The 57,671-nt window shown below is 32.2% G+C and carries 56 protein-coding genes and 1 tRNA gene (1 of these 57 running past the window's edge); 51 read left to right on the top strand and 6 right to left on the bottom strand.

The annotated features are described in order from the left end of the window. The 6 genes in view from DFR79_RS09570 to DFR79_RS09545 are tightly spaced (at most 47 nt apart) and all read left to right on the top strand, a layout consistent with a single transcriptional unit that may run on beyond the window. Nucleotides 1–608, top strand: partial view of an ABC transporter ATP-binding protein gene (locus DFR79_RS09570; protein WP_133515270.1) — the 3' portion only. 313 nt of this gene lie to the left of the window's left edge; 608 of the gene's 921 nt are visible here — the last part of the coding sequence; its start codon lies off the left edge, out of view; it ends in the stop codon at nucleotides 606–608. Continuing rightward, nucleotides 598–1,365 carry an ABC transporter permease gene (locus DFR79_RS09565; protein WP_243727760.1) on the top strand — a complete coding sequence of 256 codons (768 nt, stop codon included), beginning with the start codon at nucleotides 598–600 and terminating at the stop codon, nucleotides 1,363–1,365. Before DFR79_RS09570 ends, DFR79_RS09565 begins: the two co-directional genes overlap by 11 nt. A gap of 25 nt (nucleotides 1,366–1,390) precedes the next feature. Next, nucleotides 1,391–2,167 (top strand): co-chaperone DjlA, encoded by a 777-nt coding sequence (gene djlA, locus DFR79_RS09560; RefSeq protein ID WP_133515268.1) that lies wholly within the window; start codon nucleotides 1,391–1,393, stop codon nucleotides 2,165–2,167. 47 nt (nucleotides 2,168–2,214) lie between these two features. Continuing rightward, a complete protein-coding gene (locus DFR79_RS09555) occupies nucleotides 2,215–3,168 on the top strand; it encodes an NAD(P)-dependent oxidoreductase (RefSeq protein WP_133515267.1) in 954 nt (317 codons plus the stop codon). Between the two features lie 47 nt (nucleotides 3,169–3,215). Then, complete coding sequence (locus tag DFR79_RS09550; protein WP_133515266.1) at nucleotides 3,216–4,499, top strand: iron-containing alcohol dehydrogenase; 1,284 nt, start codon at nucleotides 3,216–3,218, stop codon at nucleotides 4,497–4,499. Between the two features lie 16 nt (nucleotides 4,500–4,515). After that, a complete protein-coding gene (locus DFR79_RS09545; RefSeq protein ID WP_133515265.1) occupies nucleotides 4,516–5,403 on the top strand; it encodes an SMP-30/gluconolactonase/LRE family protein in 888 nt (295 codons plus the stop codon). Nucleotides 5,404–5,497: 94 nt separating this feature from the next. Here DFR79_RS09545 and DFR79_RS09540 read toward each other — a convergent pair whose 3' ends face one another. Next, the gene (locus DFR79_RS09540; protein WP_133515264.1) at nucleotides 5,498–6,235 is read right to left on the bottom strand and encodes a YaaA family protein; all 738 of its coding nucleotides are present in this window, start codon (nucleotides 6,233–6,235) and stop codon (nucleotides 5,498–5,500) included. A 362-nt stretch (nucleotides 6,236–6,597) separates the two neighbouring features. Then, entirely contained in the window at nucleotides 6,598–7,419 is an 822-nt protein-coding gene (locus DFR79_RS09535; RefSeq protein ID WP_133515263.1) for a nitroreductase family protein, read from the bottom strand. Nucleotides 7,420–7,577: 158 nt separating this feature from the next. Here DFR79_RS09535 and DFR79_RS09530 point away from each other — a divergent pair, with 158 nt between their 5' ends. The 3 genes from DFR79_RS09530 (at nucleotide 7,578) to DFR79_RS09520 (ending at nucleotide 9,565) form a co-directional block, all read left to right on the top strand. Continuing rightward, complete coding sequence (locus tag DFR79_RS09530; RefSeq protein ID WP_089722762.1) at nucleotides 7,578–8,123, top strand: TetR/AcrR family transcriptional regulator; 546 nt, start codon at nucleotides 7,578–7,580, stop codon at nucleotides 8,121–8,123. A gap of 190 nt (nucleotides 8,124–8,313) precedes the next feature. Then, nucleotides 8,314–8,401, top strand: a tRNA-Ser gene (locus DFR79_RS09525). A gap of 213 nt (nucleotides 8,402–8,614) precedes the next feature. Next, nucleotides 8,615–9,565 carry a tyrosine-type recombinase/integrase gene (locus DFR79_RS09520; protein WP_133515262.1) on the top strand — a complete coding sequence of 317 codons (951 nt, stop codon included), beginning with the start codon at nucleotides 8,615–8,617 and terminating at the stop codon, nucleotides 9,563–9,565. 340 nt (nucleotides 9,566–9,905) lie between these two features. On the opposite strand, the gene DFR79_RS09515 is transcribed toward DFR79_RS09520, so the two are convergent. Continuing rightward, the gene (locus DFR79_RS09515) at nucleotides 9,906–11,957 is read right to left on the bottom strand and encodes a DEAD/DEAH box helicase family protein (RefSeq protein WP_133515261.1); all 2,052 of its coding nucleotides are present in this window, start codon (nucleotides 11,955–11,957) and stop codon (nucleotides 9,906–9,908) included. A 226-nt stretch (nucleotides 11,958–12,183) separates the two neighbouring features. Here DFR79_RS09515 and DFR79_RS09510 point away from each other — a divergent pair, with 226 nt between their 5' ends. The 22 genes from DFR79_RS09510 (at nucleotide 12,184) to DFR79_RS09410 (ending at nucleotide 31,398) form a co-directional block, all read left to right on the top strand. Beyond that, the gene (locus tag DFR79_RS09510) at nucleotides 12,184–14,280 is read left to right on the top strand and encodes a restriction endonuclease subunit S (protein WP_133515260.1); all 2,097 of its coding nucleotides are present in this window, start codon (nucleotides 12,184–12,186) and stop codon (nucleotides 14,278–14,280) included. 124 nt (nucleotides 14,281–14,404) lie between these two features. Beyond that, on the top strand, nucleotides 14,405–15,112 hold the full coding sequence (locus DFR79_RS09505) for a hypothetical protein (protein ID WP_133515259.1): 708 nt from the start codon (nucleotides 14,405–14,407) through the stop codon (nucleotides 15,110–15,112). Nucleotides 15,113–15,200: 88 nt separating this feature from the next. Then, on the top strand, nucleotides 15,201–15,899 hold the full coding sequence (locus tag DFR79_RS09500) for a hypothetical protein (protein WP_133515258.1): 699 nt from the start codon (nucleotides 15,201–15,203) through the stop codon (nucleotides 15,897–15,899). Between the two features lie 390 nt (nucleotides 15,900–16,289). Further along, nucleotides 16,290–17,018, top strand: coding sequence for a hypothetical protein (locus DFR79_RS09495; RefSeq protein ID WP_133515257.1), 729 nt, complete (start codon nucleotides 16,290–16,292; stop codon nucleotides 17,016–17,018). Between the two features lie 132 nt (nucleotides 17,019–17,150). Further along, a complete protein-coding gene (locus tag DFR79_RS16420; RefSeq protein ID WP_279512882.1) occupies nucleotides 17,151–17,282 on the top strand; it encodes a hypothetical protein in 132 nt (43 codons plus the stop codon). A gap of 76 nt (nucleotides 17,283–17,358) precedes the next feature. Further along, nucleotides 17,359–18,189: an ArdC-like ssDNA-binding domain-containing protein gene (locus tag DFR79_RS09490; RefSeq protein WP_133515256.1), complete on the top strand. Its 831-nt coding sequence runs from the start codon at nucleotides 17,359–17,361 to the stop codon at nucleotides 18,187–18,189. A 13-nt stretch (nucleotides 18,190–18,202) separates the two neighbouring features. Then, nucleotides 18,203–19,066: a phage recombination protein Bet gene (gene bet, locus DFR79_RS09485; protein ID WP_133515255.1), complete on the top strand. Its 864-nt coding sequence runs from the start codon at nucleotides 18,203–18,205 to the stop codon at nucleotides 19,064–19,066. 69 nt (nucleotides 19,067–19,135) lie between these two features. After that, nucleotides 19,136–19,390, top strand: coding sequence for a hypothetical protein (locus DFR79_RS09480; RefSeq protein ID WP_114489380.1), 255 nt, complete (start codon nucleotides 19,136–19,138; stop codon nucleotides 19,388–19,390). Between the two features lie 51 nt (nucleotides 19,391–19,441). After that, nucleotides 19,442–19,714 carry a LysM peptidoglycan-binding domain-containing protein gene (locus DFR79_RS09475; protein ID WP_114489379.1) on the top strand — a complete coding sequence of 91 codons (273 nt, stop codon included), beginning with the start codon at nucleotides 19,442–19,444 and terminating at the stop codon, nucleotides 19,712–19,714. Between the two features lie 56 nt (nucleotides 19,715–19,770). Continuing rightward, entirely contained in the window at nucleotides 19,771–19,953 is a 183-nt protein-coding gene (locus DFR79_RS09470; protein WP_114489378.1) for a hypothetical protein, read from the top strand. A 23-nt stretch (nucleotides 19,954–19,976) separates the two neighbouring features. After that, nucleotides 19,977–20,426, top strand: a complete 450-nt coding sequence (locus tag DFR79_RS09465; RefSeq protein WP_114489377.1) for a JAB domain-containing protein — start codon at nucleotides 19,977–19,979, stop codon at nucleotides 20,424–20,426. A 187-nt stretch (nucleotides 20,427–20,613) separates the two neighbouring features. After that, the gene (locus tag DFR79_RS09460; RefSeq protein ID WP_114489376.1) at nucleotides 20,614–21,705 is read left to right on the top strand and encodes a hypothetical protein; all 1,092 of its coding nucleotides are present in this window, start codon (nucleotides 20,614–20,616) and stop codon (nucleotides 21,703–21,705) included. A 290-nt stretch (nucleotides 21,706–21,995) separates the two neighbouring features. Next, entirely contained in the window at nucleotides 21,996–22,790 is a 795-nt protein-coding gene (locus tag DFR79_RS09455) for a methylamine utilization protein MauJ (RefSeq protein WP_114489375.1), read from the top strand. A 211-nt stretch (nucleotides 22,791–23,001) separates the two neighbouring features. After that, entirely contained in the window at nucleotides 23,002–23,697 is a 696-nt protein-coding gene (locus DFR79_RS09450; RefSeq protein ID WP_114489374.1) for a hypothetical protein, read from the top strand. A 218-nt stretch (nucleotides 23,698–23,915) separates the two neighbouring features. Next, nucleotides 23,916–24,344, top strand: coding sequence for a hypothetical protein (locus DFR79_RS09445; RefSeq protein ID WP_114489373.1), 429 nt, complete (start codon nucleotides 23,916–23,918; stop codon nucleotides 24,342–24,344). A 142-nt stretch (nucleotides 24,345–24,486) separates the two neighbouring features. Continuing rightward, the gene (locus DFR79_RS09440; protein WP_114489372.1) at nucleotides 24,487–25,164 is read left to right on the top strand and encodes an HIRAN domain-containing protein; all 678 of its coding nucleotides are present in this window, start codon (nucleotides 24,487–24,489) and stop codon (nucleotides 25,162–25,164) included. A 5-nt stretch (nucleotides 25,165–25,169) separates the two neighbouring features. Further along, nucleotides 25,170–25,493: a hypothetical protein gene (locus DFR79_RS09435; protein WP_114489371.1), complete on the top strand. Its 324-nt coding sequence runs from the start codon at nucleotides 25,170–25,172 to the stop codon at nucleotides 25,491–25,493. 15 nt (nucleotides 25,494–25,508) lie between these two features. Continuing rightward, entirely contained in the window at nucleotides 25,509–27,548 is a 2,040-nt protein-coding gene (locus tag DFR79_RS09430) for a DUF3883 domain-containing protein (protein ID WP_133515254.1), read from the top strand. A gap of 487 nt (nucleotides 27,549–28,035) precedes the next feature. Beyond that, nucleotides 28,036–28,440 (top strand): hypothetical protein, encoded by a 405-nt coding sequence (locus DFR79_RS09425; protein WP_166638023.1) that lies wholly within the window; start codon nucleotides 28,036–28,038, stop codon nucleotides 28,438–28,440. A 32-nt stretch (nucleotides 28,441–28,472) separates the two neighbouring features. Further along, the gene (locus tag DFR79_RS09420) at nucleotides 28,473–30,119 is read left to right on the top strand and encodes a leucine-rich repeat protein (RefSeq protein ID WP_114490432.1); all 1,647 of its coding nucleotides are present in this window, start codon (nucleotides 28,473–28,475) and stop codon (nucleotides 30,117–30,119) included. Between the two features lie 264 nt (nucleotides 30,120–30,383). Then, nucleotides 30,384–30,929 (top strand): site-specific integrase, encoded by a 546-nt coding sequence (locus tag DFR79_RS09415; RefSeq protein ID WP_133515253.1) that lies wholly within the window; start codon nucleotides 30,384–30,386, stop codon nucleotides 30,927–30,929. A gap of 133 nt (nucleotides 30,930–31,062) precedes the next feature. Continuing rightward, on the top strand, nucleotides 31,063–31,398 hold the full coding sequence (locus tag DFR79_RS09410) for a hypothetical protein (protein ID WP_133515252.1): 336 nt from the start codon (nucleotides 31,063–31,065) through the stop codon (nucleotides 31,396–31,398). 165 nt (nucleotides 31,399–31,563) lie between these two features. Here DFR79_RS09410 and DFR79_RS09405 read toward each other — a convergent pair whose 3' ends face one another. From DFR79_RS09405 to DFR79_RS09395, 3 genes are all read right to left on the bottom strand, one after another. Beyond that, complete coding sequence (locus tag DFR79_RS09405) at nucleotides 31,564–32,364, bottom strand: ExeA family protein (protein ID WP_133515251.1); 801 nt, start codon at nucleotides 32,362–32,364, stop codon at nucleotides 31,564–31,566. Next, nucleotides 32,357–33,619 (bottom strand): helix-turn-helix domain-containing protein, encoded by a 1,263-nt coding sequence (locus DFR79_RS09400; RefSeq protein ID WP_133515250.1) that lies wholly within the window; start codon nucleotides 33,617–33,619, stop codon nucleotides 32,357–32,359. The genes DFR79_RS09405 and DFR79_RS09400 overlap by 8 nt, the downstream gene beginning before the upstream one ends. A 156-nt stretch (nucleotides 33,620–33,775) precedes the next feature. Then, nucleotides 33,776–34,300, bottom strand: coding sequence for a DUF6431 domain-containing protein (locus DFR79_RS09395; protein ID WP_133515249.1), 525 nt, complete (start codon nucleotides 34,298–34,300; stop codon nucleotides 33,776–33,778). A 109-nt stretch (nucleotides 34,301–34,409) separates the two neighbouring features. On the opposite strand from DFR79_RS09395, the gene DFR79_RS09390 reads away from it, so the two are divergent. From DFR79_RS09390 to DFR79_RS09295, 20 genes are all read left to right on the top strand, one after another. Beyond that, complete coding sequence (locus tag DFR79_RS09390) at nucleotides 34,410–34,826, top strand: hypothetical protein (protein WP_133515248.1); 417 nt, start codon at nucleotides 34,410–34,412, stop codon at nucleotides 34,824–34,826. 717 nt (nucleotides 34,827–35,543) lie between these two features. After that, nucleotides 35,544–37,004 carry a gluconokinase gene (locus DFR79_RS09385; protein ID WP_243727762.1) on the top strand — a complete coding sequence of 487 codons (1,461 nt, stop codon included), beginning with the start codon at nucleotides 35,544–35,546 and terminating at the stop codon, nucleotides 37,002–37,004. A gap of 114 nt (nucleotides 37,005–37,118) precedes the next feature. Beyond that, nucleotides 37,119–37,751 carry an NAD(P)H-dependent oxidoreductase gene (locus tag DFR79_RS09380; RefSeq protein ID WP_133515287.1) on the top strand — a complete coding sequence of 211 codons (633 nt, stop codon included), beginning with the start codon at nucleotides 37,119–37,121 and terminating at the stop codon, nucleotides 37,749–37,751. Between the two features lie 93 nt (nucleotides 37,752–37,844). Further along, the gene (locus DFR79_RS09375; RefSeq protein WP_133515246.1) at nucleotides 37,845–39,806 is read left to right on the top strand and encodes a methyl-accepting chemotaxis protein; all 1,962 of its coding nucleotides are present in this window, start codon (nucleotides 37,845–37,847) and stop codon (nucleotides 39,804–39,806) included. Between the two features lie 252 nt (nucleotides 39,807–40,058). Next, nucleotides 40,059–41,228, top strand: a complete 1,170-nt coding sequence (locus DFR79_RS09370; protein ID WP_133515245.1) for a hypothetical protein — start codon at nucleotides 40,059–40,061, stop codon at nucleotides 41,226–41,228. Nucleotides 41,229–41,248: 20 nt separating this feature from the next. Then, nucleotides 41,249–41,623, top strand: coding sequence for a response regulator transcription factor (locus DFR79_RS09365; protein WP_133515244.1), 375 nt, complete (start codon nucleotides 41,249–41,251; stop codon nucleotides 41,621–41,623). Nucleotides 41,624–41,765: 142 nt separating this feature from the next. Beyond that, nucleotides 41,766–42,716 (top strand): HEAT repeat domain-containing protein, encoded by a 951-nt coding sequence (locus tag DFR79_RS09360; protein ID WP_166638022.1) that lies wholly within the window; start codon nucleotides 41,766–41,768, stop codon nucleotides 42,714–42,716. Then, nucleotides 42,709–44,106 carry a glycosyltransferase family 2 protein gene (locus DFR79_RS09355; RefSeq protein WP_208107523.1) on the top strand — a complete coding sequence of 466 codons (1,398 nt, stop codon included), beginning with the start codon at nucleotides 42,709–42,711 and terminating at the stop codon, nucleotides 44,104–44,106. Before DFR79_RS09360 ends, DFR79_RS09355 begins: the two co-directional genes overlap by 8 nt. A gap of 36 nt (nucleotides 44,107–44,142) precedes the next feature. Continuing rightward, nucleotides 44,143–45,141 (top strand): GGDEF domain-containing response regulator, encoded by a 999-nt coding sequence (locus tag DFR79_RS09350; RefSeq protein ID WP_243727758.1) that lies wholly within the window; start codon nucleotides 44,143–44,145, stop codon nucleotides 45,139–45,141. 46 nt (nucleotides 45,142–45,187) lie between these two features. Next, nucleotides 45,188–45,493: an Hpt domain-containing protein gene (locus DFR79_RS09345; protein WP_133515241.1), complete on the top strand. Its 306-nt coding sequence runs from the start codon at nucleotides 45,188–45,190 to the stop codon at nucleotides 45,491–45,493. A 13-nt stretch (nucleotides 45,494–45,506) separates the two neighbouring features. After that, nucleotides 45,507–48,278 (top strand): response regulator, encoded by a 2,772-nt coding sequence (locus DFR79_RS09340; RefSeq protein WP_133515240.1) that lies wholly within the window; start codon nucleotides 45,507–45,509, stop codon nucleotides 48,276–48,278. A gap of 334 nt (nucleotides 48,279–48,612) precedes the next feature. Then, on the top strand, nucleotides 48,613–49,836 hold the full coding sequence (locus DFR79_RS09335; protein WP_243727757.1) for a cation:proton antiporter: 1,224 nt from the start codon (nucleotides 48,613–48,615) through the stop codon (nucleotides 49,834–49,836). A 2-nt stretch (nucleotides 49,837–49,838) separates the two neighbouring features. Continuing rightward, complete coding sequence (locus tag DFR79_RS09330; RefSeq protein ID WP_133515239.1) at nucleotides 49,839–51,092, top strand: GntP family permease; 1,254 nt, start codon at nucleotides 49,839–49,841, stop codon at nucleotides 51,090–51,092. Between the two features lie 70 nt (nucleotides 51,093–51,162). Next, nucleotides 51,163–51,579 carry a secondary thiamine-phosphate synthase enzyme YjbQ gene (locus tag DFR79_RS09325; RefSeq protein WP_133515238.1) on the top strand — a complete coding sequence of 139 codons (417 nt, stop codon included), beginning with the start codon at nucleotides 51,163–51,165 and terminating at the stop codon, nucleotides 51,577–51,579. 33 nt (nucleotides 51,580–51,612) lie between these two features. Beyond that, a complete protein-coding gene (locus DFR79_RS09320) occupies nucleotides 51,613–52,320 on the top strand; it encodes a DNA alkylation repair protein (protein ID WP_133515237.1) in 708 nt (235 codons plus the stop codon). Nucleotides 52,321–52,451: 131 nt separating this feature from the next. Further along, complete coding sequence (locus DFR79_RS09315; protein ID WP_133515236.1) at nucleotides 52,452–53,381, top strand: ABC transporter substrate-binding protein; 930 nt, start codon at nucleotides 52,452–52,454, stop codon at nucleotides 53,379–53,381. A gap of 5 nt (nucleotides 53,382–53,386) precedes the next feature. Beyond that, entirely contained in the window at nucleotides 53,387–54,403 is a 1,017-nt protein-coding gene (locus tag DFR79_RS09310; RefSeq protein ID WP_133515235.1) for a FecCD family ABC transporter permease, read from the top strand. After that, a complete protein-coding gene (locus DFR79_RS09305) occupies nucleotides 54,396–55,406 on the top strand; it encodes a FecCD family ABC transporter permease (protein ID WP_243727756.1) in 1,011 nt (336 codons plus the stop codon). Before DFR79_RS09310 ends, DFR79_RS09305 begins: the two co-directional genes overlap by 8 nt. Before the next feature lie 13 nt (nucleotides 55,407–55,419). Next, a complete protein-coding gene (locus DFR79_RS09300; protein ID WP_133515233.1) occupies nucleotides 55,420–56,220 on the top strand; it encodes an ABC transporter ATP-binding protein in 801 nt (266 codons plus the stop codon). A gap of 280 nt (nucleotides 56,221–56,500) precedes the next feature. Continuing rightward, on the top strand, nucleotides 56,501–57,355 hold the full coding sequence (locus DFR79_RS09295; protein WP_133515232.1) for a BglG family transcription antiterminator: 855 nt from the start codon (nucleotides 56,501–56,503) through the stop codon (nucleotides 57,353–57,355). Nucleotides 57,356–57,671 lie beyond the last annotated feature (316 nt).

Below are 57,671 nucleotides of genomic sequence, written 5' to 3'. Positions count from 1 at the left end.
TTGGAATTAAAGATAACGGGGATAAAATTGATGAACTGCTGCAGGCTTTAAGCCTTGATGATAAGGCAGAGATAGGACCAAGGCAGCTATCTGGTGGGATGAGAAGAAGACTGCTGATAGCCAAAGCCCTGGTTCATGATCCGGAAATTATTGTTTTAGATGAGCCAACTGCCGGGGTTGATGTGGAGTTGAGAAACAGCCTCTGGGAATATGTGATCCAGCTTAATCAGCAGGGGAAAACTATCATTTTAACCACCCATTATCTGGAAGAGGCAGAGGCACTCTGTGACCGGATTGCAATTATGAACAAAGGAAAGATAGTTAAGGTTGACAGCAAAGAAAACCTAATTAATTCTATTGATAAAAAAGTAATTAGTGTTAAATTTGCTGATCCAGTAAAAGGCCTAGAGGAAGAATTTTTAGAAATTGATTTTGAATTAAGTGATGACCAGAGACAGATCAAAATTGAATCTGCAAAAAAGAATTTGAATAAAATTCTTAGAAAAATAAACGATTTGAATTTAGATATTATTGACATGGACATTGAAAGTGCGAAGCTGGAAGATGTCTTTATTAAGCTGACTAATTTAGGGGATGATGACAATTAATACAATTACTTTTTTCAGCCTTGTTAAAAGAGAGGTTGCCAGATTTTCCAAGGTGGCCATTCAGACTATATTTGCGCCTTTAATTTCCACAGGTTTATATTTAATTATTTTTTCCTATTCTTTTCAGAATCGAGAGGTTGCAGGATATGGAATTCCCTATATAAATTTTATCGTACCCGGTTTGATTATGATGAGCTTGATTCAGAATTCATTTGCCAATACATCTTCTTCTTTGATTGGAGCTAAATACAATGGGATTATTATTGATTTTTTGCTGGCCCCCTTTTCTCATATTGAACTAACTCTAGGATTTATGATCGGGGGAATGGTCCGGGGAATGCTGGTTGGTAGCGTGACTTATCTGGTAGCTACTTTCTTTTATGGGGGAGCTGTTGCTCATCCGTTTTTAGCTGTATTTTTTGCAATATTAGTTTCTTCTATTTTCTCCCTTTTTGGGATAATTGCCGGTTTGTGGGCAGAGAAATTTGATCATGTTTCAATTTTCTCCAACTTTTTTATTACCCCGCTGACTTTTTTAAGTGGTGTTTTTTATTCGGTTAAGGGTCTGCCCGGAATCTGGAGTGAAGTTTCTTTATTTAACCCCGTTTTTTACATGGTTGATGCGGTTCGTTACTCATTTGTCGGTCAATCAGATATTGCACCTGCTTTTTCAGCTTTAATTATCAGCAGTCTGGTTGTTGTTTTGCTGGTGATAGTTACTTATTTATTCAAGATCGGGTATAAGGTTAAGAGTTAATAAAATTTAATTGGAGGTTAAAATTATGGCCTGGATGGGAAAAATTCTTGGCGGTACAGTTGGCTGGTCTTTTGGTGGTCCTTTAGGAGCAGTAATTGGAGCTGCTATTGGGAATCACTTTGATCAGAGTAGTTCCAGTAATTCTAATGGTAATCAATTTGGAGCTGGGCAGAGAGGTAATTTAAATCAGCAGGAAGAAAAACAGACAATCTTTTTTACCAGTATCTTTTCGATGCTGGCAAAATTTGCTCAGGCTGATGGAACAGTCAGCAGAGCAGAGATTAAGACTATCGATCGTTTTATAAAAAATGAGCTCAAGCTGCAGGGAGAAGCCAGAAAACTGGCTATTAGAGTTTTTGATGAAGCAAAAAAGAAAAACAGCACTTTTGAAGAATATGCACAGCAGTTTTATGACAACTTTAAAAATGAACAGACTTTGGTTTTAGGAATGTTTGATTTACTGATGCGAGTTGCGGTGGCAGATAATGATTTTCATCATAAAGAAGAGGAATACATAAAAAAAGCTAAAAAAATATTTAATATAGATGACAGTCAGTATGAGAGTATCAGATCTCAGTATGTAGATACAGCTGATTTAGAAAAATACTATAAAATTTTAGAATGTTCACCTGAGGCGGATTTTAAAGAGGTTAAACGCAAGTACCGTCAGAAGGCAAAAGACTTTCATCCTGACAATGTAATTGGTAAAGGACTGCCGGAAGAATTTGTGGATTTTGCTGAACAGGAATTCAAAAAAATAAATGATGCTTTTGAAAAAATTAAAGAAGAGAAAAGTGCTTAAAATAAATTAACTTTTAGTTAACGATTATAATTCAGGGGGGATGCTAAATGAAAATTGTGATGATTGAGCCAATTAATATCTCGATGATGAAGATTGAAGAATATCGGCAGAGATTTGAGGCTGAGGGACATCAGCTGACAGCTTATTCTAATCGAGCCAAAGATGAGGCAGAAATGATTAAAAGAGCAGAGGCTGCTGATATAATAATAATTGCCAATCAGCCACTTTCTGCAGAAGTTATTAATGCCTGTCCGAATTTAAAGATGATTTCGGTTGCTTTTACCGGTTTTGATCATCTTGCTATGGAAGCCTGCCGGGAAAATGATATTTTGGTTGCCAATGCTTCTGGTTATGCCAATCAGGCTGTGGCTGAGCTGGTCTTTGGACTGACAATTGACTTAATGCGGAAGATTAAGGATTCTGATCAGGCAGTAAGAGCAGGAGAAACCAGAGCGGGTCTAATTGGAAACGAACTTGCCGGCAAAAATTTTGGCATAGTTGGTTTTGGTTCAATCGGTCAGAAGACTGCCCGGATTGCAGATGCTTTTGGCTGCAATATTTTAGTAGATAATCATAAAAAACATCAAAGCGGAGAAGAACTTGAAGTGGAATATCTGGAACTAGATGAGCTGATGCAGAAAAGTGATATTGTGAGTCTGCATGTCCCACTTAAAGAAGCAACGGAAAATTTAATTGATGCCGAAAAAATTGCTCTGATGAAAAAAAGTGCAATTTTAATTAATACAGCTCGCGGTCCTGTAGTTGACAGCCAGGCGCTGGCTGAGGCTTTAAATAAGGAAGAAATTGCCGGAGCAGGTATCGATGTTTTTGAGATGGAGCCGCCGATTCCCGGAGATCATCCGCTTTTAAATGCCCAAAATACTATTTTAACTCCTCATACAGCTTTTGCCACAGAGGAAGCATTTTTAAAAAGAGCTGAGATAGTATTTACAAATATAGAAACCTGGCTGGCCGGTAAACCGCAGAATGTGGTAAGCTAAAACAATTCTGGAATTCAAAAACCTTCACGAAAGGTGGAATTTTTAAAATGACTTTAAAAGAAAAGGCAGAAAAGCTTCTCTATGATTTTAAAGGAGATGAATATGCTTCAGGTGTTGGAATTCTAAATAAAGTCGGTGAATATGCTAAAGAATATGGAGATAATGTTTTGTTAATCTCTAATGATACATATCTGGAGACTGCTGTTAGAGATATTCAGAAATCGCTTAAGAAAAACAGGATAAAAATAGCCGGAAATAGAGTACTGCCGGGTGCAGACCCAAATGCTCCGCGGGAAGATGTCTATCGTCTGGCAGGATATCTTCATACTTTTGAACCTGACTGCATAATAGTTATTGGTGGTGGAAGTACAATTGATGCAGTTAAAGCTGCAAATGTACTGGCTTCACTTGGCCATTATAGTCCTCATATTGATAAATACTTTGGAACGGATATGGTAACAGAAGCCTTAGGGCACAGTAAAGAACATTTAATCCCAACTATAGCTGTTCAAACTGCATCAAGTTCTGGTGCTCATCTGACAAAATATTCAAATGTAACTGATGTAGTCAGCGGCCAGAAAAAATTAATTGTAGATGATGCTGTTATTCCAGCCAAATCTGTTTTTGATTATGAACTAACAAAAACAATGCCTCTAGATGTCACAGTTGATGGTGCTTTTGATGGTATTTCACACTGCCTGGAAGTTTTTTATGGGATCAATGATCAAAATTATGATTTAGAAAAAGAAATTGCTTCTACAGCAGTAGAGCTGATAGTTAAAAATACACCGAAAGTAGTTAATGACTTACAGGATACTGAAGCCCGGGAGGCTTTAGGATTAGCAACAGATTTAGGAGCTTATTCAATTATGGTCGGAGGTACTAATGGCGGTCATCTAACCAGTTTTTCTTTAGTAGATGCAAGCAGTCATGGTCGCGCCTGTGGGATAATGAATATTTATTACACAGTCTTTTTTGCTCCTGCTATAGAACCCCAATTAAAAGTTATTGGTGATATTTTTCAAAAAAATGGGTATCTAGAAACTGATCTTGATGATTTAAGTGGCCGCCATCTGGGTGAAGCAGTTGCCAGGGGAATGATCAATTTTGCAAAAGAAATTGATTTTCCAACCACCCTGTCAGAACTGGATGGATTTACTGATCAGCATCTAGAAAGAGCTTTAAAAGCTGCTAAAGATCCTCAATTGGAAATGAAATTAAAGAATATGCCAATTCCACTTGATGCTTCACTGGTAGATGAGTATATGGCTCCAATCCTGGAGGCTGCAAAAACTGGGGATTTAAGTCTGATAAAAAATATGGATGAATAAAAGGTGAGTGAGTTTGATGAAGAAAATTAATGAAAAACTTGAACTTGTTATAGATGCCGGAGCACAAATAGCAGAAGGACCTTTCTGGGATCAAGAAAAGCAGCTGTTATACTGGGTGGATATTTTAGGGAAGACGATTAATATTTATAATCCAGCGACAGCAGCCAATGAGGTTATTCAGCTGGAGAAGATGATAGGGGCTTTAATCCCGACAGCAAAGGGTAAATTACTGGCAGCTCTAGAAGATGGACTCTATCTAATTGATCCAGAAACTTTTAAGCCGAGGATTCTAGTCAATCCGGAATCTAATACTGCCCAGACAAGATTTAATGATGGTAAGTGTGATCAAAAAGGTAGATTCTGGGTGGGAACTATGGATTTAGAAGAAAACAGGGAGCTCGGCAAGTTATACTGTCTGGATCAGGATTTGAATTTAGAAGAGAAAGTTAAAAATGTTAAGATTTCTAATGGACTGGCCTGGAGTCTGGATAATAAGACAATGTATTATATTGATTCACCGACTAAAGAAGTTTTAGCTTTTGATTATGATTTAGAAACTGCTGAAATTTCAAATAAGAGAACAATTATTTCTTTGGCAGAAGGTGAAGGAGTACCTGATGGAATGACGATTGATGCTGAAGGTAAACTCTGGATAGCACACTTTGGTGGATCCCAGGTGTCAAGATGGGATTCCGTCAGCGGAGAAAAGATTGATTCTATTCAGCTTCCGGTTTCTAATGTGACTTCCTGTGCCTTTGGAGGCAAGAATTTGGACGAACTATATATTACAACAGCAAGTGTTGGTCTGAGTGAAGAAGAAAAAGAGAAGCAGCCTTATGCTGGTGGGATTTTTAAATATCAGGCAGGTGTTAATGGTTTAGCTGCTGTTAAGTTTGAACTGTAAATTTTGATATAAGTAAAATAGATTTAATTAACAAAAAGCCCGCCATTTCAGCGGGCTTTACAATATGACTTAACTTTTATTAATTATTTTACTTTTATTTTTCAAATGGTTTTATAAAATAAAAGTTTTTTCCATCAGAATGTTCTTCATTATATTGATAGCCATCCAGTTCAATTTCCTTAATTTCTTCCAGACTCTTCACCTGATTTTTGATCAGCTGATCAAGCATTTTACCTCTGTTTTGTTTGACGTAATAGCCGACTGTTTTAAGACTGCCATTTTCTTTTTCTTCTTTAAAATAGAAGTCAACTATCTTTCCCTGATAATTTTTTTCAACTACTTTACTGTATTCATTTGAAGCCAGGTTGATAATTAAATCAACATCAGCAAAATAATCCTCCATTACTTCCTGCCAGTAATCATAAAGGTTAATTCCATCTGGTTTTAGCTTCATTTCCAGTCTGTAAGGCCAGATTTCTGTATCAGAATGAACTGGACCATACATTGGAGAGAGAATAATGAGTTTTTTCTGCATATAGGAGAACTGCTCTTTATCATAATTATCTATATCGATCTGTTTAAACGCTGATCCATTATAGCATTCAATTGCCGGGATAGTCTGATCTGCGCAGCTGTGCTCCTGATAGAGCTCATAGGTTCTATCTAAAAGATTGCCCTGAATATCAAGCTCTGATCCTAATTCTTTTTTTGATAAAGACTTGAGGTAATTGAATAATTTTTTTGTCATGTCTTTTTTTAAAATGTTTTTACCCTTTTTTTCGCGTTTTCTCTCATGATTTTGAGTTTTACTTGGGGACAATATTATTTTCATAATTTACATCCTTTCATTAGGAAATATATTATTTTCTTGCATTTAATATATTCAACAAAAGGACGGGGATACCTTTGTCAATTAAGTGATTTTATGAGGGGAGAGTGACAGGATTCACTTCTAAAAAACAAATCCTGTCACTCGGCAGGTCTTTTAAAATGGGCCTCAATCCTAATATTCAATGGTGGAGAGATAGAGACTCGAGAGAACCCTTAGATATTTTTGGCTTACCGGATTTTAAGTCTGTACCAGTGTTGAGACAAAAATAGAGAAAAGGTTAGAAATAAAGCTAAGTTAATAGATAGAATCATTCTTACTGCAGCAGGATTTAGTTGCAGATTAAGCTTAAGTTAAAGTTAAAGTTAAGTCCAGTTAATATTAGCTTTTTTTCTGGGGACTGTTCTTAGATATTTTACATCAGGATAGCCGATTACTAAAGATGTTATTATTTCCTTATCATTTTCAATGTTTAAAAATTTTCTAATTTCTGGTTGGCCTTTGGCTCCTCTTAAAGTAAAGCCACTAAATAAAGCGCCTAAATCTAGGGCATTTGCCATTAATTCCATATTGGCAGAAGCAAGGGAACCATTAACAGTAGAATTTGCTGTAACTACAATTACTAGTGGCGCATTAAAAAATAAGAGATCATTATCTAGATTTTCATTTTGATAATCTTGATACATTTTGATCCACATTTCAGCATATTTTTTGAACTTCATTTTCTCTGGTTCTAAGTTATTAAGTATTGACTTACCTTTTTCATTTAGGTTTTTTAGGACTAGTCCTCTAAAATAATCGATTTTATCTTTGACAACTGTAAAAGAAACATCCTGCTGATTACTGCCGGTTGGGGCAAAACGTCCTGCTTCTATAATTTTTTTAATCTTTTTCTTTTCAACTTTTTTAGCTTTAAATTGTCTAATAGTTCTTCTAAATTTAATAAAATTCAAGAGATTATCAGCTGGAACTGAAAATTTTTCTTCTTTATACTCTTTTACTTCGTTCATTTTATATTCGTTAGATGAAACTGCATCTGCTGGACAGATAGCAATACAATGACCGCATTTAAAACAACTTTCATTTTTTATTTGAGCTTTTCCCTTCACCATTATAATATCATTTACTAAACAATCATCAATACATTTGCTACAGCCAATACATTTTTCTTTGTCAACATTCATCATTTAAAAACCACTCCTAATATTTTAATAATTTTATTTTAATTTGCACACTTGTGTAAATGTGCATTTTTTAGTATACTAAGCTTGATAGATTGTGTCAATGAATATCAACTAAGTTACTCATAATTTAAATTGTGTGAAATAAGATCGGAGGTAGCAAGATGAAAAATATAAAACGTGAAAGTTCTGGTGCTTTTAAATCAAAAAAAATGATAACTCAAGCCTTAATTTCTTTAATGGAGGAAAAGGATTACTCAAAGATTACAGTTGCTGAAATCACAAAGAGGGCAGATCTAGTAAGAAGAACTTTTTATTCTCACTTTAAGAACAAAGAAGAAGTTTTAGTCTGCTATATTAATCAAATTATTGAAGAACATATTCAGTCCTATTTGCAGCTTGATGATCATTCTGAACTTACTATAGCAGAAATATATTTCAAATTATGGGCTAAGCATTTAGATTTTGTACTTTTATTGAAAAATAATGATTTATTAATTTTATTAAAAGGATTTGAAAAATATATAGAAGAACTTGATAAAGCTTTTTCAGCTTTTAAATGTTTAGGTTTAAGTGAAAGTGCGGCAGAATATGCACCTAAGTTTTATGCTGGCGCGTTATGGAGTACTTTAGATAAGTGGATCGAAAAAGGGATGGAAGAATCGCCAGCTGAGTTGGGAAAGTTGTTTAGTGAGTTAATTGGATGGTGAATTTAGTAATTTAGTTAAGATTTATAGAAACAACGTTTTATTTTCAACAAAAATACTTGCTTAAAGTATAAAAATCTTATAATTGGAATTAGGATAGTTTTTGTTCCCCAAAAATAATAATCTCTGAAAATAACTAATTTCTCTTGACACCACTAAAAAGATATAGTACAATACTACTTGTGACATAAGTGGAGAGATGTCCGAATTGGCTAAGGAGCCGGACTTGAAATCCGGTGAAGCCGAAAGGTGTCAGGGTTCGAGTCCCTGTCTCTCCGCCATTGAATATTAAGGGCGTTATAACGGGAATAGTACCTGTTATTGAAATGCTCGTTAATTAAATAAAACGTATCTGATTTTTGCCTGATTTTAGGCTGATCCGATACACTGATTAACTCCTATCAAACTAAATTGATGGGGGTTTTTTATGTTAAAAAAGTCTATTATTGCTGATTTTTCTCTGTTTTTTTCTGATTTAGAGTTGGTGATGTCTTATGATTAGAATGAATACTATTTCAGCGGATAAAACTAATTATGAAGTATTTGAAGATTTTATGAGATATAAGCATTCGAAGAATTTATCTGATGGATCAATTTCTTTTTATGAAGAAAAACTTAAACGATTTTTAGGCTGGTTAAAAGAAAATAAAACTCATATAGCTGATATCACTTCTCCAATAATCCAACAGTATGCTATATATCTACAGTCAGAATTTGATCTGAATAATAAGTCAGTAAATGCACATCTTAGAGGCGTGAGAGCGTTTGTGTATTATTGTCAGAAGCTGAATTATATAGTTGAATTCAAAGTGGAGCTATTAAAAACTCAAGCAGCTGTTAAGGAAACATATACTAATAAAGAATTAAAGAAACTACTAAAAAAACCTAACACCAATGACTGCAGCTTTAGTGAGTATAGAAACTGGGTTATGGTTAACTTTCTTTTAGCAACAGGAGTAAGATTATCTACTCTGTTAAATATGAAAATAAAGCATCTGGATTTTGAGAATCTTGTTATTAATTTAGCCCATACTAAAAGTAGAAAGACTCAAATCATCCCTATGAGTAAAACTCTTTTTGAGGTTTTAACAGAGTATTTAATTTATCGTAAAGGTATTGAAGATGAATATTTATTCTGCAGCCAACAGACGGGTAAACAGCTTACTAAAAGAGGTATGCAGAGTGCCATAAAAACTTATCATTTAAAGCGTGACATAAGTAGATACTCAATTCATCAATACCGCCATACCTTTGCTAAATTAGCAATAAAGAATGGCATAGATGCATTTACTCTGATGAAATTACTTGGACATTCAAGTATTAAGGTTACAAAAAATTATATTAATCTTTTTAGTGAAGATCTAAAAGAAGGATTTAATGAATATTGCCCGTTAGAGAATTTTACTAATACTAGAAACAAGAGAATTACTATGAAAAAGGAATAATGAACAATTAGATGGAGATTAATTTCTCCATCTTTATTCTTATTAGTAAATTATTAATTAAGATTAAACTTTGATCCGTTCTGAATTATAGGGAGTTAAATGGCTTAAATTGATTGAGATAGTTCTATTTAACCTTAAAATTTCAAATTCGAATTAAACCCCTCCTCAATCACGTAAGATAATGTTTGCCCCAGATATGACTGTTAGTTAAAGGACAACGCTCTTTTACGTGGCTGACAGGTATCTCAAACTACTCAATATCAATAATCTGTAACAATATTGGGTATTATATTTAAGATCTTATTAAGAACTTAATTGTGGGAATTGTTACAAATTAATTTTATGCTGCCAATAAACTAAAATTATGATTCGACCATTTACTCAATTGATCCTTATTTAATCGCTTCAAGATATAACTGAAATCAATTCCATATATATTGTCAATTTTAATTCTATTCTTTATTACAGTAAATCTCTTTGACTTACCATTTTTATCTCGCTTGGTAGTTGTATCAATCTCAAAAAATTTAGCTAAAAAAACTTTAGGACTTTTTATCCATTTACCTGTTATTTCATTGAGTATAGTTTTAAGCTTAGAGTTGGTTTTAGTGGTATATTCTAAAGCAAGTATTTCATCTAATTTTTTTGATTTTATTGGATCAATTTTTTTAATGATACTGGGGCTATTAATAATTATAGCAAAACCAATCCTAGCATCTAAAGTTTTTGGAGTTATATTTTTCTCGTATAGTTCCAAAACATTTTGAACAACATTCTGATTCATTTTTGCTTTATTAAGAATACTATATAATCTACCCAACTTATTAACTGCTCTTTTTTGAGTACTTGCAATTTCACTCAATTTAAAATATTTATCTTCAATCCTGTTTATTTCATTATCAGGTTCACTTAAGTTAATATTTACAGATATATCAGACCATTGCACTAGCCTTTTAACAGCAATTTCTCGATTAATATTTGGATCTTTTAGAATAGATTTTAAAGCCTTTTTCATTTCTTGTTTTTTTTCAGAGCTGTAATTTTTATTATTTGATTGGTTAATCTTTTTCACATTTTTAAAGCCAGCATACTCATTTAACACAGTTTCTAAAATGTCATGATTTGAAAGCGTGCCGTTTAATTTTTGATATACTCTTAATGAAATTTTATTTTTATCTATGTAATATATATTCTTTTTCTTATCCAAAGATACAAAATTTGAATCCAAAGTTTCCAAAGTTTTAGTAATAGAATTAATAAGACTAGACAATTCATTTTCTTTTTTCTTGTTTTCAGGAGAATAGTTTAACTCTTTAAGAACGTTATTATACCTCCCAATTGTTTCTTTATCTGCGTTATAAAGATAGTTAAACCTCTCATTTATATTAAATGCCTCCCGGTCATTATTATGTTTCCCGAATAAAAACATGGTATTAAATCCATTTCGATTTCTATTTGGAAACTGGACTATTGCATTAAAATCTAAACTTCCAAAATAGTATATATTATTAATATTTTTATTTTTAATATTAACTCCATCATCGATTAAGCTAGTAGTTAACACAAGTCTAATCTTCTTATTTATTTTATCATTATTAATAAGATTTCTAAATTCACTATTCCCTTTTACATCACTATTAAATATCAATATTTCTTCTTTTGAATAAAAATCATCCTTCACGAGAGTATCCTTAATTATCTGTTGTTTCTTTTTATTGTTTATCCGAATAATATCAAGATGATTCTCCTTTTTATTATCTTTTAAAAAACTAATCAAATCAGATAATTGGTTACTATTAACGATAACTGCCTGTTCCAAAGTTTTTTCCTTTTTAAAGTTATAAATCATATCATATTTTGGATTTAAACCTACTGGAGTTGCTGTAATATGGATAATATTCTCAACCACTTCAGATAGCTTGTTAACATTTTTTATTGCCTCTTTTCTAAATCCGTATTGGCCAATTGAATTATGAGATTCATCTATAATTAATGTAAAATCAGAGCAGTCTATTTGCTCGCTAATTTGTTTTGATTTATCATAAGTAGCAATTATCACAGTTTCGTCTCCTGTTAAATCTACAGATTTATCCCCCCAGAAACCAACTGTATTTTCGTGTTTATAACTAACGGAAGTTTGCCAGGTTGTAGATTTATAAGGTGCCAAAAATATTGTTTTGATTTCATTTTTTTGAACATTTTTTAAGAATGAATAAGTTTTCCCACTTCCGGTCACACTGGTAACTAATATCTTTTTATTGTCATTTTGGAATAATGACTCAAATATTTTATCAATGTGATTATTTTGAATATATTTCCCTTCTATTTCTAACTCTTTTCCTTTATATATGTTCAAATTTTGTCTTATGATGTCTTCGTTTGTTTCTGCCATATCTGTATTGATAACCTCCTAATTTATTAGTTTGACTATTTAAAGTATACAGCATATAATTAAATAAGTCAAAGAATAATGCAAATATTTATTGAATTATTTTTAGTTTTTCTTGACTTGAGGTAATATGAATGGTATAATAGTATCAGAGTTGAGATAGTAATTTTTTTGATCGGAGTTTAAAAAACTAAAAATAATTCACATAATAAATGAAAGGAGCACAAAAATGTCTCTTGACAAAAATCTTAAAAATAAGTTGGATGAATTGAGCAAAGGGGGTAAAAATCCTCGTAATATAATGGAAGTATTTAACAAAAAGATTGCCGAAGCAGAAGAAAGGAAAAAGATGAATCCTGAGGATGATTATTATCCTTTGGTTAAAGAAATTATACTTTTGCCTGATGAGATTAAGCTTAGGCAACTTAGAGAAATTGAGGCCTATTTAAATGAAAAAAGTACCAGAATAAAAATGAAAGGGAATTATGTTTTTAGAAAGAACAGTGATACAAAATATCTAATCAATGAACAGATCAAGAGTATATCACCAGAAAAATCTATTGGAAATGTCCTGAGTATAAATAATGGTTTTACAAGTCTGCTGGATGAATTTCTAATTAAATATCCTACTTCAAAATTTGTTGCTCAGGAATTTGATGAAAAGGTTATTAAATTTCAAGAGCAAATATATTCCATAGTTGATTATGACATTAGTTTTGAAAAAGTTAATCCATTCGTGATTGAGAGCTCTAAAGAAAAATATGATCTTATATTTTGTAATTCACCGTTAGGTAATAATATATCTCTGGAAAATATTAAACTGGATTATTTTGATTTAAATCTTCTCAATTACAGCAAAAATATTAGTGTGGAAGCTGCAACAATCCTTAAAGCCTTGGAAAATTTAAAAGAAAAAGGACTTCTATTTGCTCTAGTGCCAACTTCACTATTATTTACTAATAAAAATGAACCTATTAGGAAACTAATTTCTAAGCATTCAAAATTATTATCAATTATAGGAATTGACAGACCTATTTTTAAGAATACAGCTGCTGAGTTTGCAATAATTAAACTAAGGAAACAATCAAAACCCAGTATAAATGATTCCGATTATATTTATATGTCTTTTGGTTCTAACATTCAGGAAATTAAAGAAAACGGTCGTGATATAAAATATAATAATTTAGAAACTGATAACTGGTTGTTTACTAAATATCTACTTGAGCCTCAAACTCCTGATTATCCAACTAAAAAGCTAAAAGAAAAAGTGGATATAAACCTCAGCTCACGTAGAATAACTGATGAGGATTTAGAATCTGAAGAAACTAAGCAAGTAGTTCATCTTAAGTCTATTGATAATAAAGGAAAGATCATATCTACTAGTAATGAAAGAGTTGAAGATTTATCTTCGAAGGTCAGATTAAAAGCATATAAGGGTGACATCTTAATGCCATTAATCCAGGGGGATTATACACCTGCACTAGTTGAAGCAGATGATTTTTTAGTATCTGATAACTTTGCTGTAATTAGCTCAGATTATGACACTCACTATATTTTATGGGCTTTAAAGACTGACTATTTCAAACAGCAAATTAGTGCAAATACTAGAGGTAAAGTTATAAGGAGATTGCCTATAAGAGCTTTAAAAGAGTTTGAAATACCATGGTTTAGTGATGAAAAAAGACAACAGATATCTAAAGACACCAAAGAAAGCTTCCAAAGTAAATCAGTTGAAGAATTATCAAAAGAAAATCAAACATTGATAAATGAAGTGTTAGGTAGTTACTTTGAAAATGAATTATCACTTAAACATGACAGTGAAAAAGTTAGGAATTATTTAGCATTAGAAAATGGAACTCAGATTGTTCCACTTAAAGAGATAGCTGAAATTCAAAATGGAGTTAATCTATCCCGCTATAAAGGAGGTGAGTTAAAATCTAGGATAATTAAATCAAAAAATTTAAAAGTTCTTGCCTTTATAGACGAATTTGATGAGGTGAAACTTATCGAAGATAAAATAAGAACGGTTGTTAAAGGAGATATATTGATTAGACGTAAAGGTGACATTGGACCGGCAGCAATTATAGATAAAAGTCTCTCTGATCTTACTTTTGATGATAAATTAACACGAATAAGAGTTAGCTCAGAAGAGATATTAGCAGAATACTTGGCTATTTATCTTAATAGTTATTTTGCTAAAGAAATAATGAATGAAGCTGCTGTTAATAAAACTATGAAATACATTAAATTAGCTGATTTATCCAAATTGCCAGTTGTTATACCGACTAAGGAGAAACAAAAAGAAATAGTAAAAAAGTTAGTGTAAATAAAAAAAGCCACCAACTGGCATTGGTGGATGTTCACACTAACGAATATTGCAAAGAGTCATTAGTGCTATAATTATAATAGCACTTCTTAAATAAAAACACAAATAGAGGTGTAAAAAATAAATGGAAAAAATGAATTTAAAAATAATACAAAAAGAAATCGAAGCGAAGGCAAATGAAGCTAAGTATGCAAGTATGGACTTGCCAGAAACTACACTTGAATTACATGTTAAAAATAATAAAAGTGGCTTACAAAAAGAATTAATTTATACCAGAAACGAACGAGGAATTTATAAAGGATTTCTCTATTCATTAAGTCTAATAGCCAATTATATTCAAAATGATATTGACCATAACCCAGAAATTCTTAATAGCTTTACTATTGATAATAAGTTCAGCAAAAACTTATCTGTATTTATTGATAACATTTCTGCTGCTACAAATCATTCAACAAATTTAGAACTTAAAAATATAGAAAACAAATTATTTAATGATTTAATCATAACTGCCAAAAAAATAGAATCTCTTATTAAATATATGATTTCTTTTAGATTAGATGTAGATGCCCGTTTAAATTCTAAAATGCTGCTTAATACTGGTATTACTAAAGTTATTGAAATGCGTGGCTTTAAACTTGGTCTATATTATACAATTGAAATGTTAATTGATTATTATCTGCCCAATGAAAAAATATATAAAGAACTAAGAGACGAGGCTTTCAAAACGGAAAGTTATTCTGACTTACTAAAACAAATTTACAAAAAAAATGAACTGTTAGTAACACAATTTGAAAATTCATATGATCTTACGTGGTTCGATAAAGCAATATAAGTCTTAAGGTAAACCCCTCCCCTTTTTAAAGTTAATCGACTGGGAGGGATAATATTATCAAAAAAACAATTAATGGAGGAATAAAATTATGAGAAAAAAATTAGATGAAAGTATTGAAAGTTTATGTGCTCAAAGAAGTAATACTGAAAAGTCAGTAGATGGTTTAATCGCTCAGGCCTATTCTAGTGATTTAAGCACTGAAAAAGAAAGAGACTATTTTTGTCATATCTATAGTAGTAAAGGTTATATTGAAGGCATAGAATATAGTCTCAACTTAATAAGAGATCATTTTCGCAATAATAGTGATTATAACGCATTTAATTCAAATCAATATAGTGACTTACTCAATGATGAAAATTTTAAAGATGATATTGAAGAAGCTTTAAATGAATATTCTTTATTAGACATATCAGATGAAAAATCAGACAGTGTTATCTTGAAAAAGATCCTAAGTAAGTTAATAAGAAGATCTTATAATTTAAAGAAAAATAATGAGTTATTATTCAATTTAAATTTTGAGAATAAATCTAGAGTTGATACTGAGAAAATGGTTGGATTAATTACTGATTATATTAGAAATCAAGGATTTGTTCAGGGGATTTTTTGGACTCTTGAAATTCTTACTGATGATATTGAAGAAGTTGAAAAATATTTTGATTTAAAAAGTTATATTTTAGATTTTAAGAAATATCTAGTTTTTTTAAAAGATCAACACAAGGAAAATGTGAAGTATTTAAAAAATATAGAAGAACATTATGATTTTGAAATTCTTGATCAAGTAATTTAGAAGCTATTAAAAACCTAGACTTTTGTAATCTAAGATGATTTATTTTTGGGAGGTAATATTCATATACACTAAAAAATGTCCTGAGTGTAATCAGAATTCATATAGTGCTTGTAAGAAATGCAAATGGATTTGCACTTATTGTGAAGAAAATCTAACTGATGTAACAGCAACAAGAACAAAAAATGGTTTTAATAACTAATATAGATTAATCCAGTCTGCTCGGATAGCTCCGGTCGGACTGGATATTATAATGGAATAAAAAATTAAGTTCTCTATCACTCACGAAGAAAAATTTTATCTCTGAATTATTGGAACTAACAAAGATTACTTCTCGTGACTGAAGGTTTGACATTTTAATAGACTAATAAAAAATATTAGGAGGAATTTATTTTGATTAAAATTGATAAGAAAATTGCTGAGGATATTATTGAAGTGCTTAATGATGAAGTTAATGATAGAATATCTAACTTTAAGTCTTTCGAAGCTGACTTTCAGACATCAGAAAGTTTTGCTGGTGATTATAAAGGGATGCTAAGAGCTACTAAAATGATGAATAATCATTTAGGATATATCTATGGTATTCATGCTGCTATTTATGAGTTGAGAAATTGTTTTAGCAATAATAAAAAGACAAAAAATCATCTTAGCTCAGTAATTAATAGATATAATTTTGATGGACATTTTTGGATAGATAAATTTATGACTGATAATATTAACAGCTCTCGAATAATAGAAAATATAGATGTTATTGAAGAAACTAATAGCAACAATATAATTTTGAATAAAATCATCAGGTTAATGATAATCTCTAATGAATATTTAATTAAGCCATTAAAATCAATGTTTATTTTAAAAAAGAAAGTTGATGTGTTAGATTTTCAAACTGGGATAAATAACATCACTCGACTTATGTCTTTTGTCAGAGGTCTCCACTTCTCGATTGGGATAATCATGAGAGAAACTGGAGTTAGTTTTGAAGATTTAAGTTGGCGTTTCCCTTATTATGCGGATGAATGTAATTTGATAATAGACAGCTTGAATAATTTAGAAATTGAAATAAATAAGGAATTAGATTTAGGTGATGAAAAAGTAGGATTTGATTTTTCTTTAATAGCCTAAAAATCTAAAAATTTTACGACCGGAACTATTGTTTTAACTGAAAAAGAAAATAATCTTTCGACGCCCCACCCCCTCTTTTAAAGAGGTAAGGTGGGGATTTTTTTATGCCTAAATTTAAAGGAGGTGATGTTGATGTATAAGAAAAAATGCCCTGATTGTAATGGCAGCTCCTACAGTTCTTACAGTAAAGGTCAATGGACCTGTCCTTATTGTGAAGAAGATTTGACTGATGTTGAAGCAGTTATGACAGATGACAATGAGTAAAAATATTTTAAACTACTAATATCTATCAGCTCTGTTTAAATGACAGGGCTGATTAAACTTTTTGGGAGGTAATAATATGTCAAAATTTAAAACTAGAGAACTTTTAGAGAAATTGGATAAGAAAATTGAGAGTGTACAGTCATCAGAAGAATTTCATTCTATTCTTGAAACATTCAGCAAGTTTCATAGCTATTCATATCATAACTCACTATTAATTCTGACTCAAAAACCAGAGGCCAGTTTTGTAGCTGGATATAAACAATGGCAGCAGAAGTTTAATCGTTATGTAAAGAAGGGTGAAAATGGTATTGCTATTCTAGCCCCCTTTTCTTATAAAAAGAGAATAGAAAAAGCCAGTGATGATAGTCAAAAAGAGACAGATTCAGATAGAGATAACTATGTTAAGAAAACTTATTTTAAACCAGTTTATGTATTTGATGTATCTCAGACTGAAGGAGAAGATCTACCAGAAATTGATACAAGCCTTGATAATAAGCACCAATACTTACTCAACCCTATTCTGAGTCTTGTTAATGAAAAGGGAGTAACGCTTAAATTTGAGAGCCTAAAGAATGGGTTAGATGGTTATTCAAAAGGAGGTGAGATTGTTATTAATAAGGCTCTTAATCCTACTGAGAAAGCTGCAGTTATTATCCACGAACTAGCACATGAAATTCTTCACTCACGAGAAGAAAGAACTGTGTTGACTAAAGAGGTTAAAGAGCTGGAAGCAGAAGCTGTATCATTTGTCGTTATGGACCACTACAATTTGGAGATCAAATCAGATCAGTATCTTGCTCTCTATAAGGAAAGTTATGATTTAAAAGACAGCTTAAAACGGATCAGTAAGCTGGCAACCTCAATAATTAGCTATTGTGATCAGAAAATAGAATTTAAAACATCTTAAGGAGGAATAAAAAATGAGTGCTCAAAACAAAGTAGTTGATATTAATAAGAATCGTGATGAGTTAATTACCTTTACTAAGGAAGAAGTTGAAACAATCAGAAATACTGTTGCAGATAATGCCAATCCTGATGAGTTAAGAATGTTCCTGCATATTGCTAAAAGTTATGGATTAGACCCTTTTAACAAAGAAATATTCTTCTGGAAAATAGATGGAAGGCCAACAATTATGACTTCTCGTGATGGATATTTAAAGATTGCAGATAGAAATCCTAATTATGATGGTCTTGTATCAGATGTAGTTAGGGAGAATGATAAGTTCAGACGGAAAGAAACTGGAATTAATCATCAATATGGTACCAAGAGGGGACAGATTGTAGGTGCTTATGCTTTAGTTTATAGAAAGGACCGCAAGTATCCTATTTATGTTTTTGCTCCATATGAGGAATATAAGGCTGATAAGAGAGTCTGGAATTCCTATCCTTCTGCCATGATATTAAAGGTTGCCGAATCTATGGCCTTAAAAAGAGCCTTTACTGTTAGTGGTTTAGTTTCTCGGGAAGAAATGAATACGCAGCAGATGGAAGATAATAATTATGATGATGTTCCATTTAGCCAGGTGCAGAATAAGAATGATCAGTCAGTAGATATTGAGGAGGTGAAAGCAGATGATAATAGTGAGTTATCTAAAAGAGAAGAAATAATCAAAGAAATAGTCGGTAACAATAATAAGCTTAAGAATGATCTATTCAATTATCTTAAACATGCTAAAAAAGAGAATGGACTTAAGCAGCATGAAAAGATATCTATTGATAAACTTACCGAGAAGCAGTTTGAGCAGTTAAAGAGTATTTTAAGCAGTTTCAAAAAGCTTGCATAGACAGGATGATTCATCTGATTTCTGTTAAAGGTTAAATTGGACAAAAATAAAATTGGAAGGATGATAAAAATGAGTAAATTTAAGGTGGATGTTAATTGGATTGAAAGACATGGAGGTAATCTAATAATTGAAACTGAAAACGAGAAGGAAGCAATTGAATTATTAAAATCAGATCAGAATAGATTACTGGAAATTATGATAGATAAGTATGCTAATGAAACTTTTGATTATGTTGGAGAAATTATTGTAAATCGCTGTAGTGATGAAATGGATGATTCTAGTATAGATGTTGTTATTAAAGATGATGAAATTAATAAAGAATAAGTAAGGTTGGGTCATTGATTATTATCTGGTCAAAAAAATGAAAGGAGAGTTATGAAAACATTAAGCAGTTTAATAATCGGATTTTTTTTATTTGTCGGTAGCTTTTTATGGTTTGGCAGTCAGCCTGTTGTTGAAAGTTATATCAATCAATATGAGTGGGATAATACTTATTATGTTGAAAGAGGTGACACACTTTGGGATTTAGCAGAAAATATTAGCTCTGCTGAGGAAGATTACAGAATTGTAATAGCCGCTATTAAAAAAGTTAATAAAATTGATAGTTATTTAAAGGTCAATCAAAAAATAATATTACCTAAAAATTAGCCATCATGCAGGAATAACTGTGTGGTGGCTTTTTCTATTTGAAAGGAGGTGAATTAATGCCTGTTAATGGTGTTCCCAGTGATGATTGGAGAGTTAGACAAGCTATGGGTTATTATGCCGAAAGAATGGATGCAGATCAAGCTCGAAGATGTCATCAAAAATTACAGAAAAAGAAATTAAAATCTAAAGAGACTTCTATTCGTGAGTGTGAAGATCTTGACTTTAAAATGCCGTTTTAAAAAATTAAAAGGAGATGATATTAATGGTAAATATTCAGAAGTTTAGTTTAAGAGTCGTTAAGGAGTCAGGTGGAAGATATGACATAGACAAGAGTGTTGGTAACCCTATACAGGCAAGAGATCTATTCATTGAGGTATTAGAACTTGACCAGAGAGCTGAAGAAGTCTTTGCTATGGCCACTCTTGATATCAAAAGCAAGGTAACTGGTGTATTTGAGGTTTCTATTGGTAATCTAACCTCTAGCCTTGTCTCACCACGAGAAGTATTTAAGCGGGCTATTTTACAGAATGCAGCAGCTATTGTTCTAGCCCACAATCATCCGAGTACAGTACCTGAACCAAGTAGTGTTGATGTTACTGTAACTAAGAAACTCATCAAATCAGGTAAAATACTCGGCATAGATATTGTGGATCACATAATTATTGGTAGCAAAGATAATTATATCAGTATGAAGGAAAGAAATCTAATTTAATTATTATGGAATACTGGCTTAGGTTTGAAATCTGAGTCAGTATTCTTAATTCATTATTCTAAAATAATTTGCATAATTTCTTATTAGTGAAATAAATTTGTCGAATTGTAGATAAAGGAAAACCCATTTATTTCAAGAAGTATATATTTAAGTGTTGTTTGATTGAATATTGAAACTGGAGGTAAACATGTTAAAACCTAATGAAAATATTCAGAAAATATTAATTTCTACTACCAGCCGATTTAAAGGAGAATATGAAACAGAAAACTTATTAATTACTCATTCTTGGATTTTTAATGATAGTGTGCATCTTGATCTTAATTCTAGTGAAAATCCTTATTGTAGGAACTATTTCACAATAGTTGTTAAAACTCCTGAGTTAAAAAGAAATAGAAATTTTTTTGTTTATCCTAATTATAAATATATTGGGGATATAATCTGCATAATATTATCTATTTTTTATGGAAAAAGATTTGATAATCATGGAATGATAGAAACTCACGGTAACTTTAGTATACCAAATTTAAATCAAATTAACCCTATTCGTTATACTAAAATAGGGATTAACAATCACAAACCAAGAAAAGATATAGATATTGAACTGAAATTAGATAAATTAAAAAAAATTAATAGACTATTAGTTGGTGATGTTGAAAATGAGAAGGTTTTAAATACTTTATTGACTGCAGGTAATTTTTATTTAAAAGCTATCCAAGATTTTGAAGAAGATCCGAATATAGCTTATTTAAATTTGATTAATTCAGGAGAAGTATTATCTAATTTCTATAATTATAGTGAAAACGCATTGTTTGATGAGAATTTAAAAGAAATTTTAAGACAAATTGAAGAAGGCCTAGATGAAGGAAGTAAGATTAGCAAACAAATAAAAAGTAGATTATATCAAGTACGAAGTAAATATTCTTTAACTTTAACCAATTTATTAAATGAAGGGTTTTTTAATTATGAAGGTAGTAATCATGTCTTTGCTTTAAAACAAAAAAACATCCAAAAAAACATTAAAGCTTCCTATGATATTAGAAGTCTATATTTACATGAGGGAATTTCCTTTGGTCAACATATCCAGCATCATGATAACCATTTGAATGAATTAATTATAGGCGAGCCTTTGGTTGAACAAAAAAGATTAAGAAAACTTTTGAAAAGAACTCCTACATTTATTGGATTAGAAAGAATAATAAGATATTGCCTTTTAAGGTTTATTCATTTAGAATTAACAGTTGTTGATGAAAAGCTTAATGAACAACCAAACAGTAGATAAAAATATATTCAAAATAAGTAATTTTAATTTTTAAGATCTCATTGACGGACTCTTCCCATCAATCACGAGAAAAAATTGTTTTGATTTTAAAACATTATTATATAAGAAAATTTATTATTTTATTTTTTTAATGATATGATAATCATTCTATAAACCCAAATTCTTGTTAATTATAATAGAGCTAAAACTTTAGCTTAGAACAGGTCATATTAGTTTGATTTTAGTGAATTTATATTCATAAATATTGGAGTTATACGCAATAATACTTTATTTTTTAAGGAGGAATAATAATGCCTGATTTACCGAGATGGAAAGTCAATTTATCAGTCTATGGACCGATTTACATTAAAAATAAATTTGTATTAAGACATAGGAAGGATATATCTCATGAAGAACCTTTATATAGTGATATAGAAATTTATAATAGAAATAATGGGGTAGACGTAGTTGTAACTGCTTTTGCTAAAAATAAACATTCGGCTCAGAAAGCAGCTTTATTCTTTTTTGGTCATGCGGTTGATGTTTTAAGTTTTAAAATAAACTTACCAATTAAATTAGAATATAGTAAAAATAAGTCATTAACCAATCACAATTTGAGAAGAGAAATAACTAAAGTTGAATGGAATAAAGCATTTAAAGATTCAAGATTATTATTTTTTAAGCAGCCAGTTTTTTTAAGAGCTATAGGTTGGTACAGAAAAGCACTTTACACAGAAGAAGTAACTGATAAATTTTTATCTTTTTATAATTCTTTAGAAATTATTTCTAATAAATATCATCCTGAATATGAGAGAAAGGAAAAGGGATCTAAAAGCCACATGTGGGAAACTTTTAAAAAGATATGGGGAGATTGTTCTCAGTGGCCGATAATTGCTGATGATAAAGATTGGATTGATGAAAATTATGAAATTAGGAAGAATATAGCACATGGAGTTAAAGAAATTAATGTTGAGTTTATAAATGAAGTTGATAATAGATTGGAAGAAATACGGAAAGTGTCATATAGACTCATTAATGATTGGTGGGAAGAAAAATTAGATTTAGAAATCAGCCCGGATATAAGAGATAAAGTTGAAAGGGGGTAACAGGTATTACTGCGTATAACATGTGATTGGCGTCATGCCTTCTGTCATAAAGCTTGCAATTTAACCAATCACTGATACAGAAAAGCAAGCTTTACGCCAGTTCCTGCGGAATCAGGCACAAGTGCAAATCCCTGTAACGTTATATAAAAGATGAAACATACAATAAAAACTTTAATAAATATTTTTAATCCAAAAGGAGAGGAAATGTATTATGAAAAAAGAACATATAACTTTACAAGATGTACGAAATAAAAAACTAGATAATAAAGCCATTAAGATTGAAAAAAATTTATTTAAAAAATCTGATAAAAAAATAAATCCAAAGAAAGAAAATCCATTTTGGACTGCAAAAGGAGATATTCCTATATTAATATCAGCACCACATGCTGTTAGACATTGTAGATATGGGAGGGTAAAACAATCAGATTATTTGACAGGTTCAATTGTTTATCTATTAAATGAATTAACTGGTTGTCATGGAATATCCTTAACAAAAAATTATGGTGGCGACCCTAATATAGATAGCACATGTATCTATAAAAGAAAGATAAAAGATATTTGTAGTAATAATGATATTAAAGTTTTTTTAGATATACATGGTGCTGCTGGTAGTAAAACATGGGATATAGATTTTGGTACCAATTCAAATATAAATTTATTGGGTAATATAAAAATTTTGAATATTTTAGAAAGTTCGTTTAAAGACTTTAATATTAATAAAATCTCGCATGATTATTTTGCTGCTTCTTTAAAAACTAATGTATCTTATTTTGTTGCAAATGAATTAGGAATACCTGCTATACAAGTTGAAATTAATAGAAAATATAGATCTCCTAAGATTAATCCTGAAAATTTCAATTTTTTATTAAGTTCAATTTCTAAAGGAATTATAGAGTTTATCAAATAAAAAATAATAAACCTAATTAATGGAATCCTTATAAGAATACTATTAATTATAAGTTACTAAACTTAAAAAAGTCTCACTCTTCATATAACATGGGATTGAAGATTCCGCTGCGTTTCATGTAAATTTATTCGGCAAGGACAGCCGCCCTAAGCCTCACGAACTTCTTAAATCCCAGAGACTTTATACGCAATAGATCTAAAATAATTGAAGGTGTTTTTATGTCTACTTTACAGATTTGCCCAGATATGAATAGCCCTCACAATGGGCGAGAAGATTTACTTGATCGTTCTTTAATTCGTCAACAAGACTTTATGATTTTTGCTAGACCATGGATTAATAAAACTCTTGAAGCTTATAGAAGTTGTGATTCTTTTAGTGGTTTGATTTATCTTTGGATAGTATTTAATAGTTGGGCTTCTCAAGTAGTTAAAAAAAGAGAGTATGCAGAAAAAAATTGGTATTTAGTTAAAGCTTTTGGAAGAGATGAAGAATTGAGTTCTAGATTTGAGTTGTTTTTAGAAAGAGATGAAGAATTATTAAGACTTTCAAGACAATTTCGTGAGTTATGGCCTGTTTTTAAAGTTAGAGCGTTACAAGATTTACATATTACTCCATGGAATCAACAAGATAAGATTAAAGTTGTCTAAGTTTGATGGGCTTTGTAAAGTTGCGGAACACTATAATAAATTTTAAGAATAAATGACTATGAATAAACTGGACTATCAAATTACTGTAAAAGCTAATATCAGTCATTTTGATTTAATCTTTTAATATAATTTGGAGGATGTCATGGATATAACAAACCGAATAAATCGTTTAGAAAAATATGAAAAAAAATATGATATTGAACTCAACAGTTTATTTGCTAAGCTCATTAAAGACAAAATGAAAGATAGTTACATATTAATTTTAAATGGTGAAATTCATTCTTTAGAAAAAGATACATTAGATGGTAGAATAAAAATTAATTTTAAAGTATATGATCAAGAAAATAATTTAATGGGTAAATTCAAAAGAATTTATGCTATGGAAAATTTTTTTAAAATCAAAGTTTTCCATGTGCTTATGACATTGAAATCAAAACCATCTATTATAAGAATTTATCCTGAAAAGATTTATCCAACTCAAAAGTTTTATGCACCTAAAAATAAATTTAAATTTAATAATAATATTATTAAAACTAAAGTTGTAGGGATAACATTTAATAATAGAGAGAATAAAATAAGGAACTTAAACTATAACGATTCCATTTTTCTTAAAAGAGATTATGAAAATGAATATGACAATAACGCAATTAAAGTAGTTTCAAAAATTGGAGATATATTAGGTTATTTACCAAAAGAATTAGCATTTAAACTAGCTCCAAAATTTGATAAAAAACAAAGCTTTGAAGCTAAAATTTATGAATTGCCTAAAGATGATAACAATATTACTTTTAAAATAGAAATATATAACAAGAAAGGTTGATTATAATGGCTAAAGATATTACTAATAAACTTGAGCGATTAGAAGTTTTTGAAGAAAAATTTAATATTGATTTAGATGGTTTGTATTGTGAAAGTGATGAAAATAATAACATATTTATCACAGGTGAAGTTCATCTTAAAGAAGGTAATGAACTTGATCAAGACATCCAAATTTTAGCTGTTTGTTATGATGATAAAAATAGAGTTATCAAAAAGTCTGAATTTATTATTTATGACAATAAATTTTTTGGGTTTGAAGTTCTACAAATATCGATATATGAACTTTCTCAGTTACCAAATAAAATTAGAATATATCCAAATTATCTATAATAAAGGAGCTTAAATATGATATTAGAAGAAGTTCGTTCTTCTCTATTAAAGGAAGCAAAAATGTCACCAAATTTACTCTCAGATTTAGCTGGTTTAGAACACTATATTGCAGAAAGTTATCACAATCGTTCTTTTGCAGAATTATTACAAAATGCTGATGATGCTGATTCAACAAAATTTATAATTGATATAGCAGAGAATTATATTTTAATAGCTAATGATGGCAGATATTTTAATAAAAAGGATTTTGAAAGTTTATGCAGAAGCACAAGATCATTTAAAAAACGAGGAGAAAAAATAGGCTATAGAGGTATTGGTTTTAAATCTGTAGTAGGCTTTTCGGGAAAATTACATTTACTTAGTGGGGATATTAAAACTACATTTTCAAAAAAACTTACTAAAAACGAAATGTCAGCAGATATTAATGTTCCTCTTATACGAATTCCTCATCCTATGAATAATCTAGATGCTAATGTAATGAAATTGGTTAATAAAATTTTAAATAAAGGATATAAAACTATATTTATTTTTGAAAATATTAACAAGCAACAAATAGAAACAGAAATTGATAATTTTAATAGTAGTTCATTATTATTTTTAAATAATATCAATAAAATAGAATTGAATACAGAAAAAAATATAGAAATCATAGAAGCTAAAAGAAAAATCATATCACCTCAAATTAGTAAATCAATTATTAGTAAAGGGGATAAAATTAAAAGATGGTTAACTATAGGGAGTGAAACCCAGGAATCTATTTCATTTTCATTAAATGTTAATGGGGGTATTAATAGATTAAAAGATGAGGAATCTCTTGTATATGCTTTCTTACCTACTGAAGAGAAAACTGGTTTAGGAATTAAAATTAATGGTGATGTTAGTACTGATCCTTCTAGAAGAAAAGTGATATTAGATAATAATACTCAGGATGTAATTAGATCCGTTTCCAAAATCATCTCAAAGTTATTCATTGAATGCTTAAAAAATGAATTTGAAATTGCTAATGAAAAAGAAATTATTAACGCTTTGCTACCATACATTGATCCTAGAAGTATTGCTTATAAAAAGAAGACTTTTAGTACAGAACTGTTAAAAAACATTAAAAAAATAATTAATAATGAATTGGAAGATCTAATATTAAAACCCTCATGGATTAATAGTTTAGATTTTGAAAAAATAGCTAAAGAATTAAACTTATGGATGGTTGATAGAGACATAGCTGGATTAAACAACTTGAAAAATCTATTAAGTTATTTTGGGGCTAAAGAAATAAATAATAACTCAATAATAAATAATATCAATAAATTTAATCTTTCAATTAGAGGTTATGCTGAATTTATTTCATTGCTGATTAATAAATATGTTGTTCGAGAAATCTTAATAAGAGATTTATCTTTAGATATGAAAATATGGATTGGTAAAGATGATAATGTATATAGTTTAAACGAAATTAATAAAGATAATATAATGGTTAATAATGAATTTATAGAATTAATTTTAGAAAAAGTCTCATATGCAGAATATAAAAGTTTTATAAGCTCTATAATGGAATATAACAATTTGAATATTAAATTTCCGAAAATCAATTTAGATAGAGAAAAAACTCAAATTGAATTTACAGACAACAAAAACATTCAGCAAGATGACGAAGAAGAAAAGGAAGTTTTGAGCATAACTAAATGGAGAAGTGCTGAACAACAAGTTTGTAAAATATTAAATTATAAAAATTATAATGTAAAGGATGTTAGTAAGCAAAATTTAGGCTTTGATATTGAAGGTATTGATCCTGATGGAAATGATATTTATTTTGAAGTTAAGTCAGTGGATAATTTTGGTCAATCTTTTATAATAACAAATAATGAATGGTCTGCTGCAAAAGATAAAGGGGGGAAATATGTTATTACAATAATTAAACAGGAAGGTAATAAATTAAAAGTTGCTTTCTTAAAAAATCCTTTGAAAAAATTAAATATGGATAGAAAATGTAGACAATGGGTCTGGGAATGTACCAATTATTCTTTTGATACCCAAGTTTTTAAATTATCTAAAAGTTGATTTAAATATTTTAAGAGGCATAGTGCTGTTACTCCCATTGGCGTATCGTTCGCACCTTATATCTGAGTTGGAGTTGGTTTTCTGATACGCCTTATATAATACTCAGCATTTTCTATTTCCAAGACTTCATAGACACCTATCTTATTGTGTTATTCTAAAATTAAGAAACTGAAGGAGGTTAATTATCTTTAATAAAGCACATAAATATAGTTCATTCTTAATACTATTATCTATTTTATTATTAGTATTAGTAAATAGTACAACTGCTTATTCAAAGTCTTTTGATTTTTCTTTATCAATATCTCCAAATATCCCTTTTTATCATGATAGTCTTGAAGGAGATTCTGCAACTTTTGAGGATGGATATGGAGATACTTACTATTTTTCAATGGATCCTTTAAAAGAATCTACAAAATCTAATGAGATAATCCTTTATAGTAACTATACAATTAATAAATTAATTTTTAGCTTTGGATTGGGGAAAGGTATGCCTAATGATGATAACAGCTATAAATTATATGATATTGGTGGTGGTTTAATTCTATTTGATAATGATAAAATTAGATTAGACACTAAAGTTTATTATGAAGAAATTGATTATGAATTTAAATATGATGAATACGGTTCGGCTTGGCCTGGAGACCCTGGTTATTATACAGGAGGAAGCTTTATAGATCCTGGAACACCTATTTATGCTTCTTCTTTAGGAAGTGGCTTTAAATATAAAGTAAGTTTGTCATATAAAATTTCAGAGAGATCCAATCTAATTCTAAGTTATAACATAAGAGACATTAAATTTGATGAATTACACACTACTTATTTAGGAGAACATGATTTAAACTTTGATGCTTCTGGCTCTTATTTTGAGATCAGTTATAATTTAGAGATATAAAATATTATTTGACATTTACAGGAGGGTTTTAATTGAAAAAAATACTTATTATTACTTTAATTTTAATATTAAGTTTAAGTTTGGTAGTTGGCTCCAGTCAAAGAAAAGTAAGCAAATCGAAGTTGCAAAATAGAAATGGAACCTACTACATAGTCAATGAGACAGAACCATTTACAGGAAAAACCATAAAATATTATCCTAATGGTCAAGTTGAAGAAATAATTAATTTTGAAAACGGAAAAAAGCATGGAGAAACAATAAAATATTATGAGAATGGACAACTTAAACAAAAAATATCCTATAAAAATGGGGAGAAACACGGAGAATCCCTTATATGGATCTATTCTAATGGTCAGGTTACATCAAAACTTAATTATAAAGATGGAGAAATAAATGGAGAAAGAATAACTTATTATCCTAATGGACAGATTAAATCAAAAACTAATTTTAAAATGGGAAAAGAACATGGAGAAGCTATACGATACAATGAAAATGGTCAGGTTAAAGAAAAAGTTAATTACAAAAATGGAAAAATTAAAGTATCACCTGAAAATTTACAGTTTAGAATAGAAAACAAAAAATCAGTGATCATTACAGATTTTAATTTTGATATAGAAGATAAAAATATTATTATCCCTACTCATATTGATGGTGTTGAGGTAAAATCAATTGGCGATGGAGCTTTTAGTAGAGAAGTTTTAGAATCAAATGTTTTGGAATCAGTAGATATTCCAACCACCGTTACATCGATAGGAGATAATGCTTTTAGTGGGAATGATTTAACATCAATAAATATTCCAAATAGTGTTACTTCTATTGGGAAAGCCGCTTTTAAAGATAATAACTTAACTTCAATAAAAATCCCAAATAGTATTACCTCTATTGCTGATGAAGTTTTTATGGGAAATGATTTAACATCAATAAATATTCCAAATAATGTTACTACCATTGGTAAAGCTGCTTTTAAAGATAATGATTTTACAACAGTAAATATCCCTAATAGTATTACAGCAATTGGAGAAGAAGCTTTTATGGGAAGTAAGACAAAATTAGATTTTGAAAATAAATTAACATCACTAATTCTTGGAAATAAAATAAACTCTATTGGGAATAAAGCATTTGCATATAATGAATTAACCTCAGTAGAGATACCAGATAGTGTTACTTCTATTGGCAAGGATGCTTTTAAGGCAAATAATTTGAACTCATTAGATTTAGGAAATAGTGTTATATCAATTGGTGATGGTGCTTTTAGTGAAAATGAGTTAACATCAATACAAATACCAGATAGCGTTACTTCCATTGGTATGGCTGCTTTTTTTGATAATAATTTAACCTCAGTTGATTTAAGTAATAACGTGACTTCAATTGGCGATTTTGGATTCCAGAAAAATAATTTAAAATCAGTAGAAATACCAGATAGTATAAATTCGATTGGTTTTTTAGTTTTTGCTTATAATAATTTAACATCGATAAAAATCCCAGAGAATTTAACTTCTATTAGTATGGGAGCTTTTGCTTATAATAACTTAAGATCTGTAGATCTAGGAAGTAATGTAAAATATATTGAATCTACCGCTTTTAAAGATAATGAATTAACTACAGTAGAAATTCCAGAAAGTGTTAGAACTATCAGGGAGGATGCTTTTGATGAAGATGTTGAGCTTATTGGTTGGTAAGTTTAAAATTAGTAGAGAATTTTATAAAGCTGTTTCATCTATTAAAAAGGATAATTATTATAATAGGAATTTAAACTTAATTTTACTAACACAACAAAATATGTATTAAGTCGCATTGGTTAGAAGTGCTATTATCGCTTATATAACAATGATATTAGCTCTTCTCTCCTCTTTTTTTAGATTTGAATACAACATATTGTTATTAAATTTATCATTAAATACATTTTAGTGTATATAAAAAGACAAAATTAAGGAGTGAAATTAATGAATAAAGTTGAACCTATTCGTGATCGAGAAAAGATTGAAGAAGTCAAAATGGAACTTCTAAAAGATAATTACAGGAATTACTTACTCTTCGTGGTTGGAATTAATACAGGGCTTAGAATTGGTGATATGCTTAAACTTAAAGTAAAGGATGTTAGAAATCAGACTCATATCATTCTTAAAGAGGAGAAAACTAATAAATCTAAAAAATTCTTCATTAACTCAGTATTAAGAAATGCCTTAGATAATTACACTAGTAATATGGCTGATCATGAGTATTTATTCCAGAGTAGAAATGGTAGTAATCAGCCCTTATCTAGGAGTCAGGCTTATAGGATTCTAAACGGTGCAGGAGAAAAAGTGGGTCTAAAAAGTATTGGTTGTCATTCCACGAGGAAAACCTTCGGTTATCACCATTACAAGCAACATAAGGATGTAGCATTACTGCAGGAACTATTTAACCATTCAGCCCCCAGTATTACTCTAGACTATATTGGGATTAATCAGGATGTTATGGATAATTCTATGAAAAATTTCTCTTTATAGAGAGAAAAGAATAATATAAAACCGAAAAATTTGTATTTTTTTGTCTAATAAGTAAAAAATACAGTTTTTTTAAAGGAATATTCCATATCATGTTGAATTAAGTTAATAACACAAAAAAATGGAGGAGATAAAAATGAAAAAATTATTTATTATTACAACGATTTTGGTGTTTAGTTTATCAAGCATTTCTTTGGCAGCAGGTTACAGTTTTGATGGTGGTTTTATTTATACTACTTTAGACCCAAGTAATGTTAACGATTCAATCGAAGGTATTAATCAATATTATCAAAGTGAACTTGATAATGCTGAAAATGATCCTGCTATTGATTTACAAATCAATAACTTTGACAAAATGGACGAATTTGATAGTGCTACTGGTTTTTGGATTGGTATGAAAAATAATATGGAAAATTATAATATAGGTGTTAATTATGAAACTTTCTCTAATGAGGTCGAAGCAAATTTGTGATTTTGCAAATTAATCCAGTTAAATTAATCAGATTAAATCAGCCTAAATCAGCTAAAATTACAGCATAATTTTCAAATTAAATCAGTAAAACTAAAAATATTTTGCAGATTAAATTAGCAAGGGACCTAAAAATAAGCCCCTTTAATTTGAATAATATTTTTCACTTTAAAATGTATCTTTTTCGCAGGCTTTGAAGACAATTTCCTGGTTTATCTGCTCTGCTTTAAGCTGAAATCCTAAAAGCAGAGAATTAACTGCGATATTGTTGATCAATCTAGGTAGCCCTCTGGATCTCAAGGCAATTGCCTCCAGAGCCTGAGGTATGAATACTGGGTGATTTGCTCCAGCAAGTTTAAGCTGGTGCTCAACATATTCTTTAACTTCTTCTTTGTTTAAGGGGTTCAGCTGATACTTCATGATCACTCGCTGATTTAAGGACTGATTATGATTTAAATTTAGCTTGGTCATAAAGTGAGATAAACCAGCTAAAATAAGAATAAATGGATTCTGAGAATCCATAGCAAAATTAAATAAAATACCAAGATCACTTAAGAATTTGTTGGGAGCAAGCTGCATTTCATCTAATATAATAATCGGAGTAATCTTTTTCTCGTTGTAAAACTTTAAGATAGCAGCTTGAACCTGATTAAAAAGGTCTACCTTTCTGAATTTAGGTTCTTCTCCCAGGCCAATGGCTATGCCTCTGTAAAAATCCATTACTGAGCCTGTAGATAAGGGGAAATAGATGACCTTAAATAATGATGGATTAACACTGTCAGCCATAGATCTCAGGGCAGAAGTTTTACCACTTCCAGGTTCACCAATAATGACAGCAATACCTCTTGTTTTTTTAAGATAATCAAGTCTGGCAGAAAGCTCTTTTAAGTTTTCAGACTGGTAAAGATCTTTAGTTTCAATCTCTTTTTTAAATGGATTATCTGATAAAGAATAAAAAGATTTATACATTTTTGCTGCCTCCTTCAGTCATTTTAGCAAAGGAGATAGGATTACCTCTTTTAGCATGAGCATTGTCAGCCATAATCACAGGCTCAGCTTTAGTAATGCATTTACCATTTTCATAAAGATAAATATTATCGTATGTTTCTTGATCAAAGCGGATCTTAACCGTTTTGCCAATATAGACAGGTGGCACCTGATAGAGTTTAGAATTAACAGATATAGTTCCATCATGTCTAACTTTTCTCTGAGCTCTTTTGAGAAAAAGCAGCTTAAGTTTTTCAGGATTATCATAGGTTTTAACCTGACTAATCTGGGACATGTATTTATCCAGAGGAGTCATCTTTAAAGAAGAGTGCACTTTACGGTGATAATCTTTTTCCAGCCACTTAAAAAAGCTCTTGTTCAGTTTATCCAGGGAAGATAAATCTTCATCAGTTAAAAGAGGTAAAAACCTTTTTCTGACAGTTAAGTAAAACCTTTCAATTTTTCCTTTATCAGCAGGAGAATACGGCTTAGTGTGAATCAGAGTAATACCTAAAGAAGCACAGGCAAAATGGAGATTATCACTGCGGTAGACTTTACCATTGTCAACATAGAGGAGTTTTGGAATACCTCTTCTTAAAATAGCTTCAGAAAGCACCTGCTGCACAGCAGAAAACTTTTCTGTTGTTAAGAATTTGGCATAAGTAATAACCCTGGAGCAGTCATCAATAAAGGCAAAGAGAAAAGTCTTAACTTTTTTGCCATCAAGGTTGAGATAGGGTCCATACATCTCATCTCCCTGCCAGAGCATATTAACCTGGTCATAGGCAAAACGGCGTCTGTTTTCTTCTTTGCGAGGTGAGTTAACCAGCAAATTCTTCTTTTTAAGAAATCGATAAACAGTAGAGTAAGAAGCCTGAGAAGGCAGCATTTTCTTTTCCGTAATCAGCTGATCATAGAGCAAAGAAACAGACCGATCAGGATGTTCTTTTCGGGCTTCTAAAATAACTTCCTTAAGTTCTGGAGTTAAAACACGACTTTTACCTCTGTCATTTCTGGGTTTGGGCTTTAGCCCTTCAAAACCACCTTTGCGATAGGCTCTAACCCACATGGATATAGTTTTTGGTGAGTATTCTCTGACACCATAGTAAGGGACATTATGTTTTTTAGCAGCTACCTTTGCCAGATACTCGTTCTGTTTTTTCACCTGTCTATTCAGGATAGGTGAAATGAGAGAAAAGCGAAATAGAGCTATCTGTTCTCTGTCATTATCAGTCATCAAAATCAGCTCCTTTAAGCTTGAATTTTAGCATTTAAGAGCAAAATTGTTCTTAAACTGCTGATAATAACATTTTAATCAGAAAAATAGCTCTTTTCTAGTGAAAGCTTTTGTGTTTAAAAAAATAGTTCCAAAAAGTCAATCTTTATGGTACAATTAAAGTGCCATAAAACATTGATTAAAGTGATCCTGATACTCTTTTGAGAGTATCTGAGCGTCCGAGCTCCAAATCATTTTAATTAGTTTTGTGGCTTTTTTTATTCTAGATAATTTAAAGGGAATCAGGGAATGATGCTTATCTCTAAAAAAGGCTATCAGACCAGGAATATTGCGGGTAAACCTGTGCAAATAAAAATATACTGCCCGTTTGTAGAGAAGGAGTTTTTTCTGCAGCAGATATTCTTTCATACACGAGATAATGTAATTTAGAGATCTCTGAAATTTAGGGAAGAGAAAGGCTGGAAGTATGGAAATAGTTTTGCCACAGTGCTGGCATTTGTATCTTCTAATCGGTATCCAGAAACATTTGCCATCAATAGTGATTACATAGCGGTGGTAAAATCCATGTTTAAGGAGTGTGTCATGGCAGTGAGGACATTCTTCAGGGCAAGGAAAATTATTATTCTGGCCAAGCTCAGAATATTTTTTTACAGGTATTTTAAAATCATGAATGATTTGCATCTGATCACATCCTAAATATTCTGACAATATTTTATCAGATTATTTTAGGAAAAGGAAGTGCTTGTTTTATTTATTTTGATTAATATTTATCGTTTTCTAATGGATTAATTTGATAGATAACACAAATTTACATGCAACTGATTTAAACACTTCTGATTATTTAAAAATTAATGATTCTTTAGAAATTGAAGTTAGTGGTGTTTTTGTAGATGTTGAAAAACCAATCAATGAATTTTTTGCAGTTAATGGTGGAATAGGGCTTTATTCAGGTGAAATTAGTTTTTCAGAAAGTATAGAAGAATATTATGGTGGAACTACATATTCTGATTCTGCTTCTGGTTCTGATGATTTAGAAAGAGGTTTTGGTTTTAAATTTGGTGCTTCTACTAATTATAATTTAACAAAAAATCTGTCATTATTGGGCGAAGCAAATTATAGAATTTTAGAATTAGATATTGATAATACTTCTGAATCCATTGATTTTGATGGTTTAGAATTTAAAGCAGGCTTATCATATCAATTTTAATAAGTAATAATAAAGTTATTTGAATCGAGTTATATCAAATATAAAGTAAAATTCTCTAGATAAACGGTTAGGTTCTTAATTGTTTTAGAACCCAGCCGTTTATTTTTATTTGCAACCTTTCTCAACCACGAAAGTACAGTTGGTCTAATTAATTCAACAACTACTGCTTTTACAAATTATCCTGATTTTTTTCCTGATATAAACTGATTTTTTTGTTAAATTTGTAAAAGTTATATTCTTTCCTTGTTATTTAAAGCTATAAGTATTATTATATTATTATAGGAGTTAATCAGATGAAGTTTAATCAGTTAATTTTGGTGCAGAGCCTTTTATACTAGGTTTGAAAGGTTTTCCCCGATATTTCCTTACTTGAAATCCGGTGAAGCCGAAAGGTGTCAGGGTTCGAGTCCCTGTCTCTCCGCCATTGAATATTAAGGGCTGACGCCCATTTTAAGAAACCTGCCGAGAGGCGGGTTTTTTGTGTTTTAGGGGTAAATCCTGACAAAATCCTAACATTTTTTAGTCTTTGTAAGATAAAAAATGAGTGAAGTCTGTACTTTTTTTAAAAATAAAAGGAAAAACATTAGTTTTGAATAAATATATTTATAATAAGATTAAATAATTTTAATGCTGATAAAATCAAAGGAGTCTTTAAGCTTGAAATATTCAGAAGTCCATGATTTTTAATATATTTATATAGAGGGACTGGTGAGCAAAATGAAATTATTTGCCGGACTAGATATCGGTACAGATGGTGCCAGAGTTGATGTTCTCACCGGGGATTTGGAATTGAAATATGAGAATTCTATTAATTATGAGCTGCTTTCTCCCCGGCAGGGGTGGGCAGAACAGGATCCTGACCAGATATTCGATGTGGTTAATAATCTGCTGACTGACGTGGTAGAAAATTTCGGCCAGGAAGACTTATATATAGTTTTTTGTTCAGTGATGCACAGCATTATGGCCGTGGATAAAGAAGGTAATAAATTGAGTAATTTAATTATCTGGGCTGACAGCAGAGGAGAAGAATATCGTGATAAACTGAGTGAGAAGTATGATTCAAATTTATTTTATCAAAGAACAGGTTGTCCTTTACATTCTTCCTACTGGCCAGCTAAAATAATGTGGTTAAAAAAGAATATTTCAGAAAAAATAGATAAATACGTTTCAATTAAGGAGTATATAATTTTTCGGTTAACCAGAGAATGGAAAACAGATTATGCTCTTGCTTCAACTTCGGGAATTTTTAATTCACTAAACAGAAAATATGATAAAAAAATACTGAAAATTCTTGGTTTAACTGAAAATGATTTAGCAGAAGTATATTCCGGTCATCATATTTTTAAATTCGAGATTAATGACAGAGAAGTCAATGGAATCTTGGGTTCTACAGATGGGGCTCTGGCTAATTTGGGAGCAGGTTCGATAAATGAAAATAAAATTGTGTTAACAGCTGGTTCTAGTTCAGCAGTTCGCTACACTTCAGCTGAGTATACACATGATCCTGAGGGAAGAGCCTGGAATTATTTTATTGATCAAGATCTTTATATAATTGGTGAGGCTACTAATGGAGCTGGTTTAGTTTTTGACTGGCTCAAAAATATATTAAGCTATGATGATATTAAAAAATTCAGCAGAGAGAACCTGCCACAAATTCCATATCAGGGAAATGAACTTATTTATATACCTACGATGATGGGAGAAAGAGCTCCCAGTTATAATGAAAAAACAAGAGGGTTTTTCTACGGGCTGTCTCTAAATCACAGCCGAGAGGATCTGGTTCTTGCTGTCTATGAAAGTATTGCTTTTCACCTGAAGCTTATTTATGAAGATCTTAAAAGATTAAATAACTGTGAGCAAATAGAGCTTATTATGACCGGAGGGCTTGGGCTGACAGATCATTTTATGAAACTACTTTCTTATTTAATTGGTGAAATAAAATATATTCCTGATTATGAACAAAACACGGCTGTAGGTGCTGCTATGCTGGGAATTAAAGTGGTTGATAGAATCTCTTATAAAGATTTGTTAAAATATTTGCCGGATTATAAAACTGTTAAAAATAATAACGAACCTGAATTCGCTTCTTATCTGGACTCTAAATATCAGCACTTTTATGAAGTATATCAACATCTTCAGGAAAATTATGAAGTATTTACTTTTTTAAATAAGAAATAGCATTAAATTATGATTTAACCAACCTGCTGCAAGGCAGGTTGGTTGTTTTCTTTCTCACAAAATATGTTATAATTATAAACAATTAATTAATCAAAATAAAGGAAGGTGAATATTATTAAAGTTATAGCTTTTAATGGTAGTCCAAAATCAGAAGGGAACACTTATCACGCTTTGAAAATTATGCAGAATGAATTTGAAAAAGAAGAAATTGAGGTTGAAATTATTCAGGTAGGTAATAAAAAAATCAGAGGCTGTCTGGCCTGTAATGAATGTGTTAAAAGCCAGGATGAACGCTGTATTATCGATGACGAGGTAAATGGCTGGATTCAAAAAATGAAAAATGCTGATGGAATTATACTGGGTTCACCGGTTCATTATGCGGCAATAGCAGGAACAATGAAATCATTTTTAGATAGAGCTTTTTATGTAGCAAGTGTGAATGGAATGATTTTTAGGCATAAGGTTGGAGCACCTGTTGTAGCTGTCAGAAGGTCAGGCGGGTTACCCACTTTCAATCAATTAAGTAATTATCTTAACTACTCAGAAATGATGATTCCAACTTCAAACTACTGGAATGTTATCCATGGAACCAGTCCAGGTGATGCTTTAAAAGACAAAGAAGGTAAACAGATTATGAGAGTTTTAGCTAAAAATATGGTCTATTTGATGAAATTAAAAAAAGCTGGAGAAAATGAAGTGGAGGCACCTGAGCAGGAAAAAAAGGAGTTCATGAATTTTATTAGATAATTATGTCGTTTTATGTCAAAAAACATGGTATAATTTAAAATAACACAATAGGAGGGGATAAAAATTAATATAAAGTCACTTAAAACTAAACAGATGTTATTTATTGGGGCTCTGATTTTTGTTATCTGTATTAGCTTAGGTTTGTTAGCCTATTTAAATACAGCTAATATGTTGACAGCAGAAATTGAAGAGAGGCTGGAAGAAAAGGCCGTTGATACAGGAGAACTTGTAAGATCAAGACTGGATACCCGTCTGAGAGAATTAGAAGCAATTGCCAATCAGGAGTCTATAAAGACTATGGATTGGGATCAGATACAAAATATTTTAATAGCAGAGGTTGAAAGAACAGATTTTGCTACTATTGCAATGGTTGAACCAGGAGGTTTAACCCACTATCCTGATGGGAGTACTTTAGATTTAGGAGATAGAAATTATGTTCAGCAGGGTTTTAGCGGAAATTCTTTTATTTCTGATATGTTAATTAGTAGAGCAATCAATGAACCTGTTGCTATGGCATCGGTTCCTGTTAGAAGAGAAGGAGAGATTGTAGGATTATTAATTGCCAGGATGCTTGGTCAGGATGTAATTAATATCATAACTGATGTTCAGTTAAAAGAAAATGGAACAGCTTTTATGTTTAATGAAGAGGGAACAGTTGTAGCTCATAGAAATCGTGATTATGTAATGGACCAATTTAACCCCATTTCTGAGAGGGATAATGAAGAATTTACGGGACTCGCAAACTATATGGAAAAAGCCATTAACTCAGAAACTGGTGCAGCAGAGTATGATTTTTCTAACACAAATTATTATGGCGGATATAGTAGTGTAGAAGGAACTAATTGGATTGTCAGTGTGTCCGCAGAAGAAAATGAAGTGATGGCTGGTCTTTATTCCATGCGTAATATAATTTCAATCTTTTCTTTAGTTATTTTGATTATTTCTTTAATTTTATTATATTTTTTCTCCAGTAAAATAACCAATCCAATTTTAGATTTAGCAGATCATGCGAAAAAAATTGCAGCTGGAGATTTAAGTCAAAAAATTTCTGAAAAACTTCTGCGTAAAAATGACGAAGTTGGCGACTTAGCTAATTCTTTTTCAGAAATGAGCGGGAATCTATCTGATATGATAAGTGAAGTAGTTGACATAGCTTCTAATTTATCTGCCTCGAGCGAAGAATTATCAGCTTCAGGAGAAGAAGTTGCAGCTTCTGCTGAACATGTGGGTCAGGCTATACAGGATATAGCTTCCGGAGCAGAAGAGCAAACCGCTCAGGTAGAGGAGTCATCCAGTTTAATGCAGAATTTAATTAATGAGATAAGTGATGTTGAAGATATGTCAGGTAAAATGGATAAACAGGCTGATAATGTTATGGGTAATATTAATTCAGGGAATAGTTCTATTAAAGATTCCGTTTCCCAGATTAATAATGTAAAGAGTAACTCTATCTCCATTTCTAAGACTATAAATGGTCTGGGAGATTTATCAAATAAAATTGGTCAAATCGTAGAATTGATCAATAATATAGCAGCCCAGACTAATCTGTTAGCTTTGAATGCTGCTATCGAAGCAGCCAGAGCAGGGGAAGCAGGCAGAGGTTTTTCTGTTGTGGCAGATGAAATTAGAGAGCTAGCAGAAGAATCAGAAAATGCTACCAACCAGATTGGCAGCCTTGTTAAAGAAATACAGAAAGGTGTCAATGACGCTGTTGAAAAAATGGATAATACCGAAACAGTAGTGGATAATAGTGTTAATGCCATAGAGAATACAGGGGATTCTTTTAATCAAATAAATGAAGCAGTCGTAAGTTTAAGTGATTTGATTGATAACATTAATCTCAAGACTAAAAAAGTGGCAGAAAACAGCAGTGAAGTTGAAAGAACCATAAGAGAAATTGCATCTGTTAGTGAACAGGCTGCCGCAAACTCGGAAGAGGTAGCTGCCTCAAGTGAAGAACAGAGTGCTTCTACAGAAGAAATTGTAAGTTCAGCTGAAGCATTGTCAAATATGGCTGAGCAGTTAACAGCTGCTGTGGCCAGGTTTAAACTATAGAAAAGAAAAGTTGAATGAAATTATTTTTTAAAAAGGTCTGCTTTTAAAAGTAGGCCTTTTTTCATTAGCTAAGAAATTATACCTATAAAAAGTTAGATTAAATATGATATATTTTTGTTTTTTTATACAAAAAATGCTAAAATTATGTTAATACAAAATTAATAATAATTATCACCCAGGTGTTTTTTGTGTAGATTAATTATTAGCTGCAGAAATCAATTTATACGCTGCAATCAGAGGTGGTCCTAATAAATGTTAAAAAAATCAATAATTTTAACTCTTTTATTATTATTTATAGTTTCTAGTGTTATATTAGCCGCTGAACCCAGGCTGGTGGAAATTCAGAATTTAATCAACCAGGGTAGGACAGAAGAGGCCTTAGATATTTTAAACCAGAGTCAATTGGAATTAGATCCTGATCTTAAATTTTATAAAGCACTTCTCTTAAGCTGGCAGGAGAAATATCAGGAGGCAGAAGCATTATTACTGGGGTTGGTTGAATCAAATCCAGGACGTCTGGATGTTTATAATCAGCTGGGTAGAATTTATGGCTGGCAGAGAGAATTTATTAAAGCCGAAGATATTATAGAGAGAGCACAAAATATTGAGTATTCTTCAGAGAGGACAGCTCTTTTATCCCGACATGCAGAGTGGCAGGATAATCACTTTAAAGCAAAAAAACTGATAAAAGAGGCGATTACAAAAGCGGAAACCCCGGAGTTATCAGCTCAATATAAAGAAAATCTTAAAAGAATTAACAATAAGCTTAAACTGGCTTTTTATCTTGAAGGAAAAGCTGTTTATTCGGAGGCTGAAAAAGAAGATCTGGAATTAAGATTTGGTTTAGAAAAGCCGTTTAGAGATGGACTTAATTTTGATACTGAAGCAGGAGTCAATTATTTTAAAAATGAGTCAAATTTTATTTTCAGCTCAGAAATAGAGTTAGACAAACCCATTATTCCTGATAAAACCTGTTTAAGTTCAGAATTTGTTTACTATAGCGGCGGCAGCAGAGATGAATATGAGTTAAATAATAATTTTGATTATTTAATCAATCCCAGAAACCGCTTGGGGCTTAACTATAATTTTATAGAGGATAATGTTAATCCAGAATATCAAACATTGGAGTTAGAATATGAGCATAAATTTGAGCAAACTATCATGGTTTTAAAAAATACTTCCCGGCGTTATTCTGATGGCTGGACAGCAGATTTTTCGCAGCATCTTGATTTATATTATCCAAGAGATAATTATCTTCTAAATCTTGCTTTAAGCCACTATCAGGGAGGAGAATATGTTTTTAAAGTAGGGTTTGAGTTTTCCGATCTGTTTTCTGGTGATAAATTTGATTTAAGTAACTTTAATTTATGGTTTAATGATCAAAAAACATCTAATTTAGACTTTCGCATGGATTTAAAATAATTAAGCTGGTGGTGAGTATTATGGATGCTGAAAAAACAGATAAAATTTTAATTGCTGAAGATGATGCTTCTATTTCGAGATTGATAGCTTATAAATTTGAAAAAGAGGATTATATAATTAAAGTTATTGAAGAGGGAGATAAGGTTTTAGCCGAAATAAAGGCTGATAGTTATGATGCCTTAGTTCTTGACTTGATGCTGCCGGTTTTAGATGGGATGCAGGTTTTGAAAAGAATTCGAGAAGCAGAGATTAAGCTGCCGGTATTAGTTCTTTCTGCCAAAAGTCAGGAAGAAGATATTCTTAAGGCTTTAAATGCCGGTGCTGATGAATATGTCACCAAACCATTTCGGCCTGATGAGCTGCTGCTCAGGCTCAAGAAAATGCTGGCTAATTGATATGCTGAGATACCTATATTATCTTTCGGGCGGGCTTATTTTATTTATTTTAACAATTGTTTTAATTATTATTATTTACCACTTGCTCTATAAAAGAAGGAATAAGATTTTTGAGCAAAAAAAAGAAAAATGGGAAGCTGTTTTGTTTCAGTATTTAAATAATGATTTAAGTCTAGAAAAGACAGCGTCTGTAATGAATGACAGTTATTTATATTTATATGATTTTTTAAAACCATACCTCAAAAATTTAAAAGGGGATAATTTTGAAAAATTGCGGCAGCTGGTCCAGAAAAATAAGATGATTGATTTCTTTTTGTTAAAACTAAAAAAAGGAAATCGCGAAGAAAAAATAAAAGCAGCAGCTTTTCTGGGTAAGGTTAGGGAAAAAAGAGCACTGCCTTTATTAAAAGAATATTTAAATTCTGAGGATAAAAGTTTGATGACCGCCAGTATCTGGGCTATTGCTGATATTGGAGAACAGGAATTGTTCTTTCCAGTTTTAAAAACGGTTTTAAACGAGAACAGTTTTACTTTTGAAGCTTTAACAGAAATTTTAATTCGCTTTGGAGAAGAGAGCTGTTATCAGATTAAAGAGTTTTTAGAAATAAACTATCGAGCGGAAAACAACTTAACAGAAATTTTAGAAGTTCCTGAATATCAGAGTCTGTCTCTGTTTTTTGATATTTTTGGATATTTTCGCTTTATACCTGGAGTCGAAGTTATGGTTCCCACCTTAGAAGCAGATTTCAATGAAGAAGTATTAATTCATATTTTTAAAGCACTGGTTAAAATCGAATATCCAATTGATAAAGACCTGAGCCCATTTTTAAATCATAAAAGTTGGGTGGTAAGAAGCCAGGCTGCTCGTTACCTGGCAGAAATTAAGGAGAGCAATTATCTTTCGGATTTAAAAAAATTGCTCAGTGATCAAAACTGGTGGGTCCGATATTATTCGGCTCTGGCTATTTTTGAACTGGGTAAAAAAGATCTTTTAATTGAAATTATTAAAAACAAAGAGCCGGGTTATGAAATGGGAAGATATATTCTGGATCAGGCTGGCGATTTGAAGGTTGGTGAGGCAGATAGTGGATAATTTTTATTTTTTCTTACTGGTGTTTGATTATTTTGCTGTAATTTATTTCTTCCTGGTTAATGGAACTTATTTGTTTTTAAATATCAAAGCATTTTTTTCAATCAGAAAGTACTGGAGTGCTAGAGAGACAGTCGAGTTTGAAAATAAATTTCAGAGTGAATTTTACAAACCTGTTTCTATTATCATTCCCGCTTATAACGAGGAGTTAACTGTTGTAGATAATATAACTTCTATTCTTTCTCTGCAGTATCCTGAATATGAAGTGGTGGTCGTTAATGATGGCTCCAAAGATAATACTATTGAAGAATTAAAAGATAAATTTAATCTAGTTATTTCAAGTCGAAGTTATAGAAAAGATTTAGAAACTCAGCTGGTAAAAGAAGTTTATGATTCAGCTGATTATCCTAACCTGGTGGTAGTAGATAAAGAAAATGGTGGTAAAGCTGATGCTTTAAATGCAGGAATTAATATCGCACAGTTTCCTCTGGTCTGCAATGTCGATGCAGATTCTTTAATCGATGATCATGCCCTCCTGAAAATTGTAGAGCCTTTTGCCCGGGACTGGCGGGTTATTGCTGCAGGCGGAACTATTAGAGTTGCCAATGATTGTGAGATCAGAGGGGGTCAGGTAACAAAAGTTAGACTTGCTAAAAAACCACTGGTCAGGATGCAGGTTTTAGAATATCTGCGGGCTTTTTTATTTGGTCGGGTTGGCTGGGCTGCTTTAAATAGTCTGCTCATTATTTCCGGTGCCTTCGGGGTTTTTAAGCGCAAGCATTTAATTAATGCTGGTGGTTACAGTACAGACACAGTTGGAGAAGATATGGAGTTAGTACTTAAGTTAAATAGAATGATGAAAAAAACCAGGCGAGAATACAGAGTTGTCTTTTTTCCGGATCCAGTCTGCTGGACTCAGGTGCCGGAGGATATCCAGACTCTTTCTAATCAGCGCCGGAGATGGCAGCGGGGATTGGGGCAGAGTCTGTTGATGAATAAAGAATTATTTTTTAATAAGGATTATGGCTTGCTTGGCCTATTTACCTATCCCTTTTACTTTTTTGTGGAGTTTTTAGGACCGGTGATCGAAACACTTGGCTATCTGGCAATAATTTTAACTATCTTTCTGCAGTCAGGTATAACCCCGGTGGCAGTTCTCTTTTTTATTACGGCTGTCTTAATGGGGATCCTGCTGTCTATAATTTCTTTGCTTTTTGAAGAAATGACTTTTCATAAATATGATAAATTAAGTGATAAGCTGAGTTTGATTTTATATGCTTTTTTAGAAAATCTGGGCTATAAACAGCTGCATACGTACTGGAGGCTGCGGGGAATAATTGACCTTATTTTAAAAAAGGAAAGCTGGGGTACCCAGAAACGAAAGAATTTTTAAAGTAATTAATGTTGTTTAAAATTTAGAGAAAAGGTGATGGAAATAAACATTTTAGTTGTTGATGATGATCAGGATATGAGAATGCTGCTGGAAAATTATTTAAAAAAATTGGAAGTTGAGAAAATTCATTTTACAGATACAGCTCAAAAAACCTACGAATTTTTAAAGCTTAATGGCCTTAAAACTGAACCGGTGGTTGATTTAATAATTCTGGATATTATTTTAGGAGAGGAAAATGGGATTGAAATCTGCAGAAAAATAAAAAGGCATCCCGCCTATCAGGAAGTTCCAGTGATTATGATAACTGCCCAAAAAGAATTAGAATATCTAAAAGAGGCTTTTGCAGCAGGAGCAATGGATTATTTAAAAAAGCCGATTATAAAAATAGAATTTATGGCCCGGGTTAATTCTGCAATCAGACTGCGAAAAGAAACTAAAGCCAGAATCGAAAGAGAAAAAGAACTGCTTCAGCTCTCAGAAGAACTTAAAAAAGCAAATCAGAAACTGGAGAAGATAGCCTTAGTGGATGGATTAACCGGGATTTCCAATAGACGTTTATTTGACAAAACTATCAAAAAAGAATTGAAAAGAGCCAGGAGAAAAAATAGTGATTTGGCTTTAATTATGATCGATATTGACAATTTTAAAGAATACAATGATACCTATGGGCATCAGCAGGGTGATCAATGTTTAAAAGAGGTAGCATCTGTTTTAGATAAGAAAACTAAAAGAGCAGCTGATTTTGCTGCCCGTTATGGTGGAGAAGAATTTGCTGTTATTCTTCCAGATACAGCTAAAGATGGGGCACTAAAAATTGCGGAAGATATTAGAAAAGGGATTATGAATTTAAAGTTAGAACATCAAAACTCTGCTGTTTCTGATTATGTTACTGTCAGTCTGGGAGTCAGCAGTATTAAAGCGGAAAAAGATGTTAATCAGGAAATGATTAAAACTTTGATCGAAAAAGCAGATCAGGCATTATATCAGGCTAAAGAAAATGGTAAAAATCAGGTCGTATATAAAAGTTTTGAATAAAAAGTTAAAATTAATTCATAATAAGATAAAATAGGGGTTGTTAAAAATGTCCAAAAATAAAGTTTACATTGACCCGGATCTTGAATTTTTAATCCCACAGTTTCTGGAAAACAGAGAAGAGGATATCCAGAGATTAAAAAAATTACTGCAGGAATCAGAGTTTGATCAGATTATAATTATCGGTCACAGCCTGAAGGGTTCTGGTGGGGGTTATGGTTTTGATTATCTGACAGAAATCGGAAGCAAGATTGAAAAAAATGCCGAAGCAAAAAATAAAGAGGAGATTAAAAATTTAATCAGCGAACTGAAAAATTATTTAGATAATATAGAAATTATCTATGAAGATCAATAAGGGGGTGGATATTTTGTCTGAATTTAATTTAGAAAAAGAATATGAAATTGTATTTAATAATACTCAGGATGCACTCTTTATAATGGAAGTAGATGAAAATAAAGACTTTCGTTTTCTTAAATTAAATCCGACCCATGAAAACTTAACAGGTTTAAAAACTGAAGAAATTGCAGGGAAAACACCGGTGGAAATTCTGGGGCCAGAGCTTGGTAATCTTGTAAAAGAACGCTATCAAAAATGCCTGAATAAAAAAGAAACTGTTACTTATGAGGAAGTTTTAGATTTACCCGGTGGTAAAAAAGTATGGTCAACTAAGTTGAGCCCTGTTATCGAAAACGGAGAAGTTACCCATATTGTAGGTAGTGCTCGCAATATATCAGAGAGAAAAAAGTTAGAGGAAGAAAAGAAAGAACTAAGCAGAAGATATAAACTGGCTACAAGCGCTGCCCAGATAGGTGTCTGGAAGTTAGACTTAGAAACTGATGAGTTAATTTGGGATAAATATATGCTTGAAATTTATGAGATAGAGGCTGATGATGGTTATTCATATAAGAGCTGGACTGAACATATTTATTACAAAGATAGAGAAGAAACTTCCCATAAATTTAAGCAGGCAGTAGAAAACAACGAAATTTTTAATCATGAATTTAGAATAAAAACAGAATCTGGTAAGCTTAAATATATCAAAGCTTTTGGAAGACCAGTTTTAGATGATCAGGGTCAGGCAACTGAAGTAATAGGTGTTAATTATGATATTACTGAAAGAAAAAAATACGAAAAGAAATTTAAAAAGATCTTTGATGAGTCATTATTTGGTTTAGCTTTAGTTGATCCGGAAACAGCAAAAGCTGTTGAGTTTAATAATACTGTCTGTGAAATGCTTGGTTATACAAAAGAAGAATTTGCTGAACTTAGAATAGAGGACTATGAGGCCTTAGCAGATCAAGCTGAAATCCGTAATAAATTAAGAAAAATTAAAGCAGGCGGTAAGTTAAAATTTGAAACCAAACACAAGAAAAAAGATGGCTCAATAATTGATGTTTTAATAAAAGCGAGTACTATTAATTTAGATGGAAGCGACTTGATTCAAATTGTATATGTTGATATCTCAGAAAAAGTAGAAGCTTTAAATAAATTAGAAGAATACTCTAAAGAATTGAAGTTAAAAAACATTGAGTTAGAACAGGCTCGGGATAAAGCAAGAGAGGCTTCGAAAGCTAAATCAGAATTTTTATCAACGATGAGTCATGAGATTAGAACTCCGATGAATTCGATAATTGGAATGGCAGAACTGCTGCAGGACACAGATTTAAGTGAACAGCAAAAAAAATACGTTAATATTTTTCAGAATGCTGGCGAAAGCTTGTTAACTTTAATTAATGATATTCTTGATCTTTCCAAAATCGAAGCGGGTAAAGTAGAAATTGAAAAGAAGGAATTTAATTTAGTCAGTACAGTGGAAAATGTTGCAGAGATGATTTCGGTTAGAGCCTATAAAAAGGGATTAGAAATGCCTTTGAGAATTTCTTCTGAGGTGCCTGAATGTGTAGTCGGTGATCCAGAGCGTTTAAGACAGATTTTAATTAATTTACTGGGCAATGCTGTTAAGTTTACTGAAAGCGGTCAGATCTTTTTAGATTTGAGAATTGATACTGATTTTTCCGAACAGGGGAAGAAAAAGGTCATTTTCGCAGTTAAAGATACCGGTATTGGGATAGCAGAAGAAAAACAAAAAAATATATTTAATAGTTTCACTCAGGCAGATGCTTCCAGCACTCGTAAATATGGTGGCACAGGTCTTGGCCTTACTATTTCAAAACAGTTAGTAGAATTAATGGGGGGAGAAATCTGGCTGAAAAGCAGTCCAGAGCTGGGGAGTACTTTTTATTTTTCTCTGCCATTTGAATTAGTGAGTGAAAAAAGTGAGCAAACAGAAACTAAATCGCAGCAGTTTAGTGACTTGAAAATACTAACTGTAGATGATAATCCAACCAATATTTTTATTCTAGAAGAAATACTGGCTGAAAAAGGGGCAGAAGTTAGTACTGTCATGAGTGGCGAAGAAGCAGTGAAATCTATGTCAGAAAGCATAGAAATTGGTGATCCTTATCAAATTATTTTAATGGATAACTTTATGCCTAAAAAAAATGGTCTAGAAACGGCGGAAGAAATTAGAGAGAAATTTGATCTAGAAAATTTACAGATAATTATTATTTCTTCAGATTTTGAAAACAAATATCTGGAAACTAACAAAGATTTTATTGATGATTATATGATGAAACCAATTAGAAAAAAAGAACTGTTTACTTTGCTTGAAAAGGCGGCTGGACGGATTCATAAAAAAGAAGAAAATAACGGTATTAAGATTGGTGGACCTGAGCCTGAAAAAGAAGTTTCTGATCCAACTGCTAATAGAGATAAAAAAATATTAGTTGTAGAGGATAATCCGGATAATCGCTTTTTAATCAAAGCCTTTTTACAAAAAAAAGATTATTTACTTGAAATGGCAGAAGATGGACTTGAAGGTATAGAAAAATTTAAAAATAACAGCTATGATCTTGTTTTAATGGACATACAGATGCCGGAAATGAACGGCTATCAGGCTGTCAATAAGATTAGAGAGTGGGAAACAGAAGAAGGATTTTCTAAAACTACAGTAATTGCTTTAACAGCTTATGCTTTAGATTCTGATAGAGAGAGAGCTTTGAGTGAGGGATTTGATGATCATTTGACTAAGCCAATTAAAAAGGGTAAATTGTATGAGATGATAGATAAATATATTTAAAAGGGAGATATGAGCGGACACCCTTCCATGGAAGCTTATATTGAAGAGGGGTATGAGATTATTACTCTTTAGGTTATATATTTTCCTATCAAAGTTTTAAAAACCTGCCGGGAGGCGGGTTTTTCTGTTTTAATATCAAAATAGGGGTGTTCAGAGGTGGCAACTTTATGCTATAATCAAAACAGTAATTTAACATTTATAAATAAATTTTCTGGAATTGGGGGCGATAAAGATTAATAATTATGATGTACTGGGTAGTTTAAATAATTTACAGCACTGGATGCTGCTTAATCATAAAAGCCATAAACTTATTTATTTAATTGGACTTCTCTTTTTGGCAGCTTTTATTATTAAGACAATAACTGATAAGTTTAGAATTCCCAGTGTAGTTGGATATATACTTTTAGGCACAGTCTTCAGTCAGAGTGTAGTTAGAAACTTTTCTTTTTTACCGAAAGAATTCTTAGCCTGGCACAGCTACTTACTGAATACCCTGAACTTTATTACTGTTCTGGCCGTATCTTTTATTTCATTTGGGATAGGAACATCTTTATACATCAAAATTCTAAAACAATTAGAATTCGAATTAACCCTGATCGTTATTTTTGAATCAATTGGGGCTTTTATTTTAGTCTCAGGAATAATGCTTTTACTGGGGAAAGAACTTTTTGTGGCAATTTTATTTGGAACCATCGCCACAGCAACAGCTCCGGCAGCCACAGTAATGGTTTTAAAAGAATATGGTATCCCGGGCGAATTTTCGGCGACCTTAATGGTGGTTCTTGCTTTAGATGAATTTCTGGCCTTATTGATTTTCTCTTTTATGGAACCTTTATCATATATTCTGGCCTCTCCGGAAGTGGAATTAACTATAACCAATATGTTGATTGAACCGTTAGTTAGAGTTTCTGCGGCAATTTTGCTGGGATTTGTGATAGGTTATATTTCGCAGCATTTAATGATCAAATGTGATTCAGAAAGCCGAAAAATATTATTAATTCTGGCAACAATAATTGGTGCTACTGCAGCAGCAGTTTTTTTACATATTTCTCCTTTGTTTGCTAATCTGACTGTTGGTTTTGTTTACAGAAATATACCTAAAAGAAGACTGAATGTTTCAGACAAAATAGATATTCTTACTGTACCTTTACTGGCCACATTTTTTATTCTTGCCGGAACGAAGATAGATATCAGCAATTTGTTTAATAAAAGCTTTTTAATTATCGCTTTTGCCTACACACTTATGAGGATTATTGGTAAGGTTGGAGGAGCTCATCTGGGAGCAAAACTGTCATCAGCCCCTAAACATGTGGAAGATTATATTGGACTGGGTTTAATACCACAGATCGGAATTACAATAGATCTGGCGTTTATAATTCAAAAGGATTTTATCCATATCCAGGGTGATGTTGCGAATATTTCTATGCTGATTTTAAATGTAATCCTGTTTACTTCAATTTTTACAGAAATCTTTGGTTCACTGGCAACAGAATATGCTTTGATTAGATCAGATGAGATGAAATCACAAGATAGCTGGAGTTTTTTGAAGGGAGAATAATATTGTTAAGTATTACAATCGGTTTTATAATTTTAATCACCTTGATAATCATCAAGGTGAGCATAGTTGTGGCAGCACCTTTAGCCTCAACTGTAATTTTATACTTAAATAACTTAAACATACTGGAAATACTAAACAGCCAGTATCTACCCGGATTTGCAGGTTTTGTGCAGGATTATTTATTTATTTTTCTCTTAAGTGCCCTGCTGGGTAAAATTATGGAAGAGTCAGATGATGCTACTTTTATTGGCGAATTTGTGCTGGATGTCCTCTCCCATAGATATGCGGCAGTAGGCATCTTTTTTGCCAGTGTGCTTTTATCAATTGGAGGTATTTCAGCATTTGTTCTGATTTTTACCATTTATCCAATAGCTAAGGCTGTATTTGAGGAAGCGGGATTATCCAAATCCCTTATTTTAGCCTCAATAGCCGGCGGAAATGTAATAGTTGGTCTATCTTTACCGGGGAGTCCCCAGGTTCATAATTTAATAATGATGGATTATTTAAACACCTCCGCTCTGGCCGGTCTCAGTTTAGGTTTAGTAAGTATTTCAGTTGGAGCAGCAGCTGCAATTATTTATTTAAGATACAGGAGCAAATCACTGCTGGCTGAGAGTAAAAATAACTTTAAGGACAGCATTTTAAAGAAACCGGAATTATCAAAACTGCTCAACTTTTTGACAGCTATGCTGCCGCTGCTGACTGTCTTTATTTTTCTGGCGGTTCTGTCCAGACCACCGGTTGTTGCTCTTTTGCTGGGAGTTGTACTTTCAATTATTAAAAACTTTCGGAAAGTTAATCTGCTGGAAATTTTGAATGAGAGTATTTCAAATGCTGTCTTACCGCTGATGTTTGCTGCTTCTGCGATGGGATTTGGGCAGGTGATTTCTTCGCTGCCTGTTTTTAAAGATTTCCTGCAGACTCTATTAAATTTACCCTTAAATCCCTATCTGCTGGTGGGGATCATTACAAATATAGCTGCAGGACTACTGGGCAGTGCTTCAGGTGGAATGCTGTTAACTTTGAGTACTGTGGGAGAAAATATTGTGCAGCTGGTGGATCCCCAAAAATTACATAGAATTGTAATCATTGCCTCAACGGGGCTTGATACTCTGCCTCATAACAGTGCCTATCTGGCAATGCTGGCCTATACCGGGCTTAAATTTAAAGACACCTATTTTGATTATTTTATGGTTACTGTCCTGGCACCACTGCTTTCTTTTAGTGTGGCAGTATTATTTACTATTATTTTTTAAATACCATACGTTAGGTACCAGATACCTAAAAAATATAGTACCAAAAAACAAAAACAGAGGAGTGAGCTAAATGAAGACAATTCGCAAGTACTTATATTTCAACACAGATGAGAGAGTTGAGCTGATTAATATTACCAATCAGGTGCGAAAGGTTTTAAATGAAAGTGGAATTCAGGAGGGATTATGTCTGGTAAATGCAATGCATATTACTGCCAGTGTATTTATTAATGATGACGAAAGTGGTTTACATCAGGATTATAAAGAATGGCTGGAAGAACTGGCTCCTCATGAACCAATTTCGCAGTATGCTCACAATGGTTTTGAAGAAAATGCAGATGCCCATCTAAAAAGGCAGATCATGGGTCGAGAGGTTGTAGTTGCTGTTACAGAAGGCAAACTTGATTTTGGTCCCTGGGAGCAGATTTTTTACGGAGAATTTGACGGTCAGCGGGAAAAAAGAGTCCTGGTCAAGATTATTGGAGAATAAAATTTTAATATAACTATAGGACGGAATGATATTATGGAAAAAGAAGAAGTTAAAAAAGTGAAACTTGAGAAATATCTGGAGCAAATTCGCAGCAGTCTGGCCGGGCAGGCAGACCCCGAAAAAGCAGAAGGAATGGCCAGCTATATGAGGGGTCAATTTACTTTTTACGGACTGCGGGCAGCTGAGAGACGTAAGATTTTAAGAAAATATATGCGGCAGAAAAACAGACCAGATTATAGCCAACTCGAAACGGCCGTAAAAAAACTATGGCAGCTGCCAGAAAGAGAATTTCAGTACTTTGCTCAGGAATTAATTTTAAAATATGAAAATGAATATACAGAAGATATTATAAATCTTTTTGAGTATATGATCACCAATAAATCCTGGTGGGATACAGTTGACCATATAGCCAAAAAACTGGTGGGGGAATATTTTATGCTTTTCCCTCAAAAAAGAGATGAGAAAATAAGAGAATGGCTTGACTCAGATAATATCTGGCTGCAGCGGACAGCTTTATTATTTCAGCTGGGTTATAAAGAGGAAACGGATGCCCAGCTTTTATTTGATATAATCGAAGAGCTAAAAGAGATAGATGAATTTTTTATTCAAAAGGCAATCGGCTGGGCATTAAGAGAATATTCCAAGACTGAACCGATAGCAGTTGTTAAATTTACCAACACTCATCAACTATCAGCCCTGTCAGAAAGAGAGGCACTAAAGGTAGTTAGAAAAAACAAATAGTCTATTATCAATCACCTTTGAGATAAGGTGATTTTTTTAACGTTAATCTTGACAAAATAAATAGGTTTAGTTATAATAATCATTGACTGAGCTTGATAATCAGTCTCAACTAAAATTTAGGAGGGTTTATTTTGTTAAATAAAAAGAAATACATATCATTATTTTCATTAGCATTAATTTTGACGGTTGTTTTTAGTTTTTCAGTGATGGCAGAAACAAGAGTTATAGAACATGCAGTGGGTAAAACCGAGATAGAAGGTACACCGCAGAGAATTGTTACCCTTTATCAGGGGGCAAATGATGCTGCAGCTGCACTGGGCATAACTCCAGTTGGAATTGTTGAGTCCTGGGTGGAAAAACCTGTCTATAAATATTTAAGAGATGATTTAAGCCAGGTCGATCAGGTTGGTCTGGAGACTCAGCCAAATCTGGAAGAAATAAATAAATTAAATCCAGATTTAATTATTGCTTCCAAAATGAGACATGAGGACATTTATAATTTACTTTCTCAGATTGCCCCCACAGTAATGGAAGAAACTGTTTTTCGTTATCGAGAAACTGTTAAATTAATCGGTGAGGCTGCAGGTAGAGAGAAAAAAGCTGCAGAAGTTTTAGCTAATTGGGATCAAAGAGCAGCAGATTTTAGAGAAAAAATTGCAGCTAAAATGGGAGATAAGTGGCCAATCGAAGTTGCTGTGTTAAATTTTAGAGCTGATCATGCCCGCATCTATTATAGTGGATATGCCGGTAGGATTTTAAATGAACTTGGTTTTGAGAGACCGGAAAAACACAAACAGGATATCTGGGGAGTAAAGCTAACTTCTAAAGAAAGTATTACGGAAATGAATGCTGATGCTTTCTTTATCTTTATGAGAGATGATCAGGCAGCAAAAAACACCTATCAGGAATGGACAGAACACCCGCTCTGGCAGAATCTTGATGCTGTTAAAAATGATCAGGTATTTAAAGTTGACCAGGTTGCCTGGAATATGGCCGGAGGAATTGAGTCAGCTCACATTATGTTAGATCAATTATACGAACATTTTAATCTGGAAGAATAGATTTAATGAAATATATTCTGCGAGACCAAAAAGCAAAACTTAATATATTATTACTGCTGATGGGCATTTTGCTTTTGTTTATTATTTTAAGCCTGGCTGTCGGACAGCACTTTATTTCTGTCAGCAGTGTTTACCAGGCTGTTTTCAACTATGATCAGGAGTCTACCAGGCATTTGATTATTCGCTCCAGCCGCTTAAGCAGAACAGTAATTGCCCTGGCTGCAGGTGGGAGTCTGGCTGTAGCAGGTGCTTTAATGCAGGCTCTGACTGCAAACCAACTGGCTGCTCCCGGAATTTTTGGACTTAACTCAGGTGCAGTTTTCTTACTGGTGATTGCAGCAGCCTTTTTTGGGGTCAGTTCAATGACTATTAGGATCTGGCTTGCCTTTACTGGTTCAATGGCAGCTGGACTTTTAGTTTATTTTATTGCTTCTCTTGGTAGAAATGGCTTATCTTCTTTGAAGATGATCCTGGCAGGAGCCGCAGTAACTGCACTTTTTCATTCTTTTACTCAGGGAATACTTGTGATCAATCAAGAAAGTTTAGAAAGTGTCTTATTCTGGCTGTCGGGCTCAACTGCAGGTAGAGATCTGGAAATGATACTGCCTCTGCTTCCCTTTATTTTAGCTGCAGTAATTCTCTCTCTAATTCTGGCTAAAGATATCAATATTTTATTAATCGGAGAGGAAATGGCAGCTGGACTTGGTCAGAAGACAATAATTATTAAGCTTTTACTGGGTCTGAGCATTGTTATTCTGGCTGGCAGCTCAGCTGCTGCCGCAGGGGCAATTTCTTTTATCGGTTTGATTGTGCCTCATATTGGCCGCTTTTTTGTCGGCAGCAATTACCACTGGCTGATTATCTATTCTTTTATTCTGGGAGCGGCACTGCTTCTTTTTGCAGATATTATTGCCAGAATTGTAATTATGCCGCAGGAGGTTCCAATTGGAGTCATGACAGCTTTTATGGGAGCACCATTTTTTGTGTATATTGTCAGGCGGGGGTTTAAAGTTAATGATTAATGACTCAAAAATAATATCAAAAGAACTTTTAGTGATTTTGACAATGCTGGCTTTAACTCTGCTGATTTTCATTTTGTCTCTGTCTTCTGGCAGCAGTTATATTTCTCCTGCGGCTGTTGTTAAACATTTTTTGCAGCTGGATCAGGGAGAATATAATTTTACAATTAATATTTTACGGCTGCCGCGAACCTTAATGGCTTTTCTGGTTGGAGCAGCTTTATCAGTTTCCGGCCTTATTTTACAGGCAAATATTAAAAATCCACTGGCTTCCCCCGATATTATTGGGATTACAGGTGGTGCTTCAGCCGGAGCAATAATCTATCTCAGTTTTTTTAGCAGTAAGTTTGGAATAGCCGGCCTCCCCTTTGCCGCAATTGCAGGAGCTGCAGTAATCTCATTTTTAATTTATTTTTTAGCCTGGCAGAAGGGTGTAACTTCAATCAGACTGGTTCTGATCGGGATTGGAATAGCAGCAGCGGTTGATGCTCTGGTGACGATGATCATTGTCTTCAGTCCGATCAGCACTACAGTTCAGTCCTATGTCTGGCTGACAGGAAGTATTTATGGTACAAACTGGGATGAACTTTTTCAGTTTCTGCCCTGGGTCGCAGTATTTATTCCTCTGGCTTTTGCTTTTTATAAGAGTTTAAACCTGCTGGCTTTAGGTGATAAGGTGGCAGCAAGTCTTGGTTTAAATATTCAGCTTAATAGATTTTTACTGATGACAATTAGTGTGGCGCTGGCCGGATCAGCTGTGGCCTATGCCGGTGGAGTTTCCTTTATCGGCTTGATAGCACCTCATATGGCCCGCCGTATAAGTGGAAAATCATATTCAAATTTAATTATAATTTCTGCTCTAACCGGCGGAATGATTATGATGGCAGCAGATTTAATTGCCAGAACAGCTTTTTTACCGCTCGATTTACCGGCAGGAGTCTTTGTTTCCGGTATCGGAGCTCCGTTTTTTATTTATTTGCTGTACAGAAATCGCAATAACTTTTAAAGGAGGTAGGACTTTGAGTATTTTAGAAACTAAAAATCTTTCACTTGCCTATGGAGAAGAAACGATAATTGATGATCTGGATCTCAAAATACCGGAAGGGAAAATAACTATCTTTATTGGTGCTAATGGTTCTGGAAAATCAACACTTTTAAATTCGATGGCCCGGCTTTTAAAACCTGCCGCTGGCTTAGTCCAGCTTAATGGAAAAAATATTAATCAGCTTTCTACAAAAGAAGTAGCAAAGGAAATGGCCTTTTTACCTCAGAGCTCTACTATTCCAGAAGGAATAACTGTCCGCAAATTGGTGGAGCAGGGTAGATATCCCTATCAAAAATGGTATCAGAAGCTGTCACAGGAAGATAAAGAAATTGTAGAAAAAGCTTTAACTGATACTGGTATGGAAGAACTGGCAGAGCGTGATTTGAGTTCTTTATCCGGTGGGCAGAGACAGCGGGCCTGGCTGGCAATGATTTTAGCTCAGGATACAGATACAATTTTACTTGATGAACCGACTACCTATCTTGACCTCTCTCATCAGGTGGATTTACTTGATTTATTGTATGAGCTAAATCAAAAAGGCCAGCGCACAATAATTATGGTCTTACATGATCTCAATCTGGCCTGCCGCTATGCTGATCACATTGTAGCGGTTAAAGATAAGGGAATTTTTGCGGAAGGAAAACCGGAAGAAATAATTGATGAACAGGTAATTAAAGAAGTTTTTGATTTAAGCTGTCAGATTGTCTCCGATCCTGTATTTGGAACTCCTCTCTGTATTCCAACCGGGAAGAGTAAGCTGAGCCGGGTTGTTTAAACTTTAAGACTGCAAGGCTGCTGGTGAATTTCAGCAGCTTTGAAATTCTCTTTTTAGAAAAATTTTATTTAAAATGCTTGAAAAGTTAGAAAAATAGTGTTACAATTATAAAAACTCAATCAAGAAAAGAGAGTGTTACTGTTAAATCAGGCATAATCTAGGAGAAAGTATAAGTTCCTCAGCGATCTATATTCATTTTGGGCGAGGACTTTATATTTTTTTCTAGATTTTTCTTTTTGTTGCTTTAAAATGCGATTGGCTACATTTTAGGAGGAATCAGATGTCTGTTAGAGAAAAGTATAAGGTTAAAAAAATATTTAATAACAATGTGATTCTAGCAGAAAAAAATACAGAAGAACAGGAATTTATTCTTATTGCAACCGGGATCGGATTTTCCAGCAAAAAAGGAGATATCTTTACTAAGGATGATTATCAGATCAAAAAAGAATTTGTGCCTTTAAAAGGAGATAAGCGGAACAACTATTTTCAGTTATTAGAAGAGGTTGACAGCAAAATTATTCAGGCAACTGAAGAGATAATAACAATGGTTAATCAGGAGCTGGATGAGGATATAAATCAGTATATCAGGATTGGCTTAACTGACCACATAGCCTTTACTTTAAAGCGGATAAAAGAGGGTCTAGAAATTATTAATCCCTTCTTAGTTGAGACCCGAACTCTTTATAAAAGAGAGTATCAGCTGGCCAAAAAGGCTGTTCGAATTTTAGAAAAACGTTTTGAAATTTCAATTCCTGAGGGTGAAATTGGATTTATTGCTTTTCACATTCATGGAGCCATAAATAACAGTGAGGTTTCCAGAACTGTAAAAAACACTTCTATAATCAAAAATCTGGTGGCAAAAGTTGAAGAGGAGCTGGGGGCAGAACTGGAATATGATAGTTTAAACTATGCCCGGCTGGTAAATCATCTTCGCTTTGCACTGGAGAGAATTGAAAGTCGAGAAAACAATACTAATCCACTGTTAGAGAATATAAAGAAAGATTTTAAAGAAACATACGAAATTGCCGGCAAACTGGCCGCAATAATTGAATCAAGATTTGATTATCAGGTTCCAGAGGATGAGAAAGGTTATCTGGCCTTACATCTGCACCGGTTAAAGAGAGATTTTAATTAGAGGTTTTTTATAAAGATCAAATTATCAAAATAGATATTTATTGAATAATAATAAAAGAATATTCGCTGAGGCATGTTACTGTTAAATCAGGCAAGAGCCGAAGAGAAACTATTACTGATCCACGGGAGTAGTAGATTCTCTTCGGCTTTTCTATTGCATAAAGAATTTGTAAAAATAAAATTACAGCTAAACTGTAATTATTATAGTTTGCCTGGCATGAATATTTGCTAATCAGTGAAAGTCTGATGTGGGGGTTAATAGTGCCAACCGCTAGCTGAAGACAAGGGTGTCCATCGCGAGGTGGAATCTGAAGGAA

The organism is Halanaerobium saccharolyticum, from assembly GCF_004362045.1.
In the GTDB taxonomy this organism is placed as follows: domain Bacteria; phylum Bacillota; class Halanaerobiia; order Halanaerobiales; family Halanaerobiaceae; genus Halanaerobium; species Halanaerobium saccharolyticum_C.
This window is presented reverse-complemented; position numbering and strand designations above follow the sequence as displayed.

Coding starts and splice junctions, on each gene's coding strand:
- DFR79_RS09565 (WP_243727760.1), top strand. CDS start 598: ATGACAATTAATACAATTACTTTTTTCAGCCTTGTTAAAAGAGAGGTT.
- djlA (WP_133515268.1), top strand. CDS start 1,391: ATGGCCTGGATGGGAAAAATTCTTGGCGGTACAGTTGGCTGGTCTTTT.
- DFR79_RS09555 (WP_133515267.1), top strand. CDS start 2,215: ATGAAAATTGTGATGATTGAGCCAATTAATATCTCGATGATGAAGATT.
- DFR79_RS09550 (WP_133515266.1), top strand. CDS start 3,216: ATGACTTTAAAAGAAAAGGCAGAAAAGCTTCTCTATGATTTTAAAGGA.
- DFR79_RS09545 (WP_133515265.1), top strand. CDS start 4,516: ATGAAGAAAATTAATGAAAAACTTGAACTTGTTATAGATGCCGGAGCA.
- DFR79_RS09540 (WP_133515264.1), bottom strand. CDS start 6,235: ATGAAAATAATATTGTCCCCAAGTAAAACTCAAAATCATGAGAGAAAA.
- DFR79_RS09535 (WP_133515263.1), bottom strand. CDS start 7,419: ATGATGAATGTTGACAAAGAAAAATGTATTGGCTGTAGCAAATGTATT.
- DFR79_RS09530 (WP_089722762.1), top strand. CDS start 7,578: ATGAAAAATATAAAACGTGAAAGTTCTGGTGCTTTTAAATCAAAAAAA.
- DFR79_RS09520 (WP_133515262.1), top strand. CDS start 8,615: ATGATTAGAATGAATACTATTTCAGCGGATAAAACTAATTATGAAGTA.
- DFR79_RS09515 (WP_133515261.1), bottom strand. CDS start 11,957: ATGGCAGAAACAAACGAAGACATCATAAGACAAAATTTGAACATATAT.
- DFR79_RS09510 (WP_133515260.1), top strand. CDS start 12,184: ATGTCTCTTGACAAAAATCTTAAAAATAAGTTGGATGAATTGAGCAAA.
- DFR79_RS09505 (WP_133515259.1), top strand. CDS start 14,405: ATGGAAAAAATGAATTTAAAAATAATACAAAAAGAAATCGAAGCGAAG.
- DFR79_RS09500 (WP_133515258.1), top strand. CDS start 15,201: ATGAGAAAAAAATTAGATGAAAGTATTGAAAGTTTATGTGCTCAAAGA.
- DFR79_RS16420 (WP_279512882.1), top strand. CDS start 17,151: ATGTATAAGAAAAAATGCCCTGATTGTAATGGCAGCTCCTACAGTTCT.
- DFR79_RS09490 (WP_133515256.1), top strand. CDS start 17,359: ATGTCAAAATTTAAAACTAGAGAACTTTTAGAGAAATTGGATAAGAAA.
- bet (WP_133515255.1), top strand. CDS start 18,203: ATGAGTGCTCAAAACAAAGTAGTTGATATTAATAAGAATCGTGATGAG.
- DFR79_RS09480 (WP_114489380.1), top strand. CDS start 19,136: ATGAGTAAATTTAAGGTGGATGTTAATTGGATTGAAAGACATGGAGGT.
- DFR79_RS09475 (WP_114489379.1), top strand. CDS start 19,442: ATGAAAACATTAAGCAGTTTAATAATCGGATTTTTTTTATTTGTCGGT.
- DFR79_RS09470 (WP_114489378.1), top strand. CDS start 19,771: ATGCCTGTTAATGGTGTTCCCAGTGATGATTGGAGAGTTAGACAAGCT.
- DFR79_RS09465 (WP_114489377.1), top strand. CDS start 19,977: ATGGTAAATATTCAGAAGTTTAGTTTAAGAGTCGTTAAGGAGTCAGGT.
- DFR79_RS09460 (WP_114489376.1), top strand. CDS start 20,614: ATGTTAAAACCTAATGAAAATATTCAGAAAATATTAATTTCTACTACC.
- DFR79_RS09455 (WP_114489375.1), top strand. CDS start 21,996: ATGCCTGATTTACCGAGATGGAAAGTCAATTTATCAGTCTATGGACCG.
- DFR79_RS09450 (WP_114489374.1), top strand. CDS start 23,002: ATGAAAAAAGAACATATAACTTTACAAGATGTACGAAATAAAAAACTA.
- DFR79_RS09445 (WP_114489373.1), top strand. CDS start 23,916: ATGTCTACTTTACAGATTTGCCCAGATATGAATAGCCCTCACAATGGG.
- DFR79_RS09440 (WP_114489372.1), top strand. CDS start 24,487: ATGGATATAACAAACCGAATAAATCGTTTAGAAAAATATGAAAAAAAA.
- DFR79_RS09435 (WP_114489371.1), top strand. CDS start 25,170: ATGGCTAAAGATATTACTAATAAACTTGAGCGATTAGAAGTTTTTGAA.
- DFR79_RS09430 (WP_133515254.1), top strand. CDS start 25,509: ATGATATTAGAAGAAGTTCGTTCTTCTCTATTAAAGGAAGCAAAAATG.
- DFR79_RS09425 (WP_166638023.1), top strand. CDS start 28,036: ATGCCTAATGATGATAACAGCTATAAATTATATGATATTGGTGGTGGT.
- DFR79_RS09415 (WP_133515253.1), top strand. CDS start 30,384: ATGAATAAAGTTGAACCTATTCGTGATCGAGAAAAGATTGAAGAAGTC.
- DFR79_RS09410 (WP_133515252.1), top strand. CDS start 31,063: ATGAAAAAATTATTTATTATTACAACGATTTTGGTGTTTAGTTTATCA.
- DFR79_RS09405 (WP_133515251.1), bottom strand. CDS start 32,364: ATGTATAAATCTTTTTATTCTTTATCAGATAATCCATTTAAAAAAGAG.
- DFR79_RS09400 (WP_133515250.1), bottom strand. CDS start 33,619: ATGACTGATAATGACAGAGAACAGATAGCTCTATTTCGCTTTTCTCTC.
- DFR79_RS09395 (WP_133515249.1), bottom strand. CDS start 34,300: ATGCAAATCATTCATGATTTTAAAATACCTGTAAAAAAATATTCTGAG.
- DFR79_RS09385 (WP_243727762.1), top strand. CDS start 35,544: ATGAAATTATTTGCCGGACTAGATATCGGTACAGATGGTGCCAGAGTT.
- DFR79_RS09375 (WP_133515246.1), top strand. CDS start 37,845: ATGTTATTTATTGGGGCTCTGATTTTTGTTATCTGTATTAGCTTAGGT.
- DFR79_RS09370 (WP_133515245.1), top strand. CDS start 40,059: ATGTTAAAAAAATCAATAATTTTAACTCTTTTATTATTATTTATAGTT.
- DFR79_RS09365 (WP_133515244.1), top strand. CDS start 41,249: ATGGATGCTGAAAAAACAGATAAAATTTTAATTGCTGAAGATGATGCT.
- DFR79_RS09350 (WP_243727758.1), top strand. CDS start 44,143: ATGGAAATAAACATTTTAGTTGTTGATGATGATCAGGATATGAGAATG.
- DFR79_RS09345 (WP_133515241.1), top strand. CDS start 45,188: ATGTCCAAAAATAAAGTTTACATTGACCCGGATCTTGAATTTTTAATC.
- DFR79_RS09325 (WP_133515238.1), top strand. CDS start 51,163: ATGAAGACAATTCGCAAGTACTTATATTTCAACACAGATGAGAGAGTT.
- DFR79_RS09320 (WP_133515237.1), top strand. CDS start 51,613: ATGGAAAAAGAAGAAGTTAAAAAAGTGAAACTTGAGAAATATCTGGAG.
- DFR79_RS09310 (WP_133515235.1), top strand. CDS start 53,387: ATGAAATATATTCTGCGAGACCAAAAAGCAAAACTTAATATATTATTA.
- DFR79_RS09305 (WP_243727756.1), top strand. CDS start 54,396: ATGATTAATGACTCAAAAATAATATCAAAAGAACTTTTAGTGATTTTG.
- DFR79_RS09295 (WP_133515232.1), top strand. CDS start 56,501: ATGTCTGTTAGAGAAAAGTATAAGGTTAAAAAAATATTTAATAACAAT.